This window comes from Reyranella sp. (assembly GCF_050185545.1).
GTDB lineage: Bacteria > Pseudomonadota > Alphaproteobacteria > Reyranellales > Reyranellaceae > Reyranella.
The window spans coordinates 1-55,970 of sequence record NZ_JBFWZI010000029.1 but is presented as its reverse complement, the minus strand read 5'-3'; the positions used below and the strand labels follow the sequence as shown (position 1 = coordinate 55,970).

The following is a 55,970-nucleotide window of genomic DNA, read 5'->3' as shown; positions in this document are numbered from 1 at the left end:
AAAGAATGCAAGTCACACTCGACGATCCAGGCCCTGCCGGCGTTGACCTGGATCAACCACGCCGCCGCGCTACGACGCGCGCAGCGGCCTGCCGACGCGGGGTGGGGAGCCGGCCTGCGCGCCCAGAACCGCCCCCAGCCGACGGCGCAGCCTGCTGGGAGGCTCGTTGGTCAGGTCCTTGGCCACCTCCTGGCGCACGCTTCCCTGGACTCGCTTGGACAGAAGGCCACGCAATTCACCCAGGCTGCGGCGCGGCGCCACCAGGATCAGTTCGTCGAAGGCGCGCCGCCCGCAGGCCTCGTCCAAGGCCCCGGCCAACGTGGCCATGAAGCGATGCTTCTCGAGCTTGTGATAGTCGTGCGGCGGCTCGAACGCGTGGCGTACGCCGCTGCGCGAGGCGCTGAAGCTGCGGCCGGGCTTGTCGCTCTTGAGATCGCGAGTCCGCTGCCGGCTCGCCGGCGCCACGAGGTCGGCAGGGCCTGTCGGCACGAGCTTCGCCGCTTCCCTGTCCGGGCTGAAGAAGCGTGCGCGGGCGCCGTCGGCGACGACGATCCAGGTCTTGGTGGGACGTTTGGCCATGATCATTGCCTCACAAGTGAATCAGGAAAGAGATTGAGCACCTCATGCGGCAGGCAGCCCCGCAGCTTCAGGAGCTCGCCACGGTCCAGGCAGCGCTCCATCACGGCAAGGCAGGCACGGGCGGCCTCACCCGGGTTAACGGCGGTTCCCCGCGGTAGCTGCGCGGCGACATGGTCGATGAAGGCGGAAAGGTGGCGCTCGCGGGTCGGCGTGCCGGCTGGATGCCAACCCTCGTAATACGCTCCGCGCAGCAGCATCGGCAGCTGGGCACCAAGATGGACGGCGTTCTCCAGGCCGACGCGGTCCCGCAGCGCATGCAGGGCGGCGCGCAAGGCGTTGAAGGCGGTCCGGCGATCGTCGGTGGCGAGCTCTCCCATCATGATCTTGAGCCAGTGATTGGTCTCCTGGATCGTGGTGTCGAAAGTGTCGAGACCGGTCGTGCTCATAGGTGGCTCCTCTGGAAGGCCATGAGACTGCAGGTTGGACGAACGGGCGTACTTGATCTCTGTCAATCAACGCCAATTGGACCTATCGCGCCGGCGACAGGTGATGCTTCCCGATGGCAACGACGTTGCTCGCCTGCGGCCCCTTCTCGCCCTCCGCCGGATGGAGAGAGAACCGGACCTCATCCCCGACCACGAGCTTCTCGAACCCGCCGTTGGCAACGGCATTGCGATGGAAGTAGACCTCGGTGCCGTCGCTCGCATCGATGAATCCGTAGTCACGCTCGGCCATGAGGCTCGCCACCTTGCCATGGGCGGGAATATCGTGCGCCTTCACGTCGCCGCGGCTGCGACGGACATGATCCTCGAGCTGTCGCCGCACGGCATCGAAGCAATCGCGCACCGCGACGTAGATGTCCTCGTGGGCATGGTGCTCGGGCGGATCACGCTTCACCACGATCTCCTTGCCCGGCACCTTGAGATCGACACGGATGTGGAAGAGATCGCCGTGACGACGCCGGTCGGGCGCCTCGATGACGACGCGGCAGCTCACGATGCGATCGAAGAACTGCTCGAGCTCGCGGGCGCGCTCGCGAATCTTCGCCTCGACGGCGGGAGAAGAATCGATGTTGCGAAAAGTGATCTGAAGCCAGGACGGCATTGGGCGCTCCCCTCGGAAAGCATCAGTCTGCAGGAAACGAGCGTCCCCCGACTTGAGGCAGGTCAAAGTCCGGCCGCGATCATGATTCCGGCGGGAGCGGAATGCGCTTGTCGCGCAAGAGCTTCTCCAGGGTGCTGATGCCGCGGTCGTAGGCGCCTTTTTCGCAGTCCAGCCGGGCGCCGAGAACGATCATGTTCGGACCACCCGAGCCCTCCCCGCGCCGCGTAAGATAGTAGTCCGCCGTCGCGGCAAGCGTCGCGCAGCGCCGGGCCTTCTGGGCGTCGATCTGGCCGTGTGACGGCGCGACGGAGGCGCAAGCCATGAGCGCCATCAGCGCGGAGCAAATCGTGCGTCTCGGGTTCAAGTCGAGTCCATCCGTTGCAGGTCGGTGCAACCCCAGGCTCTGCGCGCCGGTCCGGTTGCGCCTTGACCCGCATCAAGCCCGTCGCGATGATCAGCGCTAGGCTGAAACTATGAACATCTCGCTGCACATCCACGGCGCCGCCGGCACGGTGACGGGCTCCTGTCATCGGCTGGTCACACCGGATGGTGAACTGCTGGTCGAATGCGGCATGTTCCAGGGGCCGAAATCGTTGCGCAGCCTGAACTACCGTCGCTTTCCGTTCGAAGCCGCCGCCATCGAGGCGGTTTTGCTGACCCATGCCCACATCGATCACACCGGCCTGTTTCCCAAGCTCGCCTTGGCGGGATTCCGCGGCAAGGCCTGGACGACGGAGGCCAGCCGCGACCTCCTGCATTGGCTCCTGCCCGATGCCGGCGCCATCCAGGAAGGCGACGTCGATCGGCTTAACCGGCGCAACAGCCGTCGGGGAGAGCCGCGGGTTGCCCCCATCTACACCCGCATCGATGCCGAGGCCTCGCTCTCGCTGCTTGCCGTGCAGCACTACGACTCCTGGTTCGAACCGATGAAAGGTGTCCGCGCGCGCCTGCGCAACGCCGGCCACATCCTGGGCAGCGCCTTCGTCGAGATGGAGATCGACGCCACGCCGCGACCCGTGCGGCTCGTCTTTTCCGGCGACATCGGACCACAGGAGAAGGCCCTTCAACCCGATCCGTCGATGCCCGATCCCTGTGACATCCTCCTGTTGGAATCGACCTACGGCGATCGCCTGCGGCAGCGGCTGACCGAGGCCGAACGCCGGGCCCTGCTCGGACGCGAGCTGCGCGATGCGCTCAAGGCAGGCGGCAATGTCATCGTTCCCGTGTTCGCCGTGGAGCGCACCCAGGAGATACTCGACGACATCGCCCGTCTCAGGCGCGACCGCGAGATGGGGGCAGTCCCCGTCTTTCTGGATTCTCCGCTCGCTGGCCGAACGACCGAAGTGTTTCGTCGTCACCACCTCGCCCTGGACCGCGGCACGGACGGGCGGGTGTTCACGGGTGGCGATTTCCGCCTCACCGAGACGGTCGAGCAGAGCAAGGCGATCGGCCGCATCCACGGCGGCGCCGTCATCCTGGCCGGGTCCGGCATGTGCGAGGCCGGACGCGTGAAGCATCATCTCAAGGACCATCTATGGCGGCCGGAGTCGACGGTACTCTTCGTCGGTTACCAGGCACCCGGCACGCTGGGCGCTCTAATCCGCGACGGCACGCCGCGCGTACGTATTCACGGCGAGGAAATCAACGTCAAGGCGCGCATTCGCGCCATCGATGCCTACTCCGGTCATGCCGACCGCGACGAGCTGGTCGAGTGGGCGCGCCCGCTCCTTCCGGCGCTCGGCTCGGCGCTGCTGGTGCATGGCGAGCCCGACGCCCTACGAGGTCTTGCCGACGGCCTCTCCGGGGCCGGGCTGGAACGTGCGCGCATACAGGCGCCGGACCTCGACCAGGCGTTCGACATCGTCTTCCGCGACGATCGGTGGCAGACCATCCGGTCGCCGGTCGCCGCCGCACCGCGCCTGGCCTCGGCGCAGGCGAGCGCGTCGCGGGACTGGCACAACGACTATGCCGCGGCGCTGCTCGACCTGCGCAACGCGCTCCAGCAGGAGGGTGACGATCGCCGACGTCAGCAATTGTTGAGCGAAGTGCGACGCCTGATCGACTCTCACCGGATAGGCGGTGGCGATGGTTCCAAACCAACCGGGTCGAGCAGCACCCCGCGCCCGACCCCTCGTTCCAACGATGCGGCGGCGCGACGGGCGACGCTCGCCGGTCAGTGAGACACGAACGAACAACGAGATGGTTGCAGCAGAAAGTCCCGGGTGACTCCACCCAGCACCCATTCGCGCAGGCGCGTATGGCCGTAGGCACCGCCGACGAGCAGTCCGGCGTCGAGCTCGAGATCGCTGGCGATGTTGCGGAGCTGCGTGGCTTCGCCCGTCGTCGCTGCGACCGCACGCGCCGACGCCGCGATCCCGTGGCTGGTCAGCCAACCGGCAACATCCTGGGTGCGCGTGCGGGCATCGGCAAGATCGTCCGTGGCAACGATCTCGACCACGATGACCCGCTCGGCGAGCCGAAGCAGCGGCACGGCGTCCTGCACTGCCCGGCGCGCCTCCCGCGTATCCTTCCAGCCGACGACGACAGTTCGCAGGTCGAGCCTGTCCTGGGTCGAGGCGGCAACCAGCACCGGCCTGCCGGCACGCAGGACCACGTCGGCGACATTGACATAACGCGACCCGTCGAGGAGGGCGCCGCCCTCGTGAGTGGCGGTGACCAGGAGGTCGGCCGCCCGCATCTGCTCGGCAATATAGTCGGCAATCGTCCCGTAGGTGACGACCGTCGACCGCCATTCGACCGCGGCCACCTTGCCTTCGAGCGCGGATCGGAAGTCCTTTTCCGTCGCCTTCAATTCCCGGTCGATCTGTTCGCGGTCCCAGGTCACGAGCTCCGGCGGCACATACATTTCAGGGCTGCCGTAGATCTGGATGGGCTGGCGCGCGCTGATACCGATCACCCTGGCCACCCCGAGGCGGGCTGCCAGATCGGCCGTCAGCTTGAGCAAAGCGTCGTTCGGGGCACCCGCAGCGAGGCGGACCATAAGGCTTGCGGGCGGTGTCATCTCGATGCTCCTTTGAAACTCGGGTTGGGTACCGCCCCGATTTTCTCAGCATCGTGGTGCGGACAGGGCGTGCTGGGCGTCTCCCCGGAAGGCTGACATGCTGCGCCGGATGGCGAACTTCGGTCCTTGATCCTGGTCAAGCCCGCAGCTCGCCTGTGATTCACATCAATGCAGGCCGCCCTGGTCCGGCGAAGCTTGCGGCGACATGCCAACCCAGAACGCAGAAATCGCCGCCATGTTCGACCAGACGGCCGATCTGCTCGAGCTCAGGGGCGAGAATCCATTTCGCGTGCGCGCCTACCGGCGAGCAGCACGCACCGTCGACGGCCTGTCGCAAAGCGTCCCGACGATGCTCGAGCAGGGCTTCGACCTCGCCGAGCTCCCCGGCATCGGCAAGGACCTTGCAGGCAAGATCGCCGACATCGTCACAACCGGGCACTTCCGGCTTCTCGACACTCTGAAGACGAAAGTGCCCGGCCAGGTTGGAGACATGGCCGCCCTCCCGGGCCTTGGCCCCAAGCGCCTCAAGCTCATCTACGACAAGCTCAAGGTGCGCACGCTGGACGACCTTCGACGGGCCGCAGGGCAAGGGCGCCTGGCCGAGCTCCCCGGCTTCGGCCCGGCAACCGTCGGCAAGCTCCTGGAGGCGCTCGACAAGCCGGCGACCGCCAGGCGCTTCAAGCTTTCGCTTGCCGAGGCGGAGGCCGATTCTCTGCTGACCTACCTCCAGGAACAAGGAACGCGCGTCATCGTCGCCGGCAGCTTCCGTCGTCGCCGCGACACCGTCGGGGATCTGGACGTTCTTGCGAGTGGCCGCAACGGCGCGAGGATGGCGGACAAGTTCCTGCGCTACGAGAACGTGGCCAAGGTGCTTGTCCATGGATCGGCACGAGCGGCGGTGGTGCTCCGTTCAGGACTGCAGGTCGATCTGCGCGTGGTCCCGCCGGAAAGCTACGGCTCGGCGCTGCTGTACTTTACCGGTTCCAAGGCCCACAACATCGCCTTGCGCAGCCTGGCCTTGCGCCGGGGCTGGAAGCTCAACGAATACGGCCTTTTCGCGGGCACGCGGCGGATCGCCGGAACGACCGAAGAGGAGATCTACGAGCGCCTGGGCTTGGCCTTCATACCGCCAGAACTTCGCGAGGATCGTGGCGAGATTGCCATCGCCCGGACCGGGAAGCTGCCCCGGCTCGTAGCGCTGTCCGACATTCGCGGCGATCTACACGTCCACTCGTCGTGGACGGATGGCACGGCCGATATCGAGACAATGGCGCGGGCCGCCAGCGCCCTGGGTCACGAGTACATAGCCCTTACCGACCACAGCCGGCGGATCGCGATGGTCCATGGCCTGAATTCAGCGCGCCTGGCGCAACAGGCGGCTCAAATCGACCGGCTGAACGACAAGCTCGGGGGCATCACGATCCTCAAGGGCATCGAGGTGGACATTCTCAAGGATGGCTCCCTCGATCTGCCCGACAAGACCTTGGCGAAGCTCGATATCGTGGTGGCGTCGGTGCATTCGTCCTTCGACCTGTCGCGCCAGGCACAGACTGATCGCATGATCCGAGCCATGCGGAACCGAAATGTCTCCATTCTGGGGCATCCGACGGGACGGCTGATCGGCGAGCGCGAGCCTTGCGATCTCGACATGGATCGCATCCTCGCCGCGGCGGGTGAGCTTGGCTGCCACGTGGAGCTGAATGCGGAGCCGGACAGGCTCGACATCAACGACAGCCAAGCGCATGCCGCGCGGGAGGCCGGAGTCAAGGTCGCCATCTCCACCGATGCGCACTCCATCAACGCCCTGAAGTGCATGCGCTTCGGCATCGATCAAGCGAGGCGCGGCTGGCTTGGGCCGGCCGACGTCATCAATACGCGCCCGCTCGACGAGCTGCGCCGACTGCTCGAGCGATGATCAGGCGACCTTTCCGGGTCTGGCGCGTCGACCTGCCGGCACGTGGGCATTCGTCTCGACTGCGCGAAGGAATTCCACGAGATGAGCTTCCGCCTCGGTCGATTCCGCCTCGGCGGTGACGCTTGCCGTACCGCGTCCGGAACGGATGAATTCGAGGTAGAAGGTGTCGAGGTCGATTGGCGCGCGCTCGTCCTCTGCAGAATCCTGGCCCGGCACGATTGGCTCGAGCTCGACCTCCACCGCAACCACGACCCGCCAACCCTCGCCAGCGTGGGTCGGCGCAATCTCGAGCCGGGCCACCGTCACTTCGTCGCTCAGGTCTTCCCGCTCCTCGTCGCCAAACCGGTCCTCCACCCTGGGCTCGATGGGACACCTCCGATTGAAGCGCCAAGCGGAAACGTCGAGACCGGAGCCACCCCTTTGCCGCTCGACCATCAGCCAGCGAACGACCTGTTCAGGATCTATGTCGATGTTGACAAGGTAGCTCTCCATCTGCGCACTCCATGGCCCTGCTGCCACAGGGAACCATGAAGCATCGAGAGCCCCCAAAAGCATTGATCTCGATCAAGACCTTCCGGCACTTGAGGCATGTCAAGGTCAAGGCATCTGGCCGGACGGAAGCTGCTTAAATGTTTGAGGTCATCGAGAAATCGGGCAGCGACTGGCGCGTAGCTCCCAATCTTCGCGATTACGATGCGCTTTGCCGGTCCTTCGACTGGTCATCGGAGCGGCAATCGCTTGCCGGCTTGCCGGGAGGCGGCCTCAACATCGCCCACGAGGCAGTAAGCCGACACGTCGCCGAAGGCCACGGCGCGCGGATCGCGCTGCGTCATGTCGGCCGCGACGGCGCGGTCTCTTCCGTCAGCTTCGCCATGCTCGACGAAGCGGCGAGCCGCTTCGCAAACATCCTGGAATCGCTCGACGTACGCCAGGGCGAGGCCGTCTTCTCGCTAACCGGGCGGGTCCAGGCCTTCTACTCGGCGGCCCTTGGCACCTTGAAACGGGGCGCCGTCTTCTGCCCGCTCTTCTCCGCCTTCGGGCCGGAACCGATCCGCGCACGGCTCGAGATCGGCAGAGGAGCCTGCCTGGTCACTACGCGCACCCTGTTCCAGCGCAAGGTCGCGCAGATCCTCGACAGCTTGCCGACGCTGCGCACGGTGCTGTTGATCGATGGCACGGCCGAGGACGAGCGAGAGCGGATACGGTCTCTGCCTCGCCTCATGGAGGCGGCCTCGGGACATTATCGGACTGCCGCCACATCGCGCGAAGATCGCGCCCTCATGCACTTCACCAGTGGCACGACCGGACGGCCCAAGGGTGCGGTCCTCGTCCACGACGCCGTGGTGGCCCAGGCGGCAACCGCCCGCTATGCCCTCGACCTGCATCGGGACGACGTCTTCTGGTGCACCGCCGATCCGGGCTGGGTGACCGGCATGTCCTACGGCGTGATCGCTCCGCTGGTCAGCGGCGCCACCAGCATCGTCGACGAGATGGAGTTCGATGCCGATCGCTGGTACTCCATCATCGAAAGCCAGAAGGTCAGCGTCTGGTATACTGCTCCCACCGCCATCCGCATGCTGATGAAGGTGGGCGCGGAGATCGCGCACAAGTACGACCTCGGCTCGTTGCGCTTCCTGGCCAGCGTCGGCGAGCCGCTCAACCCCGAGGCCGTCGTCTGGAGCAAGCAGACCTTTGGCCGGCCGTTCCACGACAACTGGTGGCAGACCGAGACCGGCGGCATCATGATCGCCAACTTCGCCGCCCTGCCCGTCAAGCCGGGCTCCATGGGCAAGCCGCTGCCGGGAATAGAGGCGGCCATCATCGAGCGCACCGCACAAGGTATCCGGGTGATCGGCGAGCCGGATGTCGAAGGCGAACTGGCGCTCAAGGCAGGCTGGCCGTCGATGTTCCGCGGCTATCTCGGAGAAGACGAGCGCTACCGCAAGTGCTTTGCCGACGGCTGGTACCTTACCGGTGATCTCGCCCGTCGCGATCGCGACGGTTACTACTGGTTCGTCGGCCGGTCCGACGACGTGATCAAGACCGCGGGCCATCTCGTCGGCCCGTTCGAGGTCGAAAGCGCGCTCATGGAGCATCCAGCGGTCGCCGAAGCGGCCGTCATCGGCAAGCCCGACGAGGTCGCCGGCAATTCCATCAAGGCCTTCGTGTCCCTCAAGGCCGGATGCAAGCCAGGCGCGGAGCTGGAACGTGACCTGATGGCCCATGCCCGCCGGCGCCTGGGGCCCGCCGTGGCGCCGCGCGAGATCGCCTTCCGCGACAATCTGCCCAAGACGCGCAGCGGCAAGATCATGCGCCGCCTGCTGCGCGCGCGCGAACTCGGGCTGCCCGAAGGCGATATCTCGACCCTGGAAAGCGACGAGAGGACATGACAGCCAAGCCGCATCTCAACCGCGACCACGCCCGCCATCTGCTGGGGCAGATGCTGCGCATCCGCCTGTTCGAGGAAAAGTGCGCGGAACTCTACACCCAGCAGAAGATCCGCGGCTTTCTCCATCTCTATATCGGCGAGGAGGCGAACGCCGTCGGCGTCGCCGGCGCCTTGTCGGCCGACGACAGTATCGTCGCCACCTACCGGGAGCACGGTCACGCCCTGGCGCGCGGCATTCCCATGGGACCTTTGATGGCCGAAATGTATGGCAAGTCGAACGGCACGAGCCGCGGTCGCGGCGGCTCCATGCACATCTTCGACCGGTCGGCCCGCTTCTACGGCGGCAATGCGATCGTGGGCGGCGGCCTGCCGCTCGCCGTCGGGCTCGGCCTCGCCGAGAAGATGCGCAAGGGTCGCGGGGTGGCCGCCTGCCTGTTCGGAGAAGGGGCCGTCGCCGAGGGCGAGTTCCATGAATCGCTCAACCTTGCGGGCCTGTGGAAGCTGCCCGTCCTGTTCGTGTGCGAGAACAACCTCTACGCCATGGGCAGTGCGATCGAGCGCACCGAGTCCGAGACCGACATCCATCGCAAGGCCGAGTCGTACCGCATCGACTCGCATCGTGTGGACGGCATGGATGTCGTCGCGGTCGAGGCCGCCACCCGCAAGGCGCTCGAGCGCATTCGCGCCGGCGCCGGTCCGCAGTTCCTCGAATGCATGACCTATCGCTTCCGCGCTCATTCGATGTTCGACGCCCAGCTCTACCGCGACAAGGCCGAGGTCGAGCGCTGGAAGGAGCGCGACCCCATCAAGCGCTTCGGCGAGTGGGCCCTCGCCAGCGGTCTTCTTCACGACGAGGACGTCATGGCGCTCGAGAAGAAGGCAGCGGCCGAGGTCGATGCCGCCGTCGCTTTCGCCGAGGAAGGAACCTGGGAGCCGGTGGCCGACCTCTGCCGCTATACGCTCATGGATGCGGTGCCGACATGACTCCGGCCGGCGATCGACAAATGACCACCTATCGCGAGGCGATCAAGCAGGCCATCCGCGAGGCGCTGACGCGCGACGACCGCGTGTTCCTGATGGGCGAGGATGTCGGCCGCTATGGCGGCTGCTACGCCGTCACCAAGGGCCTGCTGCAGGAGTTCGGAGAGGAGCGCATTCGCGACACGCCCCTGTCGGAGGCCACGTTCGTCGGCGCCGGTATCGGGGCGGCCATGGCCGGAATGCGGCCGATCGTCGAGATCATGACCGTCAATTTCAGCCTGCTGGCGCTCGACCAGATCGTCAACAATGCGGCGACCATCCCGCACATGTCCGGCGGGCAATTCGCCGTTCCTTTGGTGATCCGCATGGCCACCGGAGCGGGGCGCCAGCTCGCCGCCCAGCACTCGCACAGTCTCGAAGGCTGGTATGCGCACATTCCCGGCCTGAAGGTCGTCGCCCCGGCGACGCTCGAGGACGCGCGCGGCATGCTGTGGAGCGCGCTGCAGGATCCCAATCCGGTGCTGATCTTCGAGCACGTGAACCTCTACAACATGGAAGGCGCGCTTGCGACCGATGCGGGAGCGGTGCCGCTCTCGGGAGCCGCAGTGCGCCGGCCGGGACGGGACCTCAGCCTCATCACCTACGGCGCCAGCCTGCACAAGTCTCTGGCGGCGGCCGAGCAGCTTGCGACCGCAGGCATCGAGGCCGAAGTGATCGATCTTCGCTCCCTGCGGCCCCTGGACGACGGGACCATAATGGCTTCGCTGGCCCGCACGCGGCGCGCCTTGATCGTCGACGAGGGCTGGCGCTCCGGAGGCATCTCTGCCGAGATCTGCGCGCGCGTGGCCGAGCAGGCCTTCTACGACCTCGATGCGCCTCCGGCCCGCCTGTGCGGCGCGGAGGTGCCGATCCCCTACCCCAAGCATCTGGAAGATGCCGCCATACCCCAGGTCGATACCATCCGCGCGGCCGCCCTTGAGCTGGTGAGGCCGCAAGGGAGGTCGGCTTGAGCGACTTCCTCATGCCGTCGCTGGGGGCCGACATGGAAAAGGGCACGGTCGTGGAATGGCTGAAAAAGCCTGGCGACCGCGTCGAACGGGGCGACGTCGTGGCCGTCGTCGAGACCCAGAAGGGCGCCTTCGAGATCGAGGTCTTCGAGCAGGGCGTCCTGAGCGAGATACTCGTGCCCCTCGGCACCGAGGCGCCGGTCGGCGCCGTGCTCGCCCGCATCGATGGGTTGGCGGCGGCAAAGGCTGCAGCCGGACCACCACCTCCCCTCGTACCGCCGGCAACCGCGGCGGCTCCCGCGGCCGTGCCGCCAGCCGCCCAGCCCCTTCCGCCACGACGCGAAGCTCTGCCGTCGGCAGAGCGGCTCCGCATTTCTCCGGCGGCGGCGCGCCGTGCTGCCGAGCTCGGGGTCGATGTGCGCGCCCTCAGCGGCAGCGGACCGGGAGGCGCCATCGCCATCGCCGATGTCGAGGCCGCCGCGGCAAGAGAGCCGGTTGCGGCGCCACGGCGCGGATTCGATCCGGCAGCCATGCGCCAGGCGATTGCCACGGCCATGGCGCGCTCGAAGCGCGAGATCCCGCACTATTACCTCTCGTTGCCCATCGACCTCGGGCAGGCGATGCAGTGGCTGACCGCAGAAAACGATCGACGCGACGTCGAGCGCCGGCTGTTGCCGGCAGCGCTCCTGCTTAAGGCCGTCGCCTTGGCCCTTCGCGAGGTACCGCAGCTCAACGGGTTCTGGATCGACGGCGCGCCCAAGCTTTCATCGGCAATCCATGTCGGTTGGGCCATCTCGCTGCGGGGCGGCGGCCTGATGGCGCCGGCCATCCACGACGCCGATCGCCTCACGCTGGACCAGGCAATGGCCGCCCTGCGCGACCTGGTCACGCGCGCGCGCACCGCGCGCATTCGCGGTTCGGAGATGATGGACCCGACCGTCACGGTCACGAGCCTTGGAGAACGAGGCGCCGACAGTGTGCTCGGCGTCATCTATCCGCCACAACTCGCGATCGTGGGCTTTGGCGCGCCGCGCATGACCGCATCGATCGTCGACGGCGAGATCAGGCAGAGGCCGATGGTGCAGGCGACACTGGCGGCCGATCATCGCGCCAGCGACGGCGCCATCGGCAGCCGGCTGCTGGCCGCCATCGATCAGCATCTGCAGAAGCCGGAGGCTCTATGAGCGATGTCGAGATCATCGCGAGGCTGCGCACGATCCTGAGCGGCATCGCGCCCGACCTCGACGTTTCCACCGTGGGTCCGGATGACGACCTGCGCAACGACGTCGGCCTCGATTCGATGGACTTCCTGAACTTCGTGATTGCCACGCACGAACAGCTCGGCGTGACAGTGCCGGAAGCGGACTACGGCAAGGTGAGCTCGCTCCTGAAGCTCGCCCGCTACATTGCGGCGCGTTGACGGCCAGGCTGGGGCGCAGCCGGAACGGCGCGCAAGGCTCGCCGTCAGGCCATGCCGCTCAGCCTGGCCGGCTTGAACAGCAGGACGATGACGAGCAGCCAAACGACGATCCAGAAGATCCAGGTGATCGTGGGATGGTCGGCTTGCCACTGCAATATGCGCTTGTGAAGCATCATGGCTACCTCCTGCCGCCATCCGGCGGGCATCGTATCAGGACCGGGTCCATGGGCCCACGCTTGTGCCAGCGCGGTCCTGATGACACGTTGATCTCAATCAAGGAAAGACCGCGCCGCCGATGATTTGGTGAAGCGCTTTCCCACGGTGCCAGGAGGTCGACATATGCCACGTCATGTCCAGGACATCGGCGCAGCCGCTCCCCCACCCGCCTTGACCATCTCGCCGGAGAAGGTCTGCTTCATCATCGTCAAGGCGCGCGAGTTCGATGCCAAGGATCCGGCGACGGAGCCCGACCCCGGCTCGAATCCGAGCGACGACAAGGGCGTCGCCGTGCTGGAGGAGCACGCGGATGATCCCGTCGAGGAAGAGCTCACCTCCTCCATCGCGGCGCTGTCGCAGGACGAGCAGATCGACCTGGTGGCGCTCGCGTGGCTGGGACGCGATGGGACTGGCCCCGGCGATTGGCCGGAAATGAGGCGCGAAGCCGCCCGGGCACACAACGACCGCACGGCGGGATACCTGCTTGGCATGCCAATGCTGGCCGACTTCGTCGAGGAGGGCCTCTCGATGCTTGGGCACTCCTGCGAGGAATTCGAGATCGGGCGCCTGTGAGCCTCCGAGAGATGCGCGATACACCGACAATAGAGGCCGAGACAATCCCGAAGGCGCTTTCGCCCGACAAGCTCATCAGGCGCGCCGATCTTGCCGGCCTTGCCTTCACCACCACACGGGAGCTTCCGCCCGCGCCCGTGCTTGCGGGGCAACAGCGCGCAGAGGAAGCGATAAGACTGGCCACCGGGCTGGCGGCGCGGGGCTTCAACATATTTGCGACCGGTCGGGCCGGGGCGGGCATCTCGTCGTCGTTGCGCAAGATGCTCGAGATGGCGCAGCCGCCCGGCAGACCGCCGCAGGATTGGGTCTACGTCAACAACTTCGCCATTCCGCATCGGCCGACTGCCATCGGCCTGCCGGGCGGCCGCGCCGTGCCGCTTCAACAAGCCATGAGGAAGCTGATCGAGGACCTGCGCGTCACCCTGCCGGCGCTGTTCGAGAGCGACGACTACCAGCGCCGGCGAACCGCCATCGACGAGGCGCTGCGTGCCAACACGCAGAAGGTCTTCCAGGCACTGGGAGAGAAGGCGGCAGCGCGAGGCCTGGCCATCATACGCACTCCCATGGGCTTCACCATCGCCGTCATGGACAAGGGCGAGATCGTCGATCCCGAGGCGTTCGGCAAATGGCCGGAAGAGCGGAGAAAGGCGACGCAGGAGGCCGTCGCGAGCATCGAGCGCGAGATGGAGGAGAGCCTGCGTGCCATCCCGAAGCTCGAGAAAAGTCGTCGCGACGAGGTCAACGCCCTCGACCAGGAGACGGCCCGCTTCGCCATCAACCAGGAGATCGATGAGGTTCGTGACGGCTTCGCGGACCTGCCTCAGGTCCTCGACCACATTGAAGCTGTCCGCAACGATGTGCTGCAGCATGTGCAGCTCTTCCTTGGCCAACCCGAAGGTGGGTCGGCGACGCGGCTCGATGCCATGCCGCCAGGACATCCGTTCGAACGGTACGATGTGAACGTCCTGGTAGGCAGCGACACCGGCGGCCGCTCGCCCGTGGTGGAGGAGCTCAATCCGACGCTGGGCAATCTGCTCGGTCGCGTCGAGCACATGTCCTACCAGGGGGCGCTGGTAACGAACTTCAGGATGATCAAGGCAGGCTCCCTGCATCGAGCCAACGGCGGCACGATCATCATCGACGCCCGCAGCCTGTTCAGCGAGCCCTACGCCTGGTCAGCCTTGAAGCGGGTCCTGGTCCGCCAGGAGATCGTGATCGAGGACCTCGCCCATATCGTCGGGCTGATGTCGACCGCCACCCTGGAACCGAGCCCCATTCCGCTGCACGTCAAGGTGATCCTGGTCGGCGAACGCCAGATCTACTATCTGCTTGCCGCCCTCGATCCGGAATTCCAGAAGCACGTCAAGATACTCGCCGATTTCGAGGACGAGCTCGAACGTTCTCCGGAGAGCGAGGCGCTGCTGGCGCGCGTGATCGGCGGGTTGGCCGGCGAAGCCGGCCTGCGCGCCCTCGATCGCAGCGGCGTCGAGGCAGTCATTGAACGTGCCGCGCGACTGGCGCAGGATTCCGCGAAGCTGTCGCTGCTCGTGGAAGACATGCAGGACCTGGTGATCGAGGCGGATCACTGCGCCCGCACGCGCGAACGAGACGTGATCACGCGCGCCGATGTCGAGCAGGCGCTGCGTGGCCAGCGATGGCGCGCTTCCCGTCTCGAGGAGCGAAGTCGCGAGATGATCCTGCGCGACGTGTCGCTGATCGCGACCGAGGGGACTCGGGTTGGCCAGATCAATGGCCTGTCGGTGCTGACTCTTGCCGGTCATGCGTTCGGCCGACCATCCAGAATCAGCGCCCGCGTCGGCCCGGGAAGCGGCAAGATCGTCGACATCGAGCGCGAGGTCGAGCTGGGGGGCCCGATCCATTCGAAGGGCGTGCTGATTCTTTCGGGATTCATCGCCGGCCGCTACGCCCTCGATGCGCCCATGTCGCTGCAGGCCAGCCTCGTGTTCGAGCAGTCGTATGGCGGCGTCGAAGGCGACAGCGCCTCCGTTGCCGAGCTGTGCGCGCTGCTCTCCGCCCTCGCCGGCCTGCCGTTGCGGCAGGATCTCGCGGTCACCGGCTCCGTCGACCAGCACGGGCATGTTCAGGCCATCGGCGGCGTCAACGAGAAGGTCGAAGGCTTCTTTGATATCTGCGTGGCGCGCGGACTGACTGGCCGGCACGGCGTCCTGATCCCCGTGGCCAACGTCCAGCATCTCATGCTGGGGGACGACGTGGTGCAGGCCTGCAAGGATGGCAAGTTCGCCGTCTATGCCATTCGCACGGTAGACGAGGCGATCGCCCTGCTGACCGGCCACGCCGCGGGAACCCGCGGCGAGGACGGCCGCTATGCCGCTGGCAGCGTCAATGCCGCCGTGGAAGCATGCCTGAGGCGCTTCGTGGCTGCGCGCAAGGCGATGACGGACGCCAGGAAGGCGCGCAAGCAGTGACCTCGAAAGCATCCACGTCGTACCGGCGGGCCGTGCTGGGCATGTCGAGCGGCAGCGTCGACCGGCACATGCTCCAGGCGGCCGCCGAGTTCGCGCGCCTGCTGGAGCTGGAGATGCTGGGTGTCTTCATCGAGGATCAGTCGCTGATCGACCTCGCCGGCTTGCCGTTTACCCGAGAGCTCCGCATGCCCGGGCACGAATGGCGGATGATGGAGCCGCAGCGCGTGGATGACGAGCTGCGCGCTGCCGCACAGCAGGCCGCCCGTCTCTTCCAGCGGGAAATCAAATCACAGGGACTGGCGTGCCGGTTCGAGGTGCGCCGCGGCAGCCCTGTAACGCTGGCAAGCAAGGTCGCGCAGGCAACGGACGTGCTCATCCTCGCCGAGCCTGCCGCGCTCGACCTGCTCGCTCCCGGCAGCGAGCCGGCGCGGCAAGCGGCGGAGGCGTCGGCTGCGGCCGTGCTGCTCTTGCCGAGGACGGGCATGCCCCGGCACGGGCCGGTGGCTGCTGTCGCCGCCAGCCGGTCGGATGCATGCTTCGAGCTCGCGGCGCGCATAGCCGCCGGGACTGGCGAGAAGGCTTTTGCCATACCGCCGGTGGAACCGGCCTCCTCGGCGGCCCTGATGGAGTCGTTGCAACGTGCACTTGGTGGCCGACACGAACGCCTGCTCGTCCTGCGCCGGCAAGCGACGATGCCGAAGGAAATGCTTCTGGACGTGGCGACCCGGCGCAAGACGCCGGTGCTGGCTGTCGCTTCCTGAACGCGAAACAGGACTCAGGCGACGAGGCTTGGCTGGCGGCTCAGGATCAGGCGTACGTCTTCGTCGCTGACCTGCGAAAAGTCGGCGTAGTGCCGGCCGATGGCGAAGAGATGTTCGTACTCTTCGAGGCAGACGACGTCGCCGATCTCTCGCCGCAGATCGGTTGCAACGTCGAGGGCAGCGACGGGAGCGGCGATGACGACACGGCTCGGTCTGCGACTGGCCATGGCGCGAGCAGCGGCCCGTATGGTCATGCCCGTCGCGATGCCGTCATCGACCAGTATCGCCAGCCTGCCCGCAACATCGATCCGCGGCCGGTCACCAAGATAGGCCTGGCGTCGGCGCTCGATCTCGATCAACTCGCGGTCCCTGACGCGCTCGAACTCCCGCTCCTCGATGCGGAGCGCCCGAACGACGAGTTCGTTGCGCAGCGTCACGGGCGGATCACCTTCCGCGACGGCACCCATGGCGAGCTCCGGTTGCCCAGGTGCGCCGATCTTGCGCACCAGTACCAGATCGAGCGGCGCTGCAAGGCGGACGGCGACTTCGGCCGCAACCGGCACGCCGCCCCGCGGCAGGGCCAGGACGACGGGGCATTGAGCCTTGAACGATGCGAGGGCGGCGGCAAGCCGCGTACCTGCCTCCTGCCTGTTGCGAAATGGCATGGGGCGCTCCGTAGCGATTGATTCACCTTTCGGGCTCTTCTTCGCCTTCCGCCAGCAGTTCGATGATTCGCGCAGCCGTCACGGGAACATGATGACCACTCTTGGCCAGGACATCGTGATCGCCAGCCATACATATGGCCACATCCTCGAGCTCCGCGAGGCTCGGCTTCAGTGCGAGAATCGCGGCGACCTTCCCATCGTCGAGATCCCCCAGGATGTGGCGGACGTCGGACGCGGATGCGGGACGCGCAACACTGCCCATCGATTGCCTGGTCATGACTTCGCTCCTGAACGTTCATATCGTACCGATACGGTCGAGGACTTGATCGAGATCAACCGGCACACAGGTTGAGGCAGGTCAAGGCGGTGTGCTCCGTCGAGCCCTTAGTCTCGCCGCCGCCTGAATGGTACACGCGGGAGGAGGACCATGTTCAATCACATTCTCGTCGCCACCGATGGCTCTCTCCTGTCGGAGGCGGCTGTCGACAAGGCGGTGAACTTTGCCCGCGAAGCCGGCGCCAAGGTCACCATCGTCACGGCGACCGAGCCGTTCCATGTCCTGTCGACAGGCTCGAAGCAGCTTGCCAACACCAAGGAGACCTACGAGAGGCACGTCAAGGCCGAGGCTGCGCGATATCTCGGTGACGCCGAGCGCAAGTGCAAGGCCCAGGGCGTGCAATGCAATGTCGTCCAAGTCGAGCACAATCACCCCTACCAGGCGATCATCGACACCGCCAAACAGCTCGGTTGCGACGTGATTGCCATGGCCTCGCACGGTCGGCGCGGCGTCTCTGCCCTCGTGCTGGGCAGCGAGACGCTCAAGGTGCTGACCCACAGCTCGATACCCGTCCTGGTCTATCGCTGATGGTGCGCGGCGCAGCCCTTCCTGCCGCCGAGTGTGACTCGAAAGGCATTGCGTGCCGCTCGCGGGAAGTGCCGCTTGCCGCGAAGGTGGCGTTCCTGAGAACGCGGGAAGCGTACTGTGGCGCAACGGGTCCGATCGGCTGCCGCGAGACGCACATGTCATGGCTGTTTGCGACGGCCGATCGGGTCTACAAGCTGAAGAAGCCGGTTCGCTTTCCCTTTCTCGATTTCTCCTCGCTCGAGCGTCGCCATGTCGCCTGCCAAGCCGAACTTGTGCTGAACCGACGGCTGGCGCCCGATGTCTACAAGGCCCTGGCTCCCCTGACATGCCGTGGCGACACCTTGCGCATCGGCGGTCCCGGCGAGATCGTCGACTGGCTGGTGGTCATGCAGCGCCTGGACGAGGACCGCACGCTGGAGCGCCTGCTGCTCGCGCGCCGGATACAGCCGTGGCAGCTCAACCCGCTAGTTTCCGTCCTCTGTCGGTTCTATCGGCGCGCCCCCCGCATCGCCATCTCACCGGCCATCCACCTGGACCGCTGGCGGCGCAGCCTGCTCGCCAACCGGCGCATTCTGATGCTCCCACGGCTCGGCCTGCCGGAGCCGCTGGTGAGGCGCATCCATCGCCGGCAACAGGAGTTCCTGCGTCAGCATGCGGGGCTTCTACTGCAGCGGGTGCAGCACCACCTGATTGTCGATGGACACGGCGATCTTCGACCGGAGCATATCTGGCCGGAACCACCGGTCCGTGTCATCGATTGCCTCGAGTTCAACGCCGATCTCCGGGCCGTCGACCCCCTCGACGAGCTGGCAGCGCTCGCCGTCGAATGCAGTCAGCTTGGCGCTGCCCGGCACGGAACCTATGTCGTGAGGCAGGTTGCCGCCACCCTGCCCGGCGGCTTCGCGCCGGAGCTCTTCACCTTCTACGCCTCGTATCGCGCCACGTTGCGGGCCCGCCTGGCGATCGCCCATCTTCTCGACGAAAGGCCGAGGTCGCCGGAAAAATGGCGACCGCTTGCGCTTGCCTACCTGGCCGATGCCGACAGGGCGTGGCGGTCCGCCGGCAGGACGCGATGAGCCATGCTTGATCACAGCCTGCTGCTGACCGATCTCTATCAGCTCTCCATGATGGAGGTTTACCGCCGGCACGACATGAGCGAGCGCGCGGTGTTCGAGCTGTTCGTGCGCAAGCTGCCGGCGGGGCGCGGCTTCCTCATGATGGCTGGTCTCGAGCAGCTCGTTCATTTCCTGGAACAGATGCGCTATTCGCCCGAGGAACTGGCGTGGCTGCGTTCGACCGGCCTGTTCTCGTCCGGCTTCATCGACAGCCTGGTCGATATGCGCTTCACCGGCGACCTCGACAGCATGGCCGAGGGCACCGTGTTCTTCGCCGACGAGCCCGTGGTGCGCATCACCGCGCCGCTGCCTCAGGCACAGCTCGTCGAATCGCGGCTGATCAACCTCGTCCACTACCAGACCATCGTCGCCTCGAAGGCAGCCCGCATGGTCCTGTCCGCCCCCGGAAGGGCCCTGGTCGATTTCGGATTCCGCCGCGCCCATGGAGCGGAGGCCGGGTTGCTGGCGGCGCGCGCCGCCTACCTCGCAGGCTTCGCCGGCACAGCGACCCTGGCGGCCAATCGCACCTTCGGCGTGCCCATGTTCGGCACCATGGCGCACTCCTTCATTCAGGCTCACGACGACGAGGCGACGGCGCTCGAGCGGTTCGCGCTGGCACGGCCCGGGAGCCTGACGCTGCTGATCGATACCTACGATACCGAGGCCGGCGCGCGGCTGGTGGTCCGCCTGGCGCCGCGGCTTGCCGCCAGCGGGATCGCCGTTGCCGCCGTCCGCCTCGACAGTGGCGACCTCGCCATGCATGCGCGCAATGTGCGGGCGATCCTGGACGCCGCAGACCTGCGCCAAGTCCGGATCATGGCCAGCGGCGGTCTCGACGAGCACAGCCTCCAGGCCCTCGTTCGTCAGGGGGCACCCATCGATTCATTCGGCATCGGCACCAGTCTGACGACCTCGTCCGACGCGCCGGCGCTCGATTGCGCCTACAAGCTGCAGGAGTATGCCGGTCGCCCGAGGCGCAAGCTGAGCGAAGGCAAGGCGACCTGGCCGGGGCGCAAGCAGGTCTGGCGGCAGTTCCACGCGGACGGGACCATTGCCCGCGACACGGTCACCTTGGCGGAGGAGGTGGCGTCAGGAGAGCCCTTGCTCCTTCCAGTCTTGCGCGCTGGGCGGCGTGTGAAGGACCTGCCAGTGCTGGCGCAGACGCGCGCGCACGCGGCCACCTCCCTCGAGAGCCTTCCCGAGCCGCTGCGCCGGCTGGAGGAAGCGGGCGTGCCCGTCCAGATCAGCCCGGCGCTGCGTGGGCTCGCTACCCAGATGGATGAAGCGAGGAGGCCATGAGCAGACGACCACTGGCGATCTTTGCCCTGGAGGGAAGCCGGCCCTTCGGCGAGCGCATCGCGGCCCATCTCGCGACAGCATTGGCTCCACACGAGGAACGCGACTTCGAGGACGGCGAGCACAAGGCACGCCCTTTGCAGGCGGTTCGCGGCTGCGACACCTATGTCGTGCACTCGCTGCATGGTGACGATGCCCAGAGCGCCAACGACAAGCTGTGTCGCCTGCTGTTTTTCTGCGGCGCCCTGCGCGATTCGGGAGCCGCCGACGTCACGGCAGTGATCCCGTATCTTTGCTACGCTCGCAAGGACCGCCGTACCAAGGCCAACGACCCGATCACGAGCCGGTATGTCGCGTCGCTGTTCGAGGCGATGGGCGTTGGACGGGTCATCACGGTCGAGGTTCACAACGTCGCTGCCTTCGAGAACGCCTTTCGCTGCCCGACCTGGCACGTCGAGTGCGCGCCGATCCTGGCGGCTCATTTCGCTCCACTCCTCCGCGGCGGATCGGTTGTCGCCGTTTCGCCGGACGCCGGCGGCGCCAAACGCGCCCAGCGCTTTCGCGAGGAGCTGCAATCGCTGACCGGCCAGGACGTTGGCTCGGCTTTCATGGAGAAGAGCCGCAGCGCCGGCGTGGTCAGCGGGCAGGTTCTGGCCGGTGACGTGCGCGGCGCGACGGCCATCATCGTCGACGATCTGATCAGCACCGGTGGCACGCTGGTCCGGGCTGCCCGGGCATGCCGAGCCGCCGGCGCAGGGCGCGTCTTTGCGGGGGCCGCCCACGGGCTTTTCATGGAGGGCGCACGTGAGCTGATGACGGATAGCTCTTTCAGCGGGATTGTTGTTGCCAACACGGTGCCCAGCTTCCGTCTGGCGCGGGAGAGTGTCGGCCAAATCGTCGTGGTTGACGCTACTCGCGCCGTGGCGAACGCCATCGCCGCCTGCCACGAGGCGAGCTGATCGAGAGGTTCAGATGAGTGCCTCGACCGGCAGCACGACGATCATGCTCACGACTCGCTTCACGCCGGGAACGTTCTCGACCGCCACCCTCACCGCTTCCTTCACCGATGCCGATCGCGTCTGACCCCACAAATGGACAACACCGCCTTCGACGACGACGTTGCCGACGCCCGAGCTCCAGGGGTGCCTGCCCAGCTCTTCGCGCACGGCTTCGCGCAGGTCCTCGTCCAGCGCGGTGCCGCCGGCTGACCGCGGCTCGCGTGCCAGGAGACCCTGAAGCAGGTTGGCCCGGCTGACGATGCCCAGCACCTTGCCGTCGCGCACGATCGGCACGCGCTTGATGCCGTGGCGCTGCATGAGGCTGGCGATCTCCCTGAGATCGGCGTTCTCCTGCGCCGTGACGACGTCGCGCGTCATCACGTCCGTCACTCGATGGGAGTGGGATCGCATGTAATCGCGCGCCAGCACGACCTCGTCGGCAAGCAGCCGCTGCAGCCATGAGCGCCCGGGCACGGTGCCGAGTTCCGGCCGATTCATCAGGTCGGCCTCGCTGACGATACCGATCATGCGGTCGTCGGGGTCGACCACGGGTGCCGCGCTGATGCGGGCGCCCAGCAGGATGCCGGCAGCCGACCAGACCGTTGCATCGGCCGGTACTGTCACGACCGGCCGCGTCATCACTTTGATCGCACGCATAATCCTCTCCCGCGTGTCGACCCCTGCATAGCGGATGAACGCGCCAGCGGCCTTGTTCCAGATCAATTGCCGGCTCAGGCGGGACTTGAGATACCTCAATCGCCGCCATGAAGGACAGGTGTAGCGTGCTTCTAATGGTCAGCCTGCAAACCGCTTTTCCCGGAGGCGCGAACGACCGACGCCCGGTCGGCCGCAAGCCGTTGCCGTGCGGCTTCCTGTGGGGCGTTTCGACCTCCGCCTATCAGGTCGAGGGGGCCGCGCAGGCCGACGGGCGCGGCGCCAGCATCTGGGACGGCTTCTGCCGCGAGCCGGGCCGCATCGCCAATGGCGACACCGGCGATGAGGCATGCGACCACTACCACCGCTACCGCGAGGACATCGGCCTGATGCAGCAGATCGGAGTGGGCGCTTACCGCTTCTCGGTCGCCTGGCCGCGCATCCTGCCAACGGGCCGCAGTCCGGTGAACGAAGCCGGCATCGCCTTCTACGACCGCCTGGTGGATGGCCTGCTGCAGGCCGGCATAGAGCCTTGGCTCTGTCTCTATCACTGGGATCTGCCGCAAGCGTTACAGGAGCTGGGGGGCTGGACCAATCGCGACGTCGTCGAATGGTTCTCCGACTACGCCCAGGTGGTGGCCCGCCGGCTCGGCGACCGCGTCAAGCGCTTTGCAACCTTCAACGAGCCTGCTGTATTTACGCTGTTCGGCTATTCCTTTGGCTGGCATCCACCGGCGACGAACGATCACGATTCCCTTTACGCGGCCGTCCATCACGTCAACCTGGCGCACGGCACGGCGGTCGACGTCCTGCGCGCGGAAGTCGCCGCAGCGTCGATCGGCGTCATCCACAACATGCAACCCAGCCGCCCGGTCCAGCAGGTTCCGGCCGATCGCAAGGCGGCCGCCATCCTGGACGACTTCTGGAACAGGGCATTTCCCGATCCCCAGCTCCTCGGCGACTATCCCGCCTCGCTGCGGGGCCGCATCGACCTGCATCGCCGCAAGGGCGACATGGAGCGTATCTGCCGGCCAGTCGATTGGCTCGGCGTCAACCACTATTCGCCCATCTATGCCAAGGCAGAGGGGGCCTCCCCACTCGGTTTCGCCTGGGCGGACGCCCCGGCGGACGTGGTGCGATCGCCGGTCGGCTGGCAGATCGACCCGATGGCTTTCCGTGACGTGCTGTTGGATGCCCACGATCGTTACGGGCTGCCTCTCTATGTGACGGAGAACGGGGCCGGCGCAGTCGAGAAGCCCGACGCGTCCGGCGAGATTCTCGACCTCGAGCGGGTCGACTACTTCTCGCGCTACATCAATGCCCTGGGGGAGGCGGTCGAGCTCGGCGCCGACGTGCGCGGCTATTTCGTCTGGTCGCTTCTCGATAATTTCGAATGGGGGGCGGGGTACCAGAACCGGTTCGGGCTGGTTTACGTCGACTATCCGACGCAACGGCGGGTTCCCAAGGCCTCGGCACGCTGGTACGCCGCGACCATCAAGGCTGCTGCCGAAAGGGTGGCAACATGACCACCTGCCTCCTCGCCGACATCGGCGCGACATGGGCGCGCTTCGCCGTGCTGAAGGGCGCCGAGCTTGGCGCCATCGAAGCCGTGTCGACCGGCGCCTATGCCGGCCCCATCGACGCCATTCGGCATTTCCTCAATACCCGTGCGCAAGACGGCGTCATCCTGGATCGTGCAGTGATCGCCGCGGCGGGCCCCGTCGAGGGTGGCCGATGCGCGCTGACCAATGTCTCCTGGGTGATGACGTGCGAGGAGCTCAGGCAGGCGTTCCATCTGCGCAGCGTCAGGCTGGTGAACGATCTCGAGGCTCTTGCCTGGGGCGTTCCTCGCTTCGCTCCCGAGGATTCCGTGGGCGTCGGCGGCGGCACCGCGTTGGCCACTGATCCGGTCGTCCTGCTGGCGCCCGGAACCGGTCTCGGGATGGCCTGCTTCATCGCCGGCCCAGGCGGGAGCAAGGTGCTGGCGAGCGAAGGCGGCCACGCCACGCTCGCCGCGACGGACGCAACCGAGGCGGCTGTCATCGACTTCCTGCGCCACCGCTACGGCCATGTGTCGGCCGAGCGCGTCCTGTCGGGGCGCGGCTTGATGAACCTGCATGAAGCCCTGACGGTACACGGCCAGGCGCACGTGCCAATAGCCACCCCCGAGCAGGTCGTGCGCGAGGCGATCTACGGGACGTGCGACACGGCACGGCGGGTGCTCGACATGTTCTGCGGTTTCCTGGGCTCGGTCGCGGGTAGCGCCGCCCTGAGCTTCGGCGCGAGGGGAGGGGTGCTGATCGCAGGTGGCATCGTTCCCAAGATCGTCGACCACCTGGGCGATTCCCCGTTCCGCGAGCGCTTCGAGAGCAAGGGGCGGCTGCAGCGCTATCTCGCCCGCGTTCCGACCAGAGTTGTCACGCGGCGCGATCCGACGTTTGTCGGCCTGATGGCCCTGGCCCATGAACGGGGATGATCCGTCCGCTGTAGGAGCCGCGCCGCTGCGTCGCTTCTGGCGCACCGCCATGGGCTTCTGGTCTGGCCGCAGCGCCTGGATTCCGTGGGCCCTGATCGCGCTGCTCGTCGTCTGCGTCGTAGCGCAGCTTCTGGTGCAATATCGGTTGAATATCTGGAACCGTGACTTCTTCAACGCCCTGGAGCTGCGCGAGGGTCGGGAAATCCTGCAGCAGACCTACCTGCTGCCCGCGCTTGCGGCCGGCAGCATCGGGCTCGCCGTCCTCGCCGTGTGGGGTCGCATGAGCTTTCAAAGGTCCTGGCGCAAATGGCTTACCACGAAACTGCTCGCGCTCTGGCTCAGCAACGAGAATTACCGTCGCCTGGACGACGGTCCGGGCGAGCCGCAGCTCGCCGAGTACCGTATCGCCGAGGACGCGCGCATCGCCACCGACGCGCCGATAGACCTGCTGGTCGGATTGCTGTCGTCACTGCTGACGGCAGCGACCTTCGTCGTGGTGCTGTGGACGGTCGGTGGGTCCCTGAAGATCGATGGATTCGGAACCAGCCTGGAGCTGCCCGGCTATCTGGTGTTCGCCAGCATTGCCTATGCCGCATTGACGACAGGGGCCGTGGTCCTGGTCGGCAGCCGGATGGCCCACGTCATCGAACGCAAGAACCAGGCCGAATCGGAGCTCAAGTTCGCGGTGACCCATCTCCGCAGCCTGCCCCGGGCGGCGCCCCCCGTGGAGGACGGGCAAGACGCATCCGTCAACCTCGCCCTGGCCGAGGTCATCCGCCAATGGCGCCACCTGTGCGGACAGCACGTGCGAACCACGCTGGTATCGCACGGCAACACCCTGCTTGCCCCGCTGGTCGGCCTGATCCTGTGCGTGCCTCAATACATCAACGGCACGATGTCGCTCGGCGAGGTCACGCAAGCGGCGGCGGCCTTTGCCGCGGTCCAGGGTGCCTTCAACTGGCTGGTCGACAACTATCCCCGCCTGGCCGAATGGGCTTCCTCGGCAAGCCGCGTAGGGGTCCTCCTGTTCGGCCTGGATATGCTGCGATCGCCCGAGGTCGGCACTGAAGCATCGTGAGATATGCACGGCCGGTGCGCGGCGCGACCGTTTCGGCGCGAAGAAGGCGCGCCTGGACGAAGACCCTCGCACCAGCGCGGAACAGTCTGTATTTTGGCCTAGAGGCCGGAACCGATGAACGAGACTTCGGGCGAACAGCTTTATGCCGCCGCTGTTGGGATGATCCACGCATCGCAACGTGCCGAGCTTGCCCTTTCACCCGAGCTCACGATCATCGCCTGCAACGAGGGCTATAGCAGCCTTCAGGGCGTTCCGGGCGACACGCTGATCGGTAAGCCAATCCGGCAGGTTTTCCGTGAGGACGCGGCCGTCGAGCTCCTGCTCACCTCCCTCGAGAGCGTGCTCAGCCTGCGCCGCCCGCATCAGGTGACGGCGCCAGTTCCGACGCCTGTCGCCGGGTCTCCAGCCCGCCGGTCGCCTCGCTCAGTCTGCATGACCAACATCCCTGTGCTGGACGCCGATGGAGCCGTGCGATGGATAGTGCACAGCCTCGATGCAGCATCCGACAGTGACGATCGTTCGGCGACGGCAGCGGCGCTGGAGGCAGCGGAAGCCCGGCTGCGATCGATCCTTCAGACCGTGCCGGACGCCATGATCATCATCGACGATCACGGTCGCATCGAATCGCTCAGCACCACGGCCGAGCAGCTGTTCGGCTATTCGCTGGCCGAGATCGCTGGCGACAACGTCAGCCGCCTCATGCCCTCCCCTGATCGCGAGCAGCACGATGCCTACCTAAGGCGGTACCTGTCCACGGGAGAGCGGCGCATCATCGGCATCGGCCGCATCGTGGTCGGCCAGCGCAAGGATGGCACGACCTTCCCCATGCACCTCACTGTTGGCGAGCTGCGGTCGGGCGAGCGGCACTACTTCACGGGCTTCATCCGCGACCTGACCGCCCAGCAGCTTACCGAAGCCCGGCTCAAGGAGCTGCAGCTGGAAGTCACGCACATGTCGCGCTATACGGCCCTCGGCGAGATGGCTTCGACACTCGCTCACGAGATCAACCAGCCGCTGACCGCGATCAGCAACTACCTGCGTGGCAGCCAGCGCCTGCTCGACAAGATCGAAACTGAATCGACGCCAATGCTGCGCGAAGCGCTGGGCAAGGCGGCGGACCAGGCGCTGCGCGCCGGTCACATCATCCGCCGGTTGCGTGAATTCGTGGCACGCGGCGAAAGCGACCGCCGAGTCGAGAACCTCGCCAAGCTGGTCGAGGATGCAAGCGCCCTAGGCCTCGTTGGCGCCCACGAGGGCGGCATCACCGTAACCTACCGACTCGACCCTCGGGCCGGCTTCGTGCTGGCCGACCGTATTCAGATTCAGCAAGTCCTCGTCAACCTGATCCGCAACGCCATCGAGGTCATGCTCGAAGTACCTGCCGAGCGCCGCCTCGAGATAAGCACCGCAGCACTGGCCGGCGACTTTGCCGAAATCAGCATCTCCGATACCGGCTTGGGGCTGGCGCCCGAAGTCGCCAGCCATTTGTTCCAGCCGTTCGTCACCACCAAGCCCAAGGGCATAGGGTTGGGGCTTTCGATAAGCCGAACCATTGTGGAGGCCCATGGTGGCAGGATCTGGGTCGAGGACCGGCCAGGCGGCGGCACGATCTTCCGGTTCACCTTGCGCAGGGCCGAGGTCGAGGAGGCCGATAATGCCGGCTGAGGGCGTGGTTCATATCATCGACGACGACGACGACGTTCGACAGTCGCTGGCGTTTCTGCTGAGCGCGGCCGGGCTGGCTGTGCGAATCCACGAATCGGCGGTCTCCTTCTTGAAGCTCGTACCCGAAATTCAGAGCGGCTGCGTCGTGACCGACATCCGGATGCCGGGCATGGATGGCCTGGAGCTGCAGCGCCGACTGCTCGAGCTCGAGGTGCATTTGCCGGTGATCGTCATGACGGGTCACGGCGACGTCACCCTTGCCGTCGAGGCCATGAGGAATGGCGCCGTGGACTTCATCGAGAAACCCTTCGACGACGAGACCATGCTGTCGGCCGTCAGGGCCGCCCTGATCCCTCCTCGTGTCGACGATGCCGACCGGACGGCACGGGCAACGGCAATCCAGGAACGCATGGCCCAGCTGACCGGCCCGGAGCGCGAGGTGCTCGACCGTTTGGTGGCCGGCGATGCCAACAAAGTGATCGCCTGCGAGCTCGGCATCAGCCCGCGCACCGTCGAGATCCACCGCGCCCATGTCATGACCAAGATGCAGGCCGACAGCCTCTCGGAGCTGGTCCGCATGGTCCTCATTGCAAGCAGCCAGTAGCAGGGCACCGGAGGGCTTGCGGTGGATCAATGCGTGGCCCGGCTCCAGTGACGATTGTGTTTCAATGTCACCTGAATCGGGTACCGTCCTGGTCGTCGACGACGACGCCGCCGTTCGGGCTGCCCTGAAGTTCGCCCTGGAGGTGGAGGGGTTTCGGGTAAAGCTCTATGATGGCGCTCGAGCGCTGCTCGCCGACTCAGCCCTGCCAACCCGTGCCTGCCTGGTCATCGACTACCACATGCCCGGGGGCGACGGCATCGATCTGATAAGGGCGCTGCGCCGGCGCAATATCATGCTTCCTGCCATCCTGATCAGCGGCAGAGTGACCAAGCACCTGCGCGGCCTGGCGAAGCAGAAGGGATTCATGCAGGTCCTCGAGAAGCCTTTGTCGGATGCGGCCCTGGTCGACCATATCCGCGGGGCTCTGTCTGCGGCGGCCTGAGGGCCGCATTCGCATGCCGCGCACCATCATCGGCTACGCATTGCGCTTCACGGGACGGCACCAGGCAGGTCTTGCGATCCTGTCGATCGCGGTCTTCCTGCTGAGCGCCGCTCCGCTGGAGCTGCAGCGGCGCATCGTGAACACGGTCGTCGATCGCGGAGCGTTCGAGACGGTCCTGTGGCTGGCGATGGCTTATGGCGCCGTGGCGTTGACCGAGCAGAGCCTCAAGCTCGCCCTCAACATTTATCGTGGATGGGTATCGGAGAATTCCGTGCGGACACTGCGCATCCGGGCCGGCGACAGCGCGCGGTCAGCCGGCTGCACGACGGCCAATGACGCCGGGGTGGAGATCTCCGTCATCCTCGAGGAGGTGGAGCCGGTCGGCGGGTTCACCGGCATCAGCATCTCCGAGCCGCTTCTGCAAGCCGGGATTCTGGTCAGCGTCATGAGCTACATGCTCTACATCGATGCGGGCCTCACCCTTCTGGCATTGGCCTTCTTCCTGCCCCAGCTCGTGTTCGTACCCTTGCTGCAGCTGGCCATCAACCGCCGTGCGCAGTCGCGCATCATCACCAAGCGGGGCCTGAGCGGCGAAATCGTCAAGACCGCCATCGCCGCGGGAAACGGATGGAGCCGGGTCGAGAAGCCGATCAACCGTGTCTTCGCCCTCAACATGGGAATCTATAAGCTGAAGTTCACGATGAACCTCCTGATGAACGTGATGCATCATTCGGCGGTGGCGGTCGCGCTGGGCGTCGGCGGCTGGCAGGCGCTGCAGGGCCACATCGAGGTCGGCACCGTCGTGGCGATCGTAGGCGGCATGGGCAAGCTGAACGACCCGTGGGGCGATCTCGTCAACTGGGCGCGCGAGCTGTCCGTCGTCGAGGTCAAGTACCGGCTGTATGCCGACGCTATCGACCATCTTTCCCGGCTGAGGCCCGACGCGGCCGGCCAGGCTGACTGACCCTTGCCCGCATCCCTGTCCGGCAGCGCCGACCGTATGGACCTGCGCTGCCACCATCGTAGAATCCCTTAGTTCAACTCCCGAATGGTCGATCGTCGCGCCGAGGGCTATCCAACCGGCATCGCAAGCCTCTCGGGGAGACAACCATGCAGGTCCGGAACGCCACATTCGCCGCCAAGTTCTCGTCAGCACCCTTCGCCTTGCGGCAAGACAGGGCAGAGAAGACAGCGGCCGGAATCCAGATGGCTTTCGGCCCGGGCGAGGAGCTGTTCGGCGAAGGCGACGAAGCCGATTTCTTCTACCAGGTCGTGTCGGGCGCCATCCGCTCGTGCAAGCTGCTGAGCGACGGTCGGCGGCAAATCGACGCTTTCCATCTGCCAGGCGACCTCTTCGGCATCGAGGCCGGCGACGAGCATCGCTTTTCCGCCGAAGCCATCGGAAACGTTGCTGTAATCGCCTATCGCCGCAGCCGGCTTACCGCCCTCATCCAGGACGATCCGGCGTTCCGCGACAAGATCATGTCGGCGACGCTGCGCAGCCTCGAACGCGCTTACGACCACATGCTGCTGCTCGGCCGCAAAGCCGCCCAGGAAAAGATGGCGACCTTCCTGCTGGACATGGCGCAACGCCTTTCCAAGGATGACGAGACTCTCGAGCTGCCGATGTCGCGTTCCGACATCGCCGATCACCTCGGCCTTACCATCGAGACGGTATCGCGCACGCTCAGCCACCTCGCGCGCAGTGGCCTGATCCGGCTTCTGCCGGCCGGCCGATCGATCAGCCTCTGCGACAAGATGGCGTTGCGCAGGCTCGACGCCTAGGGTGGATTGCAAGGATGGAGGACGCAATGACCACGATGGCGGATCCCATGATCATGGCGACGCTAGCGGCGACCGACGCCCTGCAGAGCTGTACCGAGGCCTGCACGGGGTGGCAGCAGGAGATCGCGCGATTCGTCGATCATCGGCTGGCGGAGAACCGCCACAGCCTGGAGGCTCTAATGGCGACGCGCGACCTCGCCGGGCTGCTGCAGGTGCAGCAGCAATGGGGATTGCAGATGGCGGCCGACTACATGAACGAGGCCGGCAGGCTCACGGACCTGTTCACCACGCTTTCCCTGACCGGTACCACGCCCGCGGTCCAGGAGACCGCCATGCTGGTCGCCTGAGAACGCGCGTCGTGAGCCAGGACGCCACAGCCGGTCCGCGGTCGACGTCGGCGTCGGCCGAAATCAGGAAGCCGGCGCAGGTGTCGGGTGAAGCGGTCCGCTGGTTCAGCGAGATCCGCGCCGGCGATCTCGCCGCCGTGGGCGGCAAGAATGCGTCGCTGGGGGAAATGTACTCCGTCCTCTCGGGGAAGGGGGTGCGGGTGCCCAACGGCTTTGCCTTGACCGCCGACGTCTATCGCTCGGCGCTCACTGCCGCGGGAGCCTGGCCACGGCTGGCCGCAGTGCTGCAGGGCGCCGGATCGGATGATGTCGCCCGTCTGGCCGTCGTCGCCGCCGAGGCGAGGGCGATCGTCTTCGAGGCGACGGGGACGGAGCTGGTACGCGCGCCGGTCGCGGACAACTATCGCAAGCTCGAAGCCCAGTACGGCGCCGGCGTTCCGGTCGCCGTGCGCAGCTCCGCCACCGCCGAGGACCTGCCGACAGCGAGCTTCGCCGGCCAGCACGAGAGCTTCCTCAATGTCCGCGGCATCGATGAGCTGGTCGAGGCCTGCCGGCGTTGCTTCGCATCGGTCTTCACCGACCGCGCCATCGTCTATCGCAACGTCAACGGCTTCGACCATCTCAAGATCGGCCTGTCCGTCGGCATCATGAAGATGGTGCGCGCCGATCTCGCCGCCAGCGGCGTCGCTTTCACCCTGGACACCGAGACCGGCTTTCGCGACGTCGTTCTGGTGACCGGCGCATGGGGGCTCGGCGAAAGCATCGTGCAGGGCAAGGTCGATCCCGACGAGTTCTACGTCCACAAGCCGACTTTTCGCGCCGGTAGCCGATGCGTGCTGCGCCGGGCGCTGGGCGGCAAGCAGCGACAACTCGTCTATGACGAAGGCGTTGCATCAGGCTCGACGACCTATGTCGACACGCCATCCGAGAAGCGCGACCTTTTCTGCCTCAGCGACGCCGAGGTTCTGACCCTGGCCGATTGCGCGATCCGAATCGAGGAGCACTATTCCGGCCTCGCCGGCGAGCCCAGGCCAATGGACGTCGAATGGGCCAAGGATGGTCCGGAGGGAGAGCTCTACATTGTCCAGGCGCGGCCCGAGACCGTAGTTTCGCGCCGGCGGGGAGCCGCCATCGAGACCTACAGGCTTCACGCCACCGGGCCCGCCATTGTCGAAGGGCGTGCCGTCGGCGAAAAGGCGGCTGCCGGCGCGGTACGGCTGATTTCCGGATCCGCCGAGCTTGCCGCCTTCCAGCCCGGGGAAGTCCTGGTCGCCGCCGTCACCAGTCCCGACTGGGAGCCGGCGATGAAGAAGGCAGCCGCCATTGTCACCGACCGGGGCGGCCGGACATGTCACGCCGCCATCGTGGCGCGCGAGCACGGCATTCCCGCTATCGTCGGCGCCACAAATGCCACCAGCCTGCTGAAGGACGGTGCGCCGGTGACGGTATCGTGTGCCGAAGGCGAAACCGGCCGCGTCTATGCCGGTCTCCTGCCGATAGAGATCTCCACGACCGACCTTGCCAGCCTGGCACGGCCGCGCACGCCGATCATGGTCAATCTCGGCAATCCCGACCTCGCCTTCAAGACCGCGATGCGTCCCAATGACGGCGTCGGCCTGGCTCGCATGGAATTCATCATCAGCAACCAGATCGGCGTGCATCCGATGGCGCTGGCCTGCCCTGACAGGGTGACCGCCGCGGCAGATCGCGACCAGATCGCGCGGCTGACGCGACGCCACGCCAAGCCGGAACAGTTCTTCATCGAGCGCCTGTCGGAGGGTATCGGCACGATCGCGGCGGCTTTCCATCCCAAACCCGTGATCGTCCGGCTGTCCGATTTCAAGACCAACGAGTATGCCAAGCTGCTCGGCGGCAGCGACTTCGAGCCCGTGGAGGAGAATCCAATGCTCGGTTTTCGCGGTGCCGCACGCTACGCCCATCCGGCCTACGCCCAGGGCTTCGCCCTGGAATGCGCCGCGCTGAGACGCGTGCGCGAAGACATGGGCCTTGCAAACGTGCGCATCATGGTGCCGTTCTGCCGACGGGTCGACGAGGCATCGCGCGTGATCGAGGCGCTTGCCGAGCACGGGCTCCGGCGCGGCGACAATGGGCTCGAGATCTATGTCATGTGCGAGATTCCCAACAACGTCATTCAGATCGACGCCTTTGCCAGGCTGTTTGACGGTTTCTCGATCGGCTCAAACGATCTCACGCAGCTCGTGCTCGGCGTCGATCGGGATTCCGAGCTGGTGGCGTTCGACTTCGACGAACGCGACCCCGGCGTTCTCGAGATGTTGCGGCTCGCCGTGACCGGTGCGCACCGCAATGGCCGACATGTCGGAATCTGCGGCGAGGCACCGGCCACCTATCCGGCCGTGGCGTCGTTCCTGGCACAGATCGGCATCGATTCGATCAGCGTCAATCCCGAGAGCGTGGCGAGGACCATGCAGATCGTCCACGACGCCGAGCACCACGTCGAGGCGCCAAAGCCCGCCTGATCGGTGGTTCTACCAGGGGCAGCGGCGATCGCTTCCGAACAGGTGTGCGAACTCCTGTCTCGTGGGAGCCAGGGGCCGGCCGGTCGTGCGGCCGGCGACGGGACGCGAGAACTCGATCTCCCAGGCCGAGAAGCCCGCCATGAAGAAACGGCCGACCGCACCGGCCTCGGTGTCACCGCAACCGTCCTCGAGGCCGACCACCTCCGGATACCACCCGCCACCACGCACGACCTGCAATGGCCGGCTCCAGCCTTGCGTGTCGGCAAGGTCGCGATTGAGGCTGACGTAGATGCCCTCCTGCACCAGATCACCGTCGGCGCCGGCCGTGTGGTTGAGCAGCATCACATAGGCCTCGAGTGCGCGGTTGTAGTGAACCGCGGGACCCCAGAAGCTGTCGGGGTCGGCGTGCCTCCAGCCGCGCACGACCGGCCATAGCGGCCGCGGCGCTGGATGACGGCTCGTGGACCAACCGTCCCTGCCCCACAGCTCCGGTACCGCCAGCGGATCCGCCGCCGGCAAGCGCAGGACGGCGATTCCCTGGGCCTGCTCGTCGGGATGGAAGCTCGTGAAGAAAAGATAGAGCGTCTTGCCGGCGCGATCGGGAATGACGCACAGATCGCCGTATCCGCCGGCAACGAAGCCGTTCTGCCACGAAGGATCGACCAGGTCGCCCGGCAGGCGGAGCAGCTCGCCGCGGCAGCGCCAGCTCAACCCGTCGTCACGGGACAGCAGGCGGCCGATGTGCGGCACGAACAGCTTGGTCGAGCCGGGCACCGGCTCCTCGCCATGATACCAGCCATGCAGGGCACCGCCGGGATCCTGCCAGATCGCCTCGATCCACTTGCCGACCTGCGGATCGGGGTCGTCGAGCAGCGTCACCGCAACGGGCGGTTCCTCGAAGCGGAGGTCGCGGCTGCCACGTCGGCGCAGCGTGTGTCCGATCGGTGCGTAGCTCGAGTAGAACGCCGTGGCCCCGTCATGCGCAAGCCGCACCGGGCTGTTGCCATCCGTGCGCCAGCTTGCGCGGTCGTGCAGCGTCACCGGCGATGCCGTGCGGATCGTGACATGCAGAGCCGCATCGCCCGCTTCTGCGACCACCATGGTTTGCCCGCGATCCGCAATCGACCTAGTGCGCCATCAGAACCGGCATGGTCATTCTGACCAGCATCGTCCGGCTCACGCCCCCCAACACAAGCTCGCGCAGTCGCGAATGACCGTAAATCCCCATGACGATGAGATCGCAGCCATGATCCATGGCGCGCGACAGGATGACATTGCCCGCATCGGCATCGGCCGCCGCGTCGCGTTGCACGGTCACCTTGACACCATGCCGGCTGAGCCAGGTTGCAACGTCGGCCCCGGGCTCGCTGCCGTGCCCGGCCTCGGAGCTCGCAGGATCGACGATGAGGACGGTCACCGCCTCGGCGGCCTGCAGCAACGGCATGGCGTCCGTCGCCGCACGCGCCGCCTCGCGGCTGGCATTCCAGCACAGCATGATTTTGCGGCCCAGCGACGTCGGAACGCCGACGAAGGGCACGACCACGACGGCCCGCCCCGTCCCGAGCGCCACGGTCTCCGGCAGATCCGGCGGCGGCGTCAGTCCGGAAGACGCTTCAGGGTCGTGCTGGCCGACGACCGTCAGGTCGGCATAGCGCGCATGCACGGTCAGAAGAGCGTCGGCATAGCCGCTGGACGAGCGCCATTCGCTGGAGAGCGCCTTGCCTTTGACCGCGGCGGCGAAAGCCTTGGCAGAAACGCTTTCGCTTTCCGCCAGTGCTTCCTCGTGGTCCTTGAAGAGGAGGTCCATGGCGAAGGTTCCGCCGTCGGCGACCACCGGCTCGAACGGTGGCCTCGCGTGAAGCCCGATGAGATGGGCCTGATGGCGCTCCGCCAGGGTCGCCGCCCATTCCAGGCGCGCCGGCGCCGCCCTTCCGGCATCGCACTGAACGAGGATCGTCTTGTAGCTCATCATTTCTCCGCTGCTGGCACCAGCAATGATCTCAATTCGCGGCGGAGTGACATTGACTCAGGTCAATGGCGCTGCCAAGCGCTGCAGCTTCCTGCGCCGCCGATGGGCGAAGCGCTCGGCAATCAGGCCTCGGGCGCGTTGAAAGACGTCGACGATGGCCCGCCCGGGATCGACAAACTGCTGGTCGGGGTGGTCGGATGGCTCGACCCTGAGGTCGATGTGACCCGGCAGCGTCAGGTAGAGACTGACCGCACAGGTGTCCACACCCTCTGCCTCGGGCACCTTGACGACGAGATGGCAATAGAGCGGCTTGCCATACAGCCGCTCCAGCGCCTCGGCCTGTGCCCTGGCGATGTCATGTACGGCGTTGTCAGGAACGCCTCCGCGAAAGCTCATCATGAGCGGCGTCGACTGGCTGCGTCGCGTCTTCATGGCGTCAATAGACCTGGATGGAGCCGGCGACCAGGCGATCAACCAGGCTCGCCGCGCCGCGCAGCTGACGCGCAACGATCTCTCCGACCGTCGCCTCCAGCCGGTTGGCCGGGCTGCCGTCGTGGGTCGCGAGCCGCACATGCGTGAGCGCCGGCATGTCCACGGGTTTGCCGATCTGGCTCACCATGTGACACTCGGCTGCGGCGACCTCGGCGACGCTGGAAACGACCGCCTCGGCGATTTCGCGGGCGACGATGTTGTAGATCTTTCCGACATGGCTCACCGGGTTCTTGCCGGCCGCCGCCTCGAGGCTCATCGGGCGGTAGGGCGTTATCAGGCCATTGACACGGTTGCCGCGTCCGACCTCGCCATCGTCGCCCGCTTCGGCCGAGGTGCCGGTCACCGTGAGATAGAGCGAGGAGGCGTCTGGCGCGTCGGCCATGTTGACCATGACAAGGCAATCGTCGAATCCATGCTCGGCAGCAAGGTCCTGCACCAAACGGCGGATTGCCGCCGTCTCGGCGCGATAGTCGTCCACTCCGCCGAGATGCCGGTCGATCATCGCGCAAGCGATCGTCAGAGACACCACCATGCCGTGCCGCAGGCCCATCACCTTTATGTCCTCACCCCAGGCCGGATGATGCACCGCGCGCTGGCGGCCGTTCAGCACGTTCTCGACCCGAAGCACGAGGAACTCGAGGGCGCTCAGGGGGGCATATCCGACGCCGATCGAGGTGTCATTGGCCAGCACCGTCCCCGCCGCGCTGCGACCATAGAGGTCAGCGAGGGCCTGGGAACCGGGGCGCACCTGGCAGTGCAGGCGGACATGTCGGTCCGCGTCGAGCGCATGCAGCGTCTCGCGCAGCCAGGTCCGCGAGCCTTCAATGGCGATCTCGTCGATGGGAATGACCTGGTTGCCGACGGCGCCGACGGCGCGACCTGACAGATAAATGTCGATCGGCTCCTTCACCTGTCCGCCGCCGAAGGCGGGAATCGTGCTGCCACCGCACAGCAGCGCCTTGTCGACATTGTGATGCAGGATGACGCCGAACCGATCGAGGTAGTGCCGGCAAAGGTTGCGGGACAGGTTCTCGGCAAGCGCGTCGCATATCGAATCGGGATGTCCGAGGCCCTTCCGCTCGACGATCTCGACGGGTTCGTCGCGGGGAGGGCGGCCCGAGACGACGACCTTCATCGATAGCTCTCGCGACTGAAGCTCTCGCCCGCGTCGGCGCGCATCTTCGCGAGCCAGGCATCCTCGTCGGGCCAACCCTCGGCACCGATCAGCGGCACGAAGCGCACGGGCTGGATACTTTCCACGTGATCCTCACCGTCGGTCCCTCTGACCAGGCGAACCAGCGCCTGGCCGCAGGCGGCGTCCTCGACGGGCATGACGAGTCGCCCGCCAGGCTTGAGCTGGGCGCGCAGCGACGGCGGAATGCAAGGTCCCTCCGCGGTCGCCACGATTGCATCATAGGGAGCGGCCGGCCGCCACCCGAGACTGCCGTCGCCTTCGATGACCTCCACCCTGTCGTAGCCCAGCCGCCGAAGTGTCTCGCGCGCGCGTCGGGCCAGGGCCGGGATTCGCTCGATGCTGTGCACGACACGCGCGATGTGGGCAAGCACCGCCGCGGCGTAGCCTGAGCCGGTGCCGATCTCCAGGACGTTTTCGCCCCCCTCCAGGCCGAGCGCCTCGGTCATCGCGCCCACGATATAGGGTTGTGAGATGGTCTGGCCCTCGCCGAGCGGCAGGGGCTGGTCGGCGTACGCCGCTTCACGCAGCTCCTCCGGAACAAAAGCCTCACGGGCGACGTGGCGCATGGCATCGAGAACCCGCTCGTCGCGCACGCCTTTGGCGGCGAGTTGCTCGATAATCATTCGATCCCGCGGCCCGATGTAGGGATTGACCGACTTCATGACGCTGTCCTCCGAAGCTTCGCATCTTGGCCCGGCGAAACGCCCTGCCGGTTGATTTCGGTCAAGTGAACGACGGATGAAACGCCGTAGGTGTTCCCTTGGATCATCACGATCCGCCATGGAGGTCAACATGACAGAACCCAGGTCCCTGATGGGCCTACGTACCCTGTCGCCCTTCGGCGGCGACTTCGACCACATCTTCAATCGCATGCTGCGAGGCTGGCCCTCCGGCTGGAGTGACATCGCGCCCCCCAGGGAGCCGCAGGCCCTGCGGGCCTTCGAGCACATGCCCAAGGTCGAGGTGAAGGAGAACGGCAAGTCGTACACCGTCACCGTCGAGCTGCCGGGCCTGGACGACAAGGATGTCAAGGTCCAGGTCGATGGCGACCTCCTCACCATCTCGGGCGAGAAGAAGGTCGAGCAGTCGGACGACAAGACGCACTACTCCGAGCGGAGCTACGGCAGCTTCACGCGCTCCTTCACGCTGCCCGCCGATGTCGACCGCAACGCCATCTCCGCCACCTTCGCCAAGGGCGTGCTGACGCTGGAAATCGCCAAGACGGCCAATCCGCCGGCACAAGTCAAGGAGGTTGCGATCAAGGCCGCCTGACACCCTGCTGGCCGACGCTCTCCGGCCGCAAATGCCCGGTCGTCGGCGCTCCAGGGCGCCAGACCGGGCCGAGGCGAGGTTTGCCTTATAGAGGGGGATGATTTCATGCCCTACCCGTCCAACATCGAGCTGCCGCCATCGGTCCGCCGGCACCTGCCGCCGTCGGCCCAGGACATCTACCGCCATGCATTCAATGATGCCTGGAACACCTACGCCGACCATCAACGACGCGAGGAGATCGCCCATCGCGTGGCCTGGACGGCGGTAAAGCGCAAATTTCACAAGGGCCACGACGACTATTGGGAACTCAACAGGTGAGCTACCGAACACTGATGACCGTGCCAATCCTTGGCCGCGCAAATGCGTCCCTTCTGGAGGCAACCGCCCGGCTTGCCCGGAAGCTCGATGCCAAGGTGATCGGCGTTGCCGCCTGCCGGCCCGTCCACACCATCTGTCGCGACTACGCCATTCCTGCAAGCGTATTCGACCAGGATCGCATGCAGATCCAAAGGCAGATGCATGATGTCGAAATGCAGTTCCGGACCGCCCTGGCGGATCGTGGAGGCAACATAAGCTGGGACGCGCACACTGGCCTCGAGCCGCTTGCCGCTCACCTGGCTGAAGTCTCCGCATCGGCGGATCTGCTCGTGGTCCCGCTGCCTGCCGCCGGTACTGCCATGGATGCGACGCGTCAACCCGACCTCTGCGATCTCGTCATGGAGGCGGGGCGCCCGGTGATGCTCGTTCCGCCGGCGCCGCCACCGGCCCTCGATCGAATAATGGTGGCCTGGAAGGATACGCGTGAAGCCCGGCGGGCTGTGGCCGACTCCTTGCCGCTTCTCGCCAAGGCGACGGCGGTGACGATTGTCGGAATCGAGGATGCCGGCGACGCAGCGGCGGCCCGCCACAGCGTCGAGCGTGTTCGGGCTTGGCTTGCCAGTCACGACATCGTCGCGAAATCCAGGACAGTGCCGCCACGCAGGGCAAATGCCGCACAACTGATCGAGATTGCGCGCGAAATGGGCACGGACCTCATTGTCGCCGGGGCCCACGGTTACGTTCGCCAGGGTCGGTGGGTGCTGGGTGGAATCACGAGCGAACTGCTTGCCGGCGACAGGTGCGCACTCCTTTCGCACTAGGTGACGACACCCTGACGCCGATACGAACGCGTCCCTGTCGTTGACTTCAATCAAGTCGCGCGGGCGCGTCGAGCCCTACAAGCGATCGAGCACCAAACGTGGAGGACCTCAAATGCGCGCTGGCGATATCATGACCGAGGTGGCGATTTGCGTGGACCAAGGCGCATCGATCTTCGAGGCCGCGGAATTGATGTTGAGTGCCGGCGTCAGTGCCCTGCCCGTGGTCGACTCCCAGAGCAGGATCGTCGGCATCATCAGCGAGGCCGACCTGATGCGACGTGGCGAGATTGGCACAACAGCCCGGGAATCCTGGCTGTCGCGGCTGGTCGCGGACAAGGATACGGCCGCGCACGAGTTCATCCAGGCCCATTCGCGACGAATCAGCGAAGTTATGACCACACGGGTGATCACGGCTGCCGAGGAAACCGAGTTGCCGGCCCTCGTCGAGCTGATGGACAAGCACGGCGTGAAGCGCCTGCCGATCGTCAAGGACGATATCGTCGTCGGCGTCGTGAGCCGGGCCGACATCCTGCAGGCTCTGCTTTCGCGCGAACCTGCCAGCGAGCCGGGTCACCCATCGGACAAGGATTTGCGCCGCGCGGTGGAAACGGCGCTGGAGAAACACCGCTGGAGCTCGAGCTGGCCCGTCAACATCCTGGCCAATGCCGGCGTGGTCCATCTCTGGGGATTCGTGCCAGGCGCCGAGGTCAGAAGGGCCTATCGGGTCGCTGCGGAGAATGTTCCTGGCGTCAGGCGGGTCAAGAGCCACCTGCGGCCGCTTCCGGCATCGGTGACCATGGGCGTCTAGCGTCGCCCAGCTATCCCTTCACCAACGCGACGCTTCGGAAACGCAGCAGCCCCGACCCGAGAAAGACAACGCCCATGACGGCGACGGCGAGAAATTGCGGCCAGACCACGTCGAGGCCCGCGCCGCGATAGAGGATCGCCTGCGCAATCGAGACGAAATGGGTCGAAGGCGACACCTGCATGAGGGTGCGCAGAAGCGCCGGCATGCTTTCCAGCGGGGTGTTACTGCCGGACAGCATATTGAGCGGAACCGCCACCAGAATGAACAGCAGCCCAAGCTGCGGCATGGTCCGCGCGATGGTCGCCAGGAAGATCCCGACCGAGGTGGCAAAGAACAGGTAGAGCACGACGCCCGCCATGAACAGCGGCGCCGAACCGGTCACTGGAACACCGAGCAGCCGGCGCACCACGAGCTCGAGCGACAGGCCGACCGCCACGGTGATCACCAGCCCGTTGGCGAGCACCTTCGACATGACGATCTCGAACGGCGTCACCGGCATGGCGAGGAGATGGTCCATCGTGCCGTGCTCGCGCTCGCGCACCACCGCCGCGCCGGCGAGGATGATGGCGAGCATGGTGACGTTGTTGATGATGCCCATGATGCTGGTGAACCACGCCGTCGTGACATTGGGGTTGAAGGCGATGCGGATTGCGAGGCCGACCGGCAACGGCCCGGCATCCGGCCGGCGGGCGACGAAGCCCGCAATCTCCGCTCGGATGATCTGCTCGGCATAGCCCGCGCCGATTCCCGCCTGCATCATCGCCGTGGCATCGACGGCGACCTGCAGCGCGGGCTTGCGGCCGGCGAGAACGTCCCTCTCGAAGTGCGGCGGTATGTCGACGATGAAGGTGAACCGGCCGGTGTTCATCAGATGATCGATATCGTGCGGCGCGACGGGCTGGGGCGGCATGAAGTAGGGTGGCAGAAACGCCCGCGCGATCCGTCTGGAGAGCTCCGAATGGTCCTCGTCGACGATGCCGATCGAGGCGTTGTGCAGCTCCTGCGCGTTGCCCTGGGCCTGGGCGATGATGGCGAGCGAGAAGGAGTAGATCACCAGGCCGAGCAGTACCCAATCGCGCAGGAAGCTGCGCAGCTCCTTGGTCGACAGCCAGAAGATCGTGGCGAGCGTGTGCACGCGTCACTTCTCCTGGTTGCGCAACAGGACGAGGCCAAGCAGCGTCAGACCCGGCATGAAAGCCGCCAGGATCAACAGGTTGCCCGCGAGGTCGGCGAAGTGCAGGCCCTTGGTGAAGGCTCCCAGGCTCACCGGCAGAAAATAGGTCATCGGGAACAACCGGCCGAGAAGGGCGCCGAAGCCGGTGATCGACGAGGTCGGCACCAGCATGCCGGCGAACATCGTCGCCGGCAGCACCGTGAGGATCGCCGTCCCGAACAGCGCCGCGATCTGCGTCGAGGTGAAGGCCGATATCACCTGCCCGTATGCGGTCGTCGCGGCGACGTAGATCAGCGCGCCCAGCGCGAGCAGCGGCAAGCTGCCCTTCAACGGCACGCCGAAGAGAAAGAGCGCCATCGCGACCATCAGGGCGAAGTTGACCATGGCGACCGCAATGTAGGGCAGCTGCTTGCCGAGCAGGAACTCGAGGCGGCTGACCGGCGTCACATACAGGTTGACGATCGAACCCAGCTCCTTCTCGCGCACGATCGCCAGGGCCATGAGAATCGCCGGTATGAGTGCCAGCTGGAAGGCGATCTGCGCCGGCACCATGGCGTAGATGCTGTCGAAATCCTGATTGTAGCGAAAGCGCACCTCGATGGCCGCGTCGGCCGACGGGGCACCGCTCGCGGCGTGGCCGCGGATGGTCTGGTCGGCGAGATACCGCTGGTGAGCACCCTGGAGATAGCCGCGAATCGTCTCGGCGCGAAACGGCATGGCACCGTCGATCCAGACCGCCACCTCGGCCGGCCTCACCCGCCTGATGTCGCGCCCGAAGCCGGGAGGGATCTCGACGGTGGCGGTTACCTCGCCCCGCTTCAGGCGATCCTGCAGATCGGCGGCATCGCGAAGCGGCGCGCGCTCCGTGAAGTAGGACGAGCCGCGCAACTGTTCGAGATAGGCGCGGCTCTCGTAGGTGTTGTCGCGGTCGAGCACGGCAATGCTGAGCGAGTTCACGTCCGTGGTGATGCCGTAGCCGAACACCAGCATGAGGAAGGCCGTACCGCCCAAGGCGAAGGCGAGGCGAATGGGATCGCGCATCAGCTCGAGCGCCTCGCGGATGGCGTAGGCGAGCATCCGGCGCAGGCTGAACAGACTTGACGGCATCTCCGCCCGCGATCGCGCGGGCGCCGGCGCGACGGCCATCGCACTGGCGGGCTCTTCCCGGGTCCGCTTCTCTGCCGCCTCCTCGAGATAGCCCACAAAGGCCTCTTCCAGGCTGGTGGCACCACGTCGGCGGACGAGGTCGGCGGGTGCACCGGTGTCGAGCACGCGTCCCCCGTCCATCAGCGAGATCCGGTCGCAGCGCGCGGCTTCGTTCATGAAGTGGGTGGACACGAAGATCGTGACGCCCTGGTTGCGCGACAGGTCGATCAACAGCTCCCAGAACGAGTCGCGAGCGATTGGATCGACGCCGGAGGTCGGCTCGTCGAGGATCAGCAGGTCGGGTCGATGGACGACTGCCACGGCGAGCGACAGTCGTTGGCGGATGCCGAGCGGCAAGGCGTCGGCGAGCTGCTCGACATGCTCGGCCAACCCGAAGCGGGCGATCAGCTCGTCGACACGCCGGCGCGCCTGGCTTGCCGGCAGGTGGAACAGTCGCGCATGCAGGTCCAGGTTCTGCCGGACCGTCAGCTCGGAATAGAGCGAGAATGCCTGTGACATGTAGCCGACGCGCGCCCGCGAGGCCACGTCGGTCGCATTGATCGGCTGGCCGAACAGCCTTGCTTCGCCTTCGCTGGCCGGCAGCAGGCCGGTCAGTATCTTCATGGTCGTGCTCTTGCCGCAGCCATTGGATCCCACGAAGCCGAAAATCTCCCCCTTTTCGATCGCGAAATCGACGCGGTCGACTGCCGTGAACTCGCCGAAGCGGCGCGCGAGGCCATGGGCGGCGATCACGTGCTCGTGGTCGAACCTGCGGCGAGGGGGGATGACGAGCGCGTGGTGACCGTCCCTGAGTTGTTCGGGCAGCAGGCGAATGAAGGTCTCCTCCACGCTCTTCGTGGCGGTTCGCACCATCAGGTCGGCCGGCGTGCCGGCAGCCAGGACCTTCCCGGCATTCATGGCAATCAGCCAGTCGAACCTTTCCGCTTCCTCCATGTAAGCCGTCGCCACCAGGATGCTCATCTCCGGCCGGCGCACGCGCATGCGCTGGATCAGCTGCCAGAACTGCCGGCGCGACAGGGGATCGACGCCGGTCGTGGGCTCGTCGAGAATCAGCAGATCGGGGTCGTGGATCAGGGCGCAGCAAAGACCCAGCTTCTGGCGCATGCCCCCGGAGAGCTGTCGCGCCAGCCGACCAGCGAAGGGGGCCAGTCCCGTGCTGTGCAGCAACTCGTCGACGCGTTCGGCGCGCTCGGCGCGGCCTTGCCCGAACAGTCTGCCGAAGAACTCGATGTTCTCCCGCACGCTCAGCTCCGGATAGAGGTTCTTGCCGAGGCCCTGTGGCATGTAGGCGACGCGCCGGCAGATCGCGCGGCGATGCCCCGCATCGGCCATGTCGCCTCCGAGAACCCACACCCGGCCCTGCTGTATGCGTTTGGCGCCGGCTACGAGCCCGAGCAGGGTCGATTTCCCCACGCCATCCGGCCCGATCAACCCGACGAGACGACCGGCCGGGATGTCGATCGTGACGTCCCCGAGCGCCACGCGCCGGTACCTGTGGCCCAGCTCCACCAGGCGGGCGACGACCGATTGGCCAGGCTCGACCATGACTAACTGGGCCATGACTAAGGGGTACCTTGCAGGCGTTCCGGCCAGGCGACGTGGGGGTCGAACCGGACATAGGCGACGCCCGGCACGCCGCTGCGCACGGCCTCGGCGTGGGAGCGCGACAGGCTGGGGTCGATGCGCACCCGGATCCGGAACATCAGCTTGTCCCGTTCCGTCTGGGTCTCGACCATCTTGGGCGTGAACTGAGCCTGTGAGGCGATGAAGCTCACCTTTGCAGGGATTGGCCGCGCGGGCCAGGCATCGAGGACGATGCGGCCCTCGTTGCCGATCCTGACCCGCCCCGCCGTCGCCGTCGGCAAGTAGATGTCCATGTAGACGTAGCCGACATCGAGCAGGGTAAAGACCTTGCCGCCGGCAGGCAGGACCTCGCCGACATTGGCGATACGGTACTCGATGCGGCCATCGCGCGGCGCGACAAGCGTGTTGTCGGCAATATGGACCTTGTAGAGCTCGACGTCGTGCCGCGCCCCGCTGAGCGCGGCCTCGGCGGCGAGAACCCGGGCATTGACCGCGCGTTCCATGGCCTGCGCGCCTTCGAGCTGCTGGCGGCGCTGGTCGAACAGCTCGCGGGTGATCCAGCCGTTCTTCAGCAGGCTTTCGGCGCGCTCCATCTGCTGCTGCGCCAGCACGACCTGCGTATGCGCCTGGGCCACGTGGGCATGGGCTTCGACGATCGCCTTGGTCGCCTGCTCGACTTGAGCCTCGGCCTTCCTGAGCGAGGCCTCGAGATCCCGGGTGTCCATCAGCGCCAGGACCTGGCCGGCTTTCACCATGTCTCCTTCGTCGACGCGCAGCTCCAGGATGCGGCCAGCGAACTTGGTCGCGATGTCGAGCGGATCGGCCTCGAGCCGGCCGTTGCTGAAGGCAATGCCCGCCGGGAGCGGCGGCAGGCGGTGCTGCCACCAATATCCTCCTCCGGCGGCCGCGACGGTCGCGACGAGCAGCACCAGCAGCAAGGTACGCCAGCGAAATGGCGTGCCCTTGGCGGAGGATTGGACGACCGGCAGGGAGGCTGCCTGTGTCGGGACCAATGCCCCGCCGGAGTCTCGTTCGCCCTGCAGAGGCTGCAGGGCCGGAGCCTCGTCGGTGCCAGGGAGAGTCATGGGCGCTCACAAGGGGCGGTGCATGATGGTCACGCCGGTACCGATAGGCCGGAGGCGTGGCGCGAACCTTGATCGGCATCAAGGGCGCCACGCTTGCCGAGGCGCTCTTCGAGGGAGGCGTCTGCCCGTCAGGCTGTTCGGGCGATCGTGTCGCCCGGTTGCTCGGCCGGGATGACGCGCTTGGCCAACGGGCCCAGCCAATCGTCACCGAGCGTCTCGCGCTCGATCAGCTTCTGAGCGGTCGCGTGCAGCAGTTCGCGATTGCGCTCCAGAATCGCCCTGGCCCGCTCGAGGCCCTGCCCGATCAGGCGCACGACGGCATCGTCCATCCGGCTCGCCGTCGCCTCGCTGTACCAGCGCGGGCGCCCGAAGGACGAACCCGGCAGCGGCGTCATCAGGGGCGATGGCTCGCCTTCGTAAGCCACGGGACCGAGCTCGGGGGCCATGCCGAAACGCATGACCATGCTGCGCGCGATCTCGGTCGCCTTCTGCAGGTCGTCGGCAGCACCGGTCGAGACCGAGGGAAAGCGCAACATCTCCGCCGCACGGCCGCCGAGCAGCACGGCCAGGCGGTCCTCGAGCTGGCTGCGGTTCAGCAGATAGCGATCTTCGATCGGCGGCTGCAGGGTGTAGCCCAGCGCGCCCACGCCACGCGGTATGATGGAGATCTTCTGGACCGGATCGCTACCGGGCAGCGCCATGGCCACCAAGGCGTGACCGGACTCGTGGAAGGCGATGACCTCACGCTCGGCCGCACTCAGGATCCGGCTTCGCTTCTCGAGGCCGCCGACGATGCGCTCGAGCGCGGCCGTGAAATCGGCGAGCGTGACGTCCTCGCCGCCGCGCCGCGTCGCGAGCAATGCCGCCTCGTTCACCAGGTTGGCCAGATCGGCTCCGGTGAAGCCGGGCGTCATCGCCGCGACGCGCTCCATGTCGACGCCCTTGGCCAGCCGCACCTTGCGAACATGGACGGCGAGGATGTCCGCCCGTCCTTTCTTGTCGGGGCGATCGACCAGAACCTGCCGATCGAAGCGGCCGGCGCGCAGCAACGCCGGGTCGAGAATCTCCGGACGATTGGTCGCCCCCAGCAGGACAATTCCGGCCTTGGGGTCGAAGCCGTCGAGCTCGGCGAGCAGCTGGTTGAGGGTCTGCTCCTTTTCGTCGTGGCCGCCGAGCCCGAAGCTGCCGCGCGCGCGACCCAGGGCATCGAGCTCGTCGATGAAGATGATGCACGGTGCGTGCCGTCGGGCCTGCTCGAAGAGATCGCGGACGCGCGCGGCGCCGACGCCGACGAACATCTCGACGAACTCCGATCCCGAGATGGAGAAGAAGGCCACTCCCGCCTGACCCGCCACGGCGCGGGCAAGCAGCGTCTTGCCGGTTCCCGGGGGACCGACCAGGAGGATACCCTTGGGGAGCCGGGCCCCCAGCCGGCTGTGAGATGCGGGATTCCTCAGGAAGTCGACGATCTCCTCGAGCTCGGCCTTGGCCTCGTCGACACCGGCGACGTCGGCGAAATCCACGCCGGTGCTGCGCTCGAGATAGACCCGGGCTTTGCTCTTGCCGATCGCCAGCAGGCCTCCGCCTGGTCCGATACCAGTCTGCATCCGTCGTACGACGAACAGCCAGATGCCGACGAACAGGGCCGTCGGCACGACCCACGAGAGAACCGCCTTCAGCCAGCCGGAATCGTGCTCGGCCTTGAACTTGATCTTGTACTGGGCGAGGAAATTGGCAACGTCGAGGGCGAGCCGGTCGGTGACGAACTCGGGTTTCTCGCCGGCCGCGGGACTGGCGAGAGTGCCACGAATGTAGGTGTCGCCGACGGTGACCTCCCCCACCTTGCCGGCGTCGAGCAAGGCACGGAACTCGCTGTAGGAGATCTGATCGACTTTCTGCTGCTGGACCCACAGGTCGCGCACGAACGCGATGGCGAGCAAGGCCACCACGAGATACACATAGTTGAAGATCTGATCCTTCTTCACGATTCCTTCTCGATCGGGCCCTTCTCGGTCGGGCGCCTCGGCGAGCTGGCGCCGAACGCTCCATCCGCAAGCCTCGGTGAGTAAACCAGTCGCAATCCGGCTTCGACTTGACCTGCATCAAGCGCGCTCTCCCCCGTTTCCATAACTTGGCACCAACGGGGTGTTGCCATGATGAACCATCGCCTGCTGTCCGCCGTCCTCCTGTTCGCCGGCCTGGCGGTGTGCCCTGCGGGCGCGGAACCGGTCGGTTGGTCGATCGAGCCGGAAACCGTCGATCCGCGCTATGCCGTAGTGGAGCCCGCCGAGACCAACCTCAACATCAGCGCCATCGTGCTCTCCTGCGAGCAGACGAATGGCGCTCGACTCCTGCAGTTGCAGCTCTACCTGACTGACGACGGACCGTTGCGCGCCAAGGCGACGTCGGCCGGCCGCCCGAAGGTCGAGCCGCGTGCCGAACTCCTGATCGATGGCCACGCCTTCCCGGTCTCGTTGATGTTTGCCGACACCTACGCCGTGGTGGCCGACGACCACGACGGTCCCTACCCCAAACTGTCCGACCATCTGGTGGCCGCGCTGCAGTCGGGGGAGACCATGACATTGCATCTCGACCTGCTCGCCGAGCCGAGCGGCGAGCCCGCCGCGTTCGACGGCGCAGCCGTTGTCCCCCTCTCTGGAAGCGGTGGACACCGAGCCATTGCCGCCATGCGTCGCTGCGCCGGCCCGACCAACCTGACCGGGAGCGGCCTGGCACAGCTGGGCCATTGATCGCCGCCGGCGCTCCCGGCGGCAGCAGCCCGCCGGCGCCGTTCTGGACGCTGAGCGAGGATGCCCTTTGTCAGCACCTGCACTGCACTGGCGGCGGCTTGGGCAGTGCCGAGGCCGCCGCTCGACTGCAGCAACACGGACCCAACAGCGACGCTCCGACAGCGACGATCGGTGCGCTGCGCGCGGTGCTGCGCCGCCTGCTGGAACCGCTTTGCCTGATCCTTCTGGCCGCCGCGATCGTGTCGGCGCTTACCAGTGACTCGATCGGCGGTGGCATCATCGCCACTGTCCTGGTCCTGTCGATCGCGCTGGACACCTTCCAGGAAGGACGCGCCGCCAAGGCCGCCGACCTGTTGCGCCGATCCGTGGCCCTGCGGGCCGAGGTCAGGCGCGACGGCAACTTCAGCGAAGTGGCGATCGAGGGTGTCGTGCCCGGCGATGTGCTCCGGATCCGGGCTGGCGACATCATCCCGGCCGATGGCCTGCTGATCGCGTCCACTGCTTTGACGGTCGGCGAGGCGGCCCTGACCGGCGAGCCTTACCCGGTAGAGAAGCGGTGTGGACGGGTCATTTCGCCGGAGCCCGCGGACGCCTGCAATGCCGTATTTCGGGGCTCGGTGGTGCAAACGGGAGATGCACTCGTTCTGGTGGCCGGGACTGGCCGGGCGACCGTGTTTGGAGCGGCAACCGTGGCGCTCGCCGAAGCTCCGGCTCCCTCGCCGTTCCAGCGCGATCTGCACGCCTTCGGGCTACTGGTCGCCCGACTTTCAATCGCCCTGATCGTCGTCGTGCTGGCGGCACATGTGCTGGTGGGGCGTCCAACGCTCGAATCGCTGATGTTTTCGGTGGCGCTCGCGGTGGGACTGACGCCCGAGCTGTTGCCGATGATCACCACGGTCACGCTGACGCGAGGCGCGTTGCGCATGGCCGCGCGCAAGGTAATCGTGAAGCGGCTGGCCTCGATTCACGATCTCGGCGCCATGACCGTACTGTGCACGGACAAGACCGGAACGCTGACCTCGGCCCGCATCATGTTGGCGCAAAGCCTGGACGGTCGGGGCGAGACGAACGGACGCGCTGCCCGGCTGGGCGCCGTGGCAGCACAGCTGGGCGGCGATCGCGGCTCTCTCGACGCGGCCCTCGTTGCAGGCACCGCCGAAGGGTCGGCCTGGATGTTGTTGGCGCGTCGGGCTTTCGACTTCCAACGGCGTCTCGGGTCGGTGCTTGCCGAGGGGCCCGAGGGCAGGGTGCTGATCGCCAAGGGATCTCCCGAGGCGATATTGCCCTTGTGCACGTCGCTGCGCAGTGCAGGCGGCGAGCAGCCGATGACCGAGGCCGATCGAAGCGAGGCACTGCGCCGAATGCGCAGGCTGGCCGAGCAGGGGCTGAGGTCGGTCATGGTGGCATCGCGACCATGGCCGGACCCTGCGCGCGAGATCGACGACGGCGACGAGCGCGAGCTGATCTACGAAGGCACTTGCACCTTCGCCGACCCGCCGAAAGCGACCTCTGCCGCCGCCATTGCCCGCCTGAAGGATGCCGCGGTGCGCGTGAAGATCCTGTCCGGGGACGACCCCGTCGTGGTTCGACATCTGGCGGGCGAGGTGGGGCTGCCGGCCACGACGGTGCTGTCCGGAGCCGACGTCGCCCGGCTGAGCGACGAGGCGCTTGTCGTTCAGGCGCGAACGGCGGACGCCTTCGGACGCCTTACCCCGGACCAGAAGCTGCGGGTGATAAGGGCATTGCAAGCCAACGGCGAGACGGTGGGATTCCTGGGCGACGGCATCAACGATGCCCCGGCGTTGAAGGCCGCCGACATCGGCCTCTCCGTAGAAGGCGCAACCGGCGTTGCGCAAGCCGCTGCGGATATGATCCTGCTGGCATCCGACCTCGAGGTCGTGGCCGATGGCGTCGAGGAAGGGCGCCGCACCTTCGCCAACATCCTGAAGTACGTGCGCATGGGTGCGAGCTCGAATTTCGGCAACATGCTGTCGATGGCGACGGCATCGCTCTTCTTGCCCTTCCTGCCGATGCTGCCGACGCAAATCCTGCTCAACAATCTCCTCTACGATCTTTCCGAGATCGGCATTCCCTTCGACACGGTGCGACGGGAGGCGACGGCTCGACCGCAAGCCTGGAACCTGCGTGCCCTCGCGCGCTTTGCCGCCGTCATGGGGCCGTTGTCGTCGGCTTTCGACTTGTTGACCTTTGCCGGTCTGTTGATGCTGTTTCACGTCTCGCCCGAGGAATTCCGCACGGCCTGGTTCCTGGAGTCGATGGCAACCCAGATCCTGGTCATCTTCATCATCCGAACCAGCGGCCGCCCCTGGTGCGACCGCGCTCACCCGGCGTTGATTGTCTCCTCACTGGCGGCGCTGGCTCTTGCCCTGACTTTCCCGTTGTCCGGGGTCGGCTCCTGGTTCGGCTTCGCGCCACCGCCTTGGCCCGTCCTCGTCGCGATCACGCTTGTGGTTTGCCTCTACCTGGCCATGGCGGAGCTGACAAAGCGAATTGCGAATGGCGCCACCGCGGCTACTCCGCCGCGCCCCGGCATCGAAGGTCGCCAATCCCAGACGGGCCCGACGTCGAAAGCTACGTAGATTCCCGTAGGTCAATACCCGAATGGCAGGCCGGTCCAGGGAAGGGTATCGAGACGGCATCCGATACAGGAGATGCCGATGCGCCACGCTCTCACCGCCACGACAATGCAAGCCCGGCCGGCCACCCCGATGATGCAGGGTGCGGCGCCACAATCGACCGGCGAGCCGCAGGGCATCACCTTGCGTCTGGCCAGGGGCGAGGAGCTGTTCGCGGAGGGTGAGCCCGCCGAGTATTTCTACAGAATCGTGTCCGGCACGGTGCGCACCTGCAAGCTGCTGAGCGACGGCCGACGTCAGATCGACGCCTTCCATCTGCCGGGCGACATCTTCGGAATCGAGGCCTGCGCCGAGCATCGGTTTTCCGCCGAAGCCGTCGGCGACGCTACCGTAATGGCCTATCGCCGCAGCAGCCTGGATCGCCTGACGCGCGAACACGCGGCGTTCGGCGAGCAAGTCCTGTCCTCGATGCTCCGCAACCTCCAGCGCGCGCAGGACCACATGCTGCTGCTGGGCCGCAAGAACGCCAAGGAGAAGATCGCGAGCTTCCTGCTCGATCTCGCCCAGCGCCTGCACGAACGAGACCATCTCGAGCTGCCGATGCAGCGCAACGATATCGCCGACCATCTCGGCCTCACCATCGAGACAGTGTCGCGCACTCTCACGGAATTCGCGCGTAGCGGCCTTATCGCGCTCGCCGCTGGCAGCCGTTCGATCGCCCTGGTCGACAAGGCCGGCCTCAAGTTTCTGAACGCCTGACCAACGCGAGCGGGAGACCGGCATGCGCGTCGCGATCCGTTGCCTTCTCGGGTTGGGAGCCCTCCTTCCCGCTTATGCCGCCGCCCAGGATATCGTTCAGGGACGCGAGATCGCGCGGCGATGGTGCTCTGCCTGTCACGTCGTCGAGCGGACGGGGACCGAGGCACCCGCCAATGGCCTGCCGACTTTCCCCGTAATCGCGGCGCGTGCCGATCTGACCGCTGATCGATTGCGGGCGGCGATCAATCCGCAGCACGGTCGCATGCCCGACCTCGCCCTGAGCAGGCGACAGCAGGACGATCTCATCGCCTACATCTTCAGCCTGCGCCAATAGCGGCCCAGGGCAATCGCACGATCACGATTGCCCCTGCTCGGGACGCGGGCCCGCTCCGCGGGTCAAGGCCCACTGCATGGAGCAAGGGTGCGAGCTCACATCGGCGAGAGCTCGGGTTCCCGGGCGGCGCCGGTCTTGGGCGGTTCCTCGATCTCCGTCATGGTTGCCTCGCTCAACAGGAGGACGCTCGCCACCGAGACCGCGTTCTCCAGGCCGACGCGCACGACCTTGGTAGGATCGACAATGCCTGCCTCGATCAGATCGACGTACTTCTTGCGGGCTGCATCAAATCCGTAGCTGCCCGTGCCATCCAGCATTCGGGCAACCGCGACGCCGCCATCGGTCGAGGAGTTCTCCGCGATCTGCCTCGCGGGAGCTTCCAGGGCGCGCTTCAGCACCTGGACGCCGGTTCGCTCGTCGCCTTCGCACCGTGCCTCCTCCTGGGCGACGGCGTCGATGCAGCGAAGCAGGGCAAGGCCGCCGCCCGGCACGATGCCTTCGGCCACGGCCGCCTTGGTGGCGCTGATCGCATCGTCGAGGGCCTCCTTCCTGGCCTTCATCTCGGACTCGGCCGGTGCCCCCACCTTGATCACCGCGACCCCCCCGGAAAGTTTGGCCAGGCGCTCGCGCAGCTTCTCCTTGTCGTAGTCGCTGGTCGAGGCGTCGATCTCGCGCCGAATGGTCGCCACCCGGCCGGCGATGGCGGCCTTGTCGCCGGCGCCACCGATGATGGTGGTCGTATCCTTGTCGATCACCACCCTCTTGGCCCTGCCGAGGCTCGCGGCGCTCACGTTCTCCAGCTTGACCCCGAGCTCTCCCGAAACGACCTGACAGCCGGTCAGCACCGCGATGTCCTGCAGCATGGCCTTGCGCCGATCGCCGAAGCCGGGCGCCTTCACGGCGCAACTGCGCAGGGCACCGCGCAGCTGGTTGACGATCAGGGTCGCGAGCGCATCGCCCTCGACGTCCTCGGCGATCACCAGCAGCGGCCGGCCCGACTTCACGATCTGGTCGAGCATCGGAAGCATGTCCTGCAGCACCGCCACCTTGCGATCGCACAGCAGCACATGGGCATCCTCGAGCACCGCCTCCATGCGCTCGGCGTTGGTTATGAAGTAGGGCGAGATGAAACCGCGGTCGAACTGCATGCCTTCCACGACCTCCAGGACGGTCTCCGTCGTCTTGGACTCCTCGACGGTGATGACGCCGTCATTGCCGACCTTCTCCATGGCGTCCGCCACGAGCTCGCCGATCGATTCGTCGTTGTGAGCCGAGATCGTCGCTACCTGAACCTTTTCGAGCCGCGTCGACACCGGCCGTGACATCTTCTTCAAGGCATCGATCGCGGCCTTTGCGCCGCGATCCAGGCCGCGCTTCAGATCGATGGCGCTGGCCCCGGCCACGACATTGCGTACGCCGTCGGCAAACATCGCATGAGCCAGCAGCGTCGATCCGGACGTGCCGTCACCGACGAGGTCGCCGGTCCGCTCCGCCGCCTGGCGCAGCATGTGAGCGCCCAGATTCTCTTCCGGGTCCTTCAGCTCGAATTCCTTCGCGATGGTAACGCCGTCGTTGCAGACCAGCGGCGGACCCCACTTCTTCTGAATCAATACCGACTTCGATTTGGGTCCGAGCGTCACGCGAATGGCGTCGGCAAGCTGGGCGGCGCCGCGAAGCACCTTTTCACGTGCGGCCGATCGAAACATCACGTGCTTGTAGGACATGCCTCAACCTCCAAACAGATTGGGTTGCATCTTGAAGGCTGTCAGCGCTCGCGCCCCTGATCCAGATCAACCTTTCGGACATTCTCGGTGCCCCGCAAATGGCGATCGCGATGCCGCCGCGCGCTCCTCTTGACCTGGGTCAATGCCTGCAGTGCCTCCCCTCGCAATTGTGGCCGGGCTGCGGGGGAACCGAATGATGACCTATGATGTGGCTGCTCGAGTGATGGTCCGTATCTACGCTTTTTCGGCACCTCGCGAGCCGTTTCACGGCAAAAGCGGCCCACAGGCTTGCGCGAGGTAACCAGCGATGCGGATTCTCGGCCTGCTCCTATTCCTGTCGCTGGCAGCACATTCGGCTCATGCACAGGTAACCGACGGGGTCTCCTCCGCCCCGCTGTCGCGATGCGCCGGCAAGGCTGGCAGCGAAGTCAGGCAAGGCGATCCTGCGTTCGTGACAATTGCCCTCGACGGCCAGCCCTGGATGACGATCGAGCGAACGCAGGAAATCGTCGGCACTCAGCCAATCTCCACCACCATCACCGGAACCGGCTGGCGTCAGAGGCGGGACGGTACGACAGCCCACTTTCGCTTCACGTGCGCGCTCGACGAGCGCGGACAGGCGGTCCTGTTTCACGCCAGCGCGCTGTTGCACGACCTCGGCGATCGGCTCCCGCCAGCCATCGTCATCGAGGGAGCGGCCGCTTATCCCGACAAGGCGTCGCTGCCGAGAGGGGTCGAGCTGCAGGTCCAGCTCATCGACCCGTCGCAGCCGCCGTCGTCACGGATACTCGCAGAGCAAGTGGTCCGAAGCGGCTGGCTCGTCCCCATTCCCTTCTCGTTGCGACTACCCAAGGAAGCCTTGCCTGCCGACCGCACCCTTGCTCTTTCGGCCCGAATCGTCCTTGCTCATCAGATACTGTTCGAGCTTGCCGAGCCGCGCCTCGTGGCCGCTTCCGATTCATCCAGGTTCCTTGCCCTGTCGCTTGCAAGGGTAGGGGCCCGCTGACATGCCGTTGGGGCCGAAGACACACGCGGCGTCGCTATGGCGCGCCAAGATGGATCCCGATGCCCGCCATGTAGTCGGCAATGTCCGGCCGCAACCCCTGCGAGTGAACGATGTCGGCATCGGCTCCCTTCAAGTGGCCTTTCCTGAGCTTTGCCGCTCCCCTGCCGAACAGTGAATAGGGGTCGTCCGGTCGAAGCTTCAGCGCCGCGTCATAGTCGGCGATGGCCGGGTCGTACTGCTTCAGCAGCAGCTTCACGAAGCCGCGTGAAGCAAGCAAGCCGGGATCGCTGGCTCGCAGCCGGAGTCCTTTGTCGCAGTCCGACAGGGCTGCTGCATGCTCGCCGAGGAGTGCCTTCGCGAAGCACCGATTGCCATAGACCACATGCGCCAGAGGATTGAGCGCAAGCGCCCTGCTGAAGTCTTCGACAGCCAGGGCGTAAAGCTTCAAGGCAGTCCTCGTGGTACCCCTGCTGTTGTAAGCGTCCCAGTCCCGCGGATTGATGGCGATGGCCCGGTCGAAATCCAGCATGGCCAACCCATATTGCCCGAGATCGTCGTAGGCGACACCGCGCTCCTTGAGCGCGGCAGCGAGATCCTCCTGCTCGGTCGTCGCCCTCTTTATGATCGCGGTGCAGCTCTCGACGACCTGATCGGGAATGGCACTGTTGAAGCATTTCCGAAACAGCTTGTCTTCGCCCTGCGCAAGAGTCGGTGTGCTATTGGCCAGCACAATAGCCCCGACGATGGCTCGTATGTGCGACTTCGCGAGGAACAAGGGTACCCTCCTTGCCGTAAAGGGTCGCGCCGCCAAACCACCGCATCTGCGTCGCCTCGCATATACCTTGCCGACTTTTCACGCCCGGCCATTGATGCACGTCAAGGATGGCACCAACGAATGCGGCCAGGGTCGCATCAAGGCTGTGATCGAAGCCTGAGGCAGCTCAGCCATGTCCATCGATGCCTTCGCCTCCAGCGCCGGCCGCATCGTCGAACTGGTCGGCGTGGTCGTGCTGATCGCCGGCGCCCTGCTGGCGTGCGGCGCCTGCGCCGTCCGGCTGCTGCACGGCGTCGCCTTGCGCGATGCCTATCACGACCTGCGGGCGGATCTCGGGCGCGCCATCCTGCTCGGCCTGGAGTTCCTGGTCATCGCCGACATCATCGGCACCGTCGCCGTGGAGCCGACGCTGCACAATCTCGGCGTGCTCGCGGTGATCGTCGCGATCCGCACGCTGCTGAGCTTCGCTCTCGAGCTCGAGGTGAGCGGTCGCTGGCCGTGGCAGAAAAACGACGCCCGCGGGCCCGCACCATGACGGTTAGAATTTCTCGTCGATGAAGCGACGGCCTTCGAGCGACCCCTGGTCGTCGTACCTTCTCTTCTCCGAGCGGGCCGGCAGCTTTGCCTTGGCGCGGTCGATGCGCGTGTAGGGGATCTGCGCCAAAACATGCGCGATGGCGTTGAGCCGGGCGCGGCGCTTGTCGTCGGAGCGGACGATGTACCAGGGGGCATCCTTGGTGTCGGTGTGCTGGAGCATCTCGTCGCGCGCCCAGGAGTAGTCGTACCAGCGCTTGTAGGATTCGAGGTCCATCGGGCTCAGCTTCCACTGGCGCAGCGGGTCCTCGATGCGTGCCGTGAAGCGCCGTTCCTGCTCCTCCTGCCCGACCTCCAGCCAGATCTTGATCAGGCGGATGCCGGCCCCGACGATGAACCTCTCGACGATCGGGCAAAGCTCGAGAAAGCGCCGGTGCTGCTCTGGCGTGCAGAAACCCATCACATGCTCGACCCCCGCGCGATTGTACCAGCTGCGGTCGAAGATCACGATCTCACCCCCTGCCGGGAACTGCTCGACATAGCGCTGGACGTACATCTGCGTCTTCTGCCGGTCGGACGGCGTCGGAAGCGCGACGACGCGAAAGACACGCGGGCTCACCCTGGCAGCGATCGCCTTGATCAGGCCGCCCTTCCCGGCAGCGTCGCGCCCCTCCAGGACGATGATGGCGCGCTCGCCGGTCGAC

At 66.3% G+C, this 55,970-nt stretch carries 56 protein-coding genes; 34 read left to right on the top strand and 22 right to left on the bottom strand.

Features of this window, described 5'->3' with window-relative positions; translation table 11 throughout:
* Positions 1-69 precede the first annotated feature (69 nt).
* From AB7O82_RS11090 to AB7O82_RS11075, 4 genes are all read right to left on the bottom strand, one after another.
* Positions 70-579 (bottom strand): host attachment protein, encoded by a 510-nt coding sequence (locus AB7O82_RS11090; RefSeq protein ID WP_428538006.1) that lies wholly within the window; start codon positions 577-579, stop codon positions 70-72.
* Positions 580-581: 2 nt separating this feature from the next.
* Positions 582-1,025 carry a DUF2267 domain-containing protein gene (locus tag AB7O82_RS11085; RefSeq protein WP_428538009.1) on the bottom strand — a complete coding sequence of 148 codons (444 nt, stop codon included), beginning with the start codon at positions 1,023-1,025 and terminating at the stop codon, positions 582-584.
* A gap of 82 nt (positions 1,026-1,107) precedes the next feature.
* Entirely contained in the window at positions 1,108-1,683 is a 576-nt protein-coding gene (locus AB7O82_RS11080; protein ID WP_428538012.1) for an HPF/RaiA family ribosome-associated protein, read from the bottom strand.
* Between the two features lie 79 nt (positions 1,684-1,762).
* Positions 1,763-2,005 (bottom strand): hypothetical protein, encoded by a 243-nt coding sequence (locus tag AB7O82_RS11075; protein WP_428538015.1) that lies wholly within the window; start codon positions 2,003-2,005, stop codon positions 1,763-1,765.
* Positions 2,006-2,156: 151 nt separating this feature from the next.
* On the opposite strand from AB7O82_RS11075, the gene AB7O82_RS11070 reads away from it, so the two are divergent.
* A complete protein-coding gene (locus tag AB7O82_RS11070) occupies positions 2,157-3,863 on the top strand; it encodes an MBL fold metallo-hydrolase RNA specificity domain-containing protein (RefSeq protein WP_428619396.1) in 1,707 nt (568 codons plus the stop codon).
* On the opposite strand, the gene AB7O82_RS11065 is transcribed toward AB7O82_RS11070, so the two are convergent.
* Positions 3,857-4,705 (bottom strand): universal stress protein, encoded by an 849-nt coding sequence (locus tag AB7O82_RS11065; RefSeq protein WP_428538021.1) that lies wholly within the window; start codon positions 4,703-4,705, stop codon positions 3,857-3,859. The two genes, AB7O82_RS11070 and AB7O82_RS11065, sit on opposite strands and share 7 nt — an antisense overlap.
* 205 nt (positions 4,706-4,910) lie before the next feature.
* On the opposite strand from AB7O82_RS11065, the gene polX reads away from it, so the two are divergent.
* Complete coding sequence (polX, locus tag AB7O82_RS11060; protein ID WP_428619393.1) at positions 4,911-6,620, top strand: DNA polymerase/3'-5' exonuclease PolX; 1,710 nt, start codon at positions 4,911-4,913, stop codon at positions 6,618-6,620.
* Here polX and AB7O82_RS11055 read toward each other — a convergent pair whose 3' ends face one another.
* Positions 6,621-7,169, bottom strand: a complete 549-nt coding sequence (locus tag AB7O82_RS11055; RefSeq protein WP_428619390.1) for a hypothetical protein — start codon at positions 7,167-7,169, stop codon at positions 6,621-6,623.
* An 80-nt stretch (positions 7,170-7,249) separates the two neighbouring features.
* On the opposite strand from AB7O82_RS11055, the gene acsA reads away from it, so the two are divergent.
* From acsA to AB7O82_RS11030, 5 genes are read left to right on the top strand one after another with little or no spacing between them, the layout of a single operon-like run.
* Positions 7,250-9,010: an acetate--CoA ligase gene (gene acsA / locus AB7O82_RS11050; RefSeq protein WP_428538027.1), complete on the top strand. Its 1,761-nt coding sequence runs from the start codon at positions 7,250-7,252 to the stop codon at positions 9,008-9,010.
* Positions 9,007-9,993 carry a pyruvate dehydrogenase (acetyl-transferring) E1 component subunit alpha gene (pdhA, locus tag AB7O82_RS11045; RefSeq protein ID WP_428538030.1) on the top strand — a complete coding sequence of 329 codons (987 nt, stop codon included), beginning with the start codon at positions 9,007-9,009 and terminating at the stop codon, positions 9,991-9,993. The genes acsA and pdhA overlap by 4 nt, the downstream gene beginning before the upstream one ends.
* A gap of 20 nt (positions 9,994-10,013) precedes the next feature.
* Positions 10,014-11,000, top strand: a complete 987-nt coding sequence (locus AB7O82_RS11040; protein WP_428538033.1) for an alpha-ketoacid dehydrogenase subunit beta — start codon at positions 10,014-10,016, stop codon at positions 10,998-11,000.
* A complete protein-coding gene (locus AB7O82_RS11035; protein ID WP_428619387.1) occupies positions 10,997-12,181 on the top strand; it encodes a dihydrolipoamide acetyltransferase family protein in 1,185 nt (394 codons plus the stop codon). The genes AB7O82_RS11040 and AB7O82_RS11035 overlap by 4 nt, the downstream gene beginning before the upstream one ends.
* The gene (locus AB7O82_RS11030) at positions 12,178-12,417 is read left to right on the top strand and encodes an acyl carrier protein (RefSeq protein WP_428538039.1); all 240 of its coding nucleotides are present in this window, start codon (positions 12,178-12,180) and stop codon (positions 12,415-12,417) included. Before AB7O82_RS11035 ends, AB7O82_RS11030 begins: the two co-directional genes overlap by 4 nt.
* 44 nt (positions 12,418-12,461) lie before the next feature.
* Here the strand turns inward: AB7O82_RS11030 and AB7O82_RS11025 are convergent, their stop codons facing one another.
* Entirely contained in the window at positions 12,462-12,593 is a 132-nt protein-coding gene (locus AB7O82_RS11025) for a hypothetical protein (RefSeq protein WP_428538042.1), read from the bottom strand.
* Positions 12,594-12,756: 163 nt separating this feature from the next.
* Here AB7O82_RS11025 and AB7O82_RS11020 point away from each other — a divergent pair, with 163 nt between their 5' ends.
* From AB7O82_RS11020 to AB7O82_RS11010, 3 genes are read left to right on the top strand one after another with little or no spacing between them, the layout of a single operon-like run.
* Positions 12,757-13,206: a DUF3775 domain-containing protein gene (locus AB7O82_RS11020; RefSeq protein WP_428619385.1), complete on the top strand. Its 450-nt coding sequence runs from the start codon at positions 12,757-12,759 to the stop codon at positions 13,204-13,206.
* Positions 13,207-13,217: 11 nt separating this feature from the next.
* A complete protein-coding gene (locus AB7O82_RS11015; protein WP_428538048.1) occupies positions 13,218-15,653 on the top strand; it encodes a Lon protease family protein in 2,436 nt (811 codons plus the stop codon).
* Positions 15,650-16,414: a hypothetical protein gene (locus AB7O82_RS11010; RefSeq protein WP_428538051.1), complete on the top strand. Its 765-nt coding sequence runs from the start codon at positions 15,650-15,652 to the stop codon at positions 16,412-16,414. Before AB7O82_RS11015 ends, AB7O82_RS11010 begins: the two co-directional genes overlap by 4 nt.
* Positions 16,415-16,428: 14 nt before the next feature.
* On the opposite strand, the gene AB7O82_RS11005 is transcribed toward AB7O82_RS11010, so the two are convergent.
* Together AB7O82_RS11005 and AB7O82_RS11000 are read right to left on the bottom strand one after the other, a co-directional pair.
* Complete coding sequence (locus AB7O82_RS11005; RefSeq protein WP_428538054.1) at positions 16,429-17,079, bottom strand: phosphoribosyltransferase; 651 nt, start codon at positions 17,077-17,079, stop codon at positions 16,429-16,431.
* A gap of 22 nt (positions 17,080-17,101) precedes the next feature.
* Positions 17,102-17,356, bottom strand: a complete 255-nt coding sequence (locus AB7O82_RS11000; protein WP_428538057.1) for a hypothetical protein — start codon at positions 17,354-17,356, stop codon at positions 17,102-17,104.
* A gap of 150 nt (positions 17,357-17,506) precedes the next feature.
* On the opposite strand from AB7O82_RS11000, the gene AB7O82_RS10995 reads away from it, so the two are divergent.
* The 4 genes from AB7O82_RS10995 (at position 17,507) to AB7O82_RS10980 (ending at position 21,314) form a co-directional block, all read left to right on the top strand.
* On the top strand, positions 17,507-17,944 hold the full coding sequence (locus AB7O82_RS10995) for a universal stress protein (protein WP_428538060.1): 438 nt from the start codon (positions 17,507-17,509) through the stop codon (positions 17,942-17,944).
* 155 nt (positions 17,945-18,099) lie between these two features.
* Positions 18,100-19,020: a hypothetical protein gene (locus AB7O82_RS10990; protein ID WP_428619383.1), complete on the top strand. Its 921-nt coding sequence runs from the start codon at positions 18,100-18,102 to the stop codon at positions 19,018-19,020.
* Positions 19,021-19,023: 3 nt separating this feature from the next.
* Positions 19,024-20,358, top strand: a complete 1,335-nt coding sequence (locus tag AB7O82_RS10985) for a nicotinate phosphoribosyltransferase (protein WP_428538066.1) — start codon at positions 19,024-19,026, stop codon at positions 20,356-20,358.
* Positions 20,355-21,314, top strand: a complete 960-nt coding sequence (locus AB7O82_RS10980; protein WP_428619380.1) for a ribose-phosphate diphosphokinase — start codon at positions 20,355-20,357, stop codon at positions 21,312-21,314. Before AB7O82_RS10985 ends, AB7O82_RS10980 begins: the two co-directional genes overlap by 4 nt.
* Before the next feature lie 9 nt (positions 21,315-21,323).
* Here AB7O82_RS10980 and AB7O82_RS10975 read toward each other — a convergent pair whose 3' ends face one another.
* Positions 21,324-22,010, bottom strand: coding sequence for a CBS domain-containing protein (locus tag AB7O82_RS10975; protein ID WP_428538072.1), 687 nt, complete (start codon positions 22,008-22,010; stop codon positions 21,324-21,326).
* 134 nt (positions 22,011-22,144) lie between these two features.
* On the opposite strand from AB7O82_RS10975, the gene AB7O82_RS10970 reads away from it, so the two are divergent.
* The 10 genes from AB7O82_RS10970 to ppsA all read left to right on the top strand — a co-directional run bounded on the left by AB7O82_RS10970 (position 22,145) and on the right by ppsA (position 32,902).
* Positions 22,145-23,533, top strand: a complete 1,389-nt coding sequence (locus AB7O82_RS10970; RefSeq protein ID WP_428538075.1) for a GH1 family beta-glucosidase — start codon at positions 22,145-22,147, stop codon at positions 23,531-23,533.
* Entirely contained in the window at positions 23,530-24,483 is a 954-nt protein-coding gene (glk, locus tag AB7O82_RS10965; RefSeq protein WP_428619377.1) for a glucokinase, read from the top strand. The genes AB7O82_RS10970 and glk overlap by 4 nt, the downstream gene beginning before the upstream one ends.
* A 49-nt stretch (positions 24,484-24,532) precedes the next feature.
* The gene (locus AB7O82_RS10960) at positions 24,533-25,561 is read left to right on the top strand and encodes an SbmA/BacA-like family transporter (protein WP_428538081.1); all 1,029 of its coding nucleotides are present in this window, start codon (positions 24,533-24,535) and stop codon (positions 25,559-25,561) included.
* Between the two features lie 114 nt (positions 25,562-25,675).
* Positions 25,676-27,226: a PAS domain S-box protein gene (locus tag AB7O82_RS10955; RefSeq protein ID WP_428619375.1), complete on the top strand. Its 1,551-nt coding sequence runs from the start codon at positions 25,676-25,678 to the stop codon at positions 27,224-27,226.
* Positions 27,216-27,830 (top strand): response regulator FixJ, encoded by a 615-nt coding sequence (fixJ, locus tag AB7O82_RS10950; protein WP_428619372.1) that lies wholly within the window; start codon positions 27,216-27,218, stop codon positions 27,828-27,830. The genes AB7O82_RS10955 and fixJ overlap by 11 nt, the downstream gene beginning before the upstream one ends.
* 16 nt (positions 27,831-27,846) lie before the next feature.
* Positions 27,847-28,272 (top strand): response regulator transcription factor, encoded by a 426-nt coding sequence (locus AB7O82_RS10945; protein WP_428538090.1) that lies wholly within the window; start codon positions 27,847-27,849, stop codon positions 28,270-28,272.
* Positions 28,273-28,285: 13 nt separating this feature from the next.
* Positions 28,286-29,236, top strand: a complete 951-nt coding sequence (locus AB7O82_RS10940; RefSeq protein ID WP_428619370.1) for an ABC transporter ATP-binding protein — start codon at positions 28,286-28,288, stop codon at positions 29,234-29,236.
* A gap of 146 nt (positions 29,237-29,382) precedes the next feature.
* The gene (locus AB7O82_RS10935) at positions 29,383-30,057 is read left to right on the top strand and encodes a helix-turn-helix domain-containing protein (RefSeq protein WP_428538096.1); all 675 of its coding nucleotides are present in this window, start codon (positions 29,383-29,385) and stop codon (positions 30,055-30,057) included.
* A gap of 26 nt (positions 30,058-30,083) precedes the next feature.
* A complete protein-coding gene (locus AB7O82_RS10930; RefSeq protein WP_428619368.1) occupies positions 30,084-30,404 on the top strand; it encodes a hypothetical protein in 321 nt (106 codons plus the stop codon).
* 80 nt (positions 30,405-30,484) lie between these two features.
* Positions 30,485-32,902: a phosphoenolpyruvate synthase gene (gene ppsA, locus AB7O82_RS10925; protein ID WP_428619399.1), complete on the top strand. Its 2,418-nt coding sequence runs from the start codon at positions 30,485-30,487 to the stop codon at positions 32,900-32,902.
* 9 nt (positions 32,903-32,911) lie between these two features.
* Here the strand turns inward: ppsA and AB7O82_RS10920 are convergent, their stop codons facing one another.
* Genes AB7O82_RS10920 through AB7O82_RS10900 form a run of 5 tightly spaced genes read right to left on the bottom strand, consistent with a single transcriptional unit; the run spans position 32,912 to position 37,352 of the window.
* Positions 32,912-34,003: a hypothetical protein gene (locus AB7O82_RS10920; protein WP_428538102.1), complete on the bottom strand. Its 1,092-nt coding sequence runs from the start codon at positions 34,001-34,003 to the stop codon at positions 32,912-32,914.
* Between the two features lie 25 nt (positions 34,004-34,028).
* The gene (locus AB7O82_RS10915) at positions 34,029-34,871 is read right to left on the bottom strand and encodes a universal stress protein (RefSeq protein ID WP_428619365.1); all 843 of its coding nucleotides are present in this window, start codon (positions 34,869-34,871) and stop codon (positions 34,029-34,031) included.
* Positions 34,872-34,928: 57 nt separating this feature from the next.
* A complete protein-coding gene (locus AB7O82_RS10910; RefSeq protein ID WP_428538108.1) occupies positions 34,929-35,303 on the bottom strand; it encodes a hypothetical protein in 375 nt (124 codons plus the stop codon).
* A gap of 4 nt (positions 35,304-35,307) precedes the next feature.
* The gene (locus tag AB7O82_RS10905; protein ID WP_428538111.1) at positions 35,308-36,498 is read right to left on the bottom strand and encodes a methionine adenosyltransferase; all 1,191 of its coding nucleotides are present in this window, start codon (positions 36,496-36,498) and stop codon (positions 35,308-35,310) included.
* Positions 36,495-37,352 (bottom strand): protein-L-isoaspartate(D-aspartate) O-methyltransferase, encoded by an 858-nt coding sequence (locus AB7O82_RS10900; protein WP_428538114.1) that lies wholly within the window; start codon positions 37,350-37,352, stop codon positions 36,495-36,497. Before AB7O82_RS10900 ends, AB7O82_RS10905 begins: the two co-directional genes overlap by 4 nt.
* Between AB7O82_RS10900 and AB7O82_RS10895 the strand changes: the two genes are divergently transcribed.
* The 4 genes from AB7O82_RS10895 (at position 37,351) to AB7O82_RS10880 (ending at position 39,777) form a co-directional block, all read left to right on the top strand.
* On the top strand, positions 37,351-37,830 hold the full coding sequence (locus AB7O82_RS10895) for an Hsp20/alpha crystallin family protein (protein WP_428538117.1): 480 nt from the start codon (positions 37,351-37,353) through the stop codon (positions 37,828-37,830). The two genes, AB7O82_RS10900 and AB7O82_RS10895, sit on opposite strands and share 2 nt — an antisense overlap.
* A 105-nt stretch (positions 37,831-37,935) precedes the next feature.
* Entirely contained in the window at positions 37,936-38,148 is a 213-nt protein-coding gene (locus AB7O82_RS10890; protein ID WP_428538120.1) for a ChaB family protein, read from the top strand.
* Complete coding sequence (locus tag AB7O82_RS10885) at positions 38,145-38,969, top strand: universal stress protein (RefSeq protein WP_428538123.1); 825 nt, start codon at positions 38,145-38,147, stop codon at positions 38,967-38,969. Before AB7O82_RS10890 ends, AB7O82_RS10885 begins: the two co-directional genes overlap by 4 nt.
* Before the next feature lie 130 nt (positions 38,970-39,099).
* Entirely contained in the window at positions 39,100-39,777 is a 678-nt protein-coding gene (locus AB7O82_RS10880; protein ID WP_428538126.1) for a CBS domain-containing protein, read from the top strand.
* Positions 39,778-39,787: 10 nt separating this feature from the next.
* Here AB7O82_RS10880 and AB7O82_RS10875 read toward each other — a convergent pair whose 3' ends face one another.
* The 4 genes from AB7O82_RS10875 to ftsH form a co-directional block, all read right to left on the bottom strand.
* Positions 39,788-40,912 (bottom strand): ABC transporter permease, encoded by a 1,125-nt coding sequence (locus AB7O82_RS10875; protein ID WP_428538129.1) that lies wholly within the window; start codon positions 40,910-40,912, stop codon positions 39,788-39,790.
* Positions 40,913-40,915: 3 nt separating this feature from the next.
* On the bottom strand, positions 40,916-43,678 hold the full coding sequence (rbbA, locus tag AB7O82_RS10870) for a ribosome-associated ATPase/putative transporter RbbA (RefSeq protein WP_428538132.1): 2,763 nt from the start codon (positions 43,676-43,678) through the stop codon (positions 40,916-40,918).
* A 2-nt stretch (positions 43,679-43,680) separates the two neighbouring features.
* Positions 43,681-44,787: an HlyD family secretion protein gene (locus AB7O82_RS10865; protein ID WP_428538135.1), complete on the bottom strand. Its 1,107-nt coding sequence runs from the start codon at positions 44,785-44,787 to the stop codon at positions 43,681-43,683.
* Between the two features lie 128 nt (positions 44,788-44,915).
* Positions 44,916-46,772, bottom strand: coding sequence for an ATP-dependent zinc metalloprotease FtsH (ftsH, locus tag AB7O82_RS10860; protein ID WP_428538138.1), 1,857 nt, complete (start codon positions 46,770-46,772; stop codon positions 44,916-44,918).
* Positions 46,773-46,940: 168 nt separating this feature from the next.
* On the opposite strand from ftsH, the gene AB7O82_RS10855 reads away from it, so the two are divergent.
* The 4 genes from AB7O82_RS10855 to AB7O82_RS10840 all read left to right on the top strand — a co-directional run bounded on the left by AB7O82_RS10855 (position 46,941) and on the right by AB7O82_RS10840 (position 51,227).
* Complete coding sequence (locus AB7O82_RS10855; RefSeq protein WP_428538141.1) at positions 46,941-47,537, top strand: hypothetical protein; 597 nt, start codon at positions 46,941-46,943, stop codon at positions 47,535-47,537.
* Positions 47,534-50,137, top strand: a complete 2,604-nt coding sequence (gene mgtA, locus AB7O82_RS10850; RefSeq protein WP_428538144.1) for a magnesium-translocating P-type ATPase — start codon at positions 47,534-47,536, stop codon at positions 50,135-50,137. The genes AB7O82_RS10855 and mgtA overlap by 4 nt, the downstream gene beginning before the upstream one ends.
* Positions 50,138-50,215: 78 nt before the next feature.
* Entirely contained in the window at positions 50,216-50,893 is a 678-nt protein-coding gene (locus AB7O82_RS10845; RefSeq protein WP_428538147.1) for a helix-turn-helix domain-containing protein, read from the top strand.
* A gap of 22 nt (positions 50,894-50,915) precedes the next feature.
* Positions 50,916-51,227, top strand: a complete 312-nt coding sequence (locus tag AB7O82_RS10840) for a c-type cytochrome (protein ID WP_428538150.1) — start codon at positions 50,916-50,918, stop codon at positions 51,225-51,227.
* A gap of 95 nt (positions 51,228-51,322) precedes the next feature.
* Here AB7O82_RS10840 and groL read toward each other — a convergent pair whose 3' ends face one another.
* On the bottom strand, positions 51,323-52,951 hold the full coding sequence (groL, locus tag AB7O82_RS10835; protein WP_428538153.1) for a chaperonin GroEL: 1,629 nt from the start codon (positions 52,949-52,951) through the stop codon (positions 51,323-51,325).
* Between the two features lie 307 nt (positions 52,952-53,258).
* On the opposite strand from groL, the gene AB7O82_RS10830 reads away from it, so the two are divergent.
* Positions 53,259-53,957: a YbaY family lipoprotein gene (locus AB7O82_RS10830; RefSeq protein ID WP_428538156.1), complete on the top strand. Its 699-nt coding sequence runs from the start codon at positions 53,259-53,261 to the stop codon at positions 53,955-53,957.
* A gap of 34 nt (positions 53,958-53,991) precedes the next feature.
* On the opposite strand, the gene AB7O82_RS10825 is transcribed toward AB7O82_RS10830, so the two are convergent.
* Complete coding sequence (locus AB7O82_RS10825; protein WP_428538159.1) at positions 53,992-54,732, bottom strand: tetratricopeptide repeat protein; 741 nt, start codon at positions 54,730-54,732, stop codon at positions 53,992-53,994.
* 172 nt (positions 54,733-54,904) lie between these two features.
* Between AB7O82_RS10825 and AB7O82_RS10820 the strand changes: the two genes are divergently transcribed.
* On the top strand, positions 54,905-55,267 hold the full coding sequence (locus AB7O82_RS10820; RefSeq protein ID WP_428538162.1) for a DUF1622 domain-containing protein: 363 nt from the start codon (positions 54,905-54,907) through the stop codon (positions 55,265-55,267).
* Between the two features lie 3 nt (positions 55,268-55,270).
* Here the strand turns inward: AB7O82_RS10820 and ppk2 are convergent.
* Positions 55,271-55,970 (bottom strand): polyphosphate kinase 2 (ppk2, locus tag AB7O82_RS10815; RefSeq protein WP_428619362.1); only part of this gene is annotated, 700 nt, incomplete at its 5' end.

Coding starts and splice junctions, on each gene's coding strand:
- AB7O82_RS11090 (WP_428538006.1), bottom strand. CDS start 579: ATGGCCAAACGTCCCACCAAGACCTGGATCGTCGTCGCCGACGGCGCC.
- AB7O82_RS11085 (WP_428538009.1), bottom strand. CDS start 1,025: ATGAGCACGACCGGTCTCGACACTTTCGACACCACGATCCAGGAGACC.
- AB7O82_RS11080 (WP_428538012.1), bottom strand. CDS start 1,683: ATGCCGTCCTGGCTTCAGATCACTTTTCGCAACATCGATTCTTCTCCC.
- AB7O82_RS11075 (WP_428538015.1), bottom strand. CDS start 2,005: ATGGCTTGCGCCTCCGTCGCGCCGTCACACGGCCAGATCGACGCCCAG.
- AB7O82_RS11070 (WP_428619396.1), top strand. CDS start 2,157: ATGAACATCTCGCTGCACATCCACGGCGCCGCCGGCACGGTGACGGGC.
- AB7O82_RS11065 (WP_428538021.1), bottom strand. CDS start 4,705: ATGACACCGCCCGCAAGCCTTATGGTCCGCCTCGCTGCGGGTGCCCCG.
- polX (WP_428619393.1), top strand. CDS start 4,911: ATGCCAACCCAGAACGCAGAAATCGCCGCCATGTTCGACCAGACGGCC.
- acsA (WP_428538027.1), top strand. CDS start 7,250: ATGTTTGAGGTCATCGAGAAATCGGGCAGCGACTGGCGCGTAGCTCCC.
- pdhA (WP_428538030.1), top strand. CDS start 9,007: ATGACAGCCAAGCCGCATCTCAACCGCGACCACGCCCGCCATCTGCTG.
- AB7O82_RS11040 (WP_428538033.1), top strand. CDS start 10,014: ATGACCACCTATCGCGAGGCGATCAAGCAGGCCATCCGCGAGGCGCTG.
- AB7O82_RS11030 (WP_428538039.1), top strand. CDS start 12,178: ATGAGCGATGTCGAGATCATCGCGAGGCTGCGCACGATCCTGAGCGGC.
- AB7O82_RS11025 (WP_428538042.1), bottom strand. CDS start 12,593: ATGATGCTTCACAAGCGCATATTGCAGTGGCAAGCCGACCATCCCACG.
- AB7O82_RS11020 (WP_428619385.1), top strand. CDS start 12,757: ATGCCACGTCATGTCCAGGACATCGGCGCAGCCGCTCCCCCACCCGCC.
- AB7O82_RS11015 (WP_428538048.1), top strand. CDS start 13,218: ATGCGCGATACACCGACAATAGAGGCCGAGACAATCCCGAAGGCGCTT.
- AB7O82_RS11005 (WP_428538054.1), bottom strand. CDS start 17,079: ATGCCATTTCGCAACAGGCAGGAGGCAGGTACGCGGCTTGCCGCCGCC.
- AB7O82_RS11000 (WP_428538057.1), bottom strand. CDS start 17,356: ATGACCAGGCAATCGATGGGCAGTGTTGCGCGTCCCGCATCCGCGTCC.
- AB7O82_RS10995 (WP_428538060.1), top strand. CDS start 17,507: ATGTTCAATCACATTCTCGTCGCCACCGATGGCTCTCTCCTGTCGGAG.
- AB7O82_RS10990 (WP_428619383.1), top strand. CDS start 18,100: ATGTCATGGCTGTTTGCGACGGCCGATCGGGTCTACAAGCTGAAGAAG.
- AB7O82_RS10985 (WP_428538066.1), top strand. CDS start 19,024: ATGCTTGATCACAGCCTGCTGCTGACCGATCTCTATCAGCTCTCCATG.
- AB7O82_RS10980 (WP_428619380.1), top strand. CDS start 20,355: ATGAGCAGACGACCACTGGCGATCTTTGCCCTGGAGGGAAGCCGGCCC.
- AB7O82_RS10975 (WP_428538072.1), bottom strand. CDS start 22,010: ATGCGTGCGATCAAAGTGATGACGCGGCCGGTCGTGACAGTACCGGCC.
- AB7O82_RS10970 (WP_428538075.1), top strand. CDS start 22,145: ATGGTCAGCCTGCAAACCGCTTTTCCCGGAGGCGCGAACGACCGACGC.
- glk (WP_428619377.1), top strand. CDS start 23,530: ATGACCACCTGCCTCCTCGCCGACATCGGCGCGACATGGGCGCGCTTC.
- AB7O82_RS10960 (WP_428538081.1), top strand. CDS start 24,533: ATGGGCTTCTGGTCTGGCCGCAGCGCCTGGATTCCGTGGGCCCTGATC.
- AB7O82_RS10955 (WP_428619375.1), top strand. CDS start 25,676: ATGAACGAGACTTCGGGCGAACAGCTTTATGCCGCCGCTGTTGGGATG.
- fixJ (WP_428619372.1), top strand. CDS start 27,216: ATGCCGGCTGAGGGCGTGGTTCATATCATCGACGACGACGACGACGTT.
- AB7O82_RS10940 (WP_428619370.1), top strand. CDS start 28,286: ATGCCGCGCACCATCATCGGCTACGCATTGCGCTTCACGGGACGGCAC.
- AB7O82_RS10935 (WP_428538096.1), top strand. CDS start 29,383: ATGCAGGTCCGGAACGCCACATTCGCCGCCAAGTTCTCGTCAGCACCC.
- AB7O82_RS10930 (WP_428619368.1), top strand. CDS start 30,084: ATGACCACGATGGCGGATCCCATGATCATGGCGACGCTAGCGGCGACC.
- AB7O82_RS10920 (WP_428538102.1), bottom strand. CDS start 34,003: ATGGTGGTCGCAGAAGCGGGCGATGCGGCTCTGCATGTCACGATCCGC.
- AB7O82_RS10915 (WP_428619365.1), bottom strand. CDS start 34,871: ATGAGCTACAAGACGATCCTCGTTCAGTGCGATGCCGGAAGGGCGGCG.
- AB7O82_RS10910 (WP_428538108.1), bottom strand. CDS start 35,303: ATGAAGACGCGACGCAGCCAGTCGACGCCGCTCATGATGAGCTTTCGC.
- AB7O82_RS10905 (WP_428538111.1), bottom strand. CDS start 36,498: ATGAAGGTCGTCGTCTCGGGCCGCCCTCCCCGCGACGAACCCGTCGAG.
- AB7O82_RS10895 (WP_428538117.1), top strand. CDS start 37,351: ATGACAGAACCCAGGTCCCTGATGGGCCTACGTACCCTGTCGCCCTTC.
- AB7O82_RS10900 (WP_428538114.1), bottom strand. CDS start 37,352: ATGTTGACCTCCATGGCGGATCGTGATGATCCAAGGGAACACCTACGG.
- AB7O82_RS10890 (WP_428538120.1), top strand. CDS start 37,936: ATGCCCTACCCGTCCAACATCGAGCTGCCGCCATCGGTCCGCCGGCAC.
- AB7O82_RS10880 (WP_428538126.1), top strand. CDS start 39,100: ATGACCGAGGTGGCGATTTGCGTGGACCAAGGCGCATCGATCTTCGAG.
- rbbA (WP_428538132.1), bottom strand. CDS start 43,678: ATGGCCCAGTTAGTCATGGTCGAGCCTGGCCAATCGGTCGTCGCCCGC.
- AB7O82_RS10865 (WP_428538135.1), bottom strand. CDS start 44,787: ATGACTCTCCCTGGCACCGACGAGGCTCCGGCCCTGCAGCCTCTGCAG.
- AB7O82_RS10855 (WP_428538141.1), top strand. CDS start 46,941: ATGATGAACCATCGCCTGCTGTCCGCCGTCCTCCTGTTCGCCGGCCTG.
- AB7O82_RS10845 (WP_428538147.1), top strand. CDS start 50,216: ATGCGCCACGCTCTCACCGCCACGACAATGCAAGCCCGGCCGGCCACC.
- AB7O82_RS10840 (WP_428538150.1), top strand. CDS start 50,916: ATGCGCGTCGCGATCCGTTGCCTTCTCGGGTTGGGAGCCCTCCTTCCC.
- groL (WP_428538153.1), bottom strand. CDS start 52,951: ATGTCCTACAAGCACGTGATGTTTCGATCGGCCGCACGTGAAAAGGTG.
- AB7O82_RS10830 (WP_428538156.1), top strand. CDS start 53,259: ATGCGGATTCTCGGCCTGCTCCTATTCCTGTCGCTGGCAGCACATTCG.
- AB7O82_RS10820 (WP_428538162.1), top strand. CDS start 54,905: ATGTCCATCGATGCCTTCGCCTCCAGCGCCGGCCGCATCGTCGAACTG.